45 protein-coding genes and 2 pseudogenes (1 of these 47 running past the window's edge) are annotated in these 46,852 nt (G+C 62.4%); 19 read left to right on the top strand and 28 right to left on the bottom strand.

All coding sequences use genetic code 11. From position 1 onward, the window contains the following. Window positions 1–263: 263 nt before the first annotated feature. Window positions 264–1,202, bottom strand: coding sequence for an NAD(P)-dependent oxidoreductase (locus NKI18_RS23620; protein WP_352621436.1), 939 nt, complete (start codon window positions 1,200–1,202; stop codon window positions 264–266). Window positions 1,203–1,347: 145 nt separating this feature from the next. Here NKI18_RS23620 and NKI18_RS23615 point away from each other — a divergent pair, with 145 nt between their 5' ends. After that, entirely contained in the window at window positions 1,348–2,244 is an 897-nt protein-coding gene (locus NKI18_RS23615; RefSeq protein WP_352621434.1) for an NAD-dependent epimerase/dehydratase family protein, read from the top strand. Between the two features lie 99 nt (window positions 2,245–2,343). Here NKI18_RS23615 and NKI18_RS23610 read toward each other — a convergent pair whose 3' ends face one another. Beyond that, window positions 2,344–2,721 (bottom strand): VOC family protein, encoded by a 378-nt coding sequence (locus NKI18_RS23610; protein ID WP_352621433.1) that lies wholly within the window; start codon window positions 2,719–2,721, stop codon window positions 2,344–2,346. 235 nt (window positions 2,722–2,956) lie between these two features. Here NKI18_RS23610 and NKI18_RS23605 point away from each other — a divergent pair, with 235 nt between their 5' ends. After that, a complete protein-coding gene (locus NKI18_RS23605) occupies window positions 2,957–3,841 on the top strand; it encodes a ParA family protein (protein WP_352621432.1) in 885 nt (294 codons plus the stop codon). Next, window positions 3,832–4,248 (top strand): hypothetical protein, encoded by a 417-nt coding sequence (locus NKI18_RS23600; RefSeq protein ID WP_352621431.1) that lies wholly within the window; start codon window positions 3,832–3,834, stop codon window positions 4,246–4,248. The genes NKI18_RS23605 and NKI18_RS23600 overlap by 10 nt, the downstream gene beginning before the upstream one ends. A 158-nt stretch (window positions 4,249–4,406) precedes the next feature. Here NKI18_RS23600 and NKI18_RS23595 read toward each other — a convergent pair whose 3' ends face one another. Next, entirely contained in the window at window positions 4,407–4,895 is a 489-nt protein-coding gene (locus NKI18_RS23595) for a nucleoside deaminase (RefSeq protein WP_352621429.1), read from the bottom strand. A 461-nt stretch (window positions 4,896–5,356) separates the two neighbouring features. Here NKI18_RS23595 and NKI18_RS23590 point away from each other — a divergent pair, with 461 nt between their 5' ends. From NKI18_RS23590 to NKI18_RS23580, 3 genes are read left to right on the top strand one after another with little or no spacing between them, the layout of a single operon-like run. After that, window positions 5,357–5,602: a hypothetical protein gene (locus tag NKI18_RS23590; RefSeq protein WP_352621426.1), complete on the top strand. Its 246-nt coding sequence runs from the start codon at window positions 5,357–5,359 to the stop codon at window positions 5,600–5,602. Between the two features lie 40 nt (window positions 5,603–5,642). After that, window positions 5,643–6,071: a Panacea domain-containing protein gene (locus tag NKI18_RS23585; protein ID WP_352621424.1), complete on the top strand. Its 429-nt coding sequence runs from the start codon at window positions 5,643–5,645 to the stop codon at window positions 6,069–6,071. A 15-nt stretch (window positions 6,072–6,086) separates the two neighbouring features. Beyond that, complete coding sequence (locus NKI18_RS23580) at window positions 6,087–6,560, top strand: hypothetical protein (RefSeq protein ID WP_352621442.1); 474 nt, start codon at window positions 6,087–6,089, stop codon at window positions 6,558–6,560. Window positions 6,561–6,572: 12 nt separating this feature from the next. Here the strand turns inward: NKI18_RS23580 and NKI18_RS23575 are convergent. Continuing rightward, window positions 6,573–7,514: pseudogene (locus tag NKI18_RS23575) on the bottom strand (IS1595 family transposase); the annotation flags it as partial. 103 nt (window positions 7,515–7,617) lie between these two features. Between NKI18_RS23575 and NKI18_RS23570 the strand changes: the two are divergent. After that, window positions 7,618–7,859, top strand: a pseudogene (locus tag NKI18_RS23570) (DUF6471 domain-containing protein). An 11-nt stretch (window positions 7,860–7,870) separates the two neighbouring features. On the opposite strand, the gene NKI18_RS23565 reads toward NKI18_RS23570, so the two are convergent. The 3 genes from NKI18_RS23565 to NKI18_RS23555 all read right to left on the bottom strand — a co-directional run bounded on the left by NKI18_RS23565 (window position 7,871) and on the right by NKI18_RS23555 (window position 10,468). Beyond that, window positions 7,871–8,725: a hypothetical protein gene (locus tag NKI18_RS23565; RefSeq protein WP_352621422.1), complete on the bottom strand. Its 855-nt coding sequence runs from the start codon at window positions 8,723–8,725 to the stop codon at window positions 7,871–7,873. A 274-nt stretch (window positions 8,726–8,999) separates the two neighbouring features. Beyond that, on the bottom strand, window positions 9,000–9,857 hold the full coding sequence (locus NKI18_RS23560; protein ID WP_352621420.1) for an EamA family transporter: 858 nt from the start codon (window positions 9,855–9,857) through the stop codon (window positions 9,000–9,002). Beyond that, complete coding sequence (locus tag NKI18_RS23555) at window positions 9,854–10,468, bottom strand: nitroreductase family protein (RefSeq protein ID WP_352621418.1); 615 nt, start codon at window positions 10,466–10,468, stop codon at window positions 9,854–9,856. Before NKI18_RS23555 ends, NKI18_RS23560 begins: the two co-directional genes overlap by 4 nt. Window positions 10,469–10,578: 110 nt before the next feature. Here NKI18_RS23555 and NKI18_RS23550 point away from each other — a divergent pair, with 110 nt between their 5' ends. Beyond that, window positions 10,579–11,580 carry a LysR family transcriptional regulator gene (locus tag NKI18_RS23550; protein ID WP_352621416.1) on the top strand — a complete coding sequence of 334 codons (1,002 nt, stop codon included), beginning with the start codon at window positions 10,579–10,581 and terminating at the stop codon, window positions 11,578–11,580. A gap of 30 nt (window positions 11,581–11,610) precedes the next feature. Next, window positions 11,611–12,384: a FadR/GntR family transcriptional regulator gene (locus NKI18_RS23545; protein WP_352453268.1), complete on the top strand. Its 774-nt coding sequence runs from the start codon at window positions 11,611–11,613 to the stop codon at window positions 12,382–12,384. Window positions 12,385–12,409: 25 nt separating this feature from the next. Here NKI18_RS23545 and NKI18_RS23540 read toward each other — a convergent pair whose 3' ends face one another. The 5 genes from NKI18_RS23540 to NKI18_RS23520 all read right to left on the bottom strand — a co-directional run bounded on the left by NKI18_RS23540 (window position 12,410) and on the right by NKI18_RS23520 (window position 17,666). Next, window positions 12,410–13,516, bottom strand: coding sequence for a Gfo/Idh/MocA family protein (locus NKI18_RS23540; RefSeq protein WP_352621414.1), 1,107 nt, complete (start codon window positions 13,514–13,516; stop codon window positions 12,410–12,412). A 31-nt stretch (window positions 13,517–13,547) separates the two neighbouring features. Next, a complete protein-coding gene (locus tag NKI18_RS23535) occupies window positions 13,548–14,360 on the bottom strand; it encodes an ATP-binding cassette domain-containing protein (RefSeq protein ID WP_352621440.1) in 813 nt (270 codons plus the stop codon). A gap of 32 nt (window positions 14,361–14,392) precedes the next feature. Continuing rightward, a complete protein-coding gene (locus NKI18_RS23530) occupies window positions 14,393–15,508 on the bottom strand; it encodes an ABC transporter permease (protein ID WP_352621438.1) in 1,116 nt (371 codons plus the stop codon). Between the two features lie 153 nt (window positions 15,509–15,661). After that, window positions 15,662–16,630, bottom strand: a complete 969-nt coding sequence (locus tag NKI18_RS23525) for a rhizopine catabolism ABC transporter substrate-binding protein (RefSeq protein ID WP_352621412.1) — start codon at window positions 16,628–16,630, stop codon at window positions 15,662–15,664. Between the two features lie 67 nt (window positions 16,631–16,697). Further along, window positions 16,698–17,666, bottom strand: a complete 969-nt coding sequence (locus NKI18_RS23520) for a polysaccharide deacetylase family protein (protein WP_352621410.1) — start codon at window positions 17,664–17,666, stop codon at window positions 16,698–16,700. Window positions 17,667–18,027: 361 nt separating this feature from the next. Between NKI18_RS23520 and NKI18_RS23515 the strand changes: the two genes are divergently transcribed. Beyond that, window positions 18,028–19,272, top strand: a complete 1,245-nt coding sequence (locus tag NKI18_RS23515) for a DegT/DnrJ/EryC1/StrS family aminotransferase (protein ID WP_352621408.1) — start codon at window positions 18,028–18,030, stop codon at window positions 19,270–19,272. A gap of 169 nt (window positions 19,273–19,441) precedes the next feature. Next, window positions 19,442–19,885: an SRPBCC family protein gene (locus NKI18_RS23510; protein ID WP_352621406.1), complete on the top strand. Its 444-nt coding sequence runs from the start codon at window positions 19,442–19,444 to the stop codon at window positions 19,883–19,885. 31 nt (window positions 19,886–19,916) lie between these two features. Here the strand turns inward: NKI18_RS23510 and NKI18_RS23505 are convergent, their stop codons facing one another. The 5 genes from NKI18_RS23505 to NKI18_RS23485 all read right to left on the bottom strand — a co-directional run bounded on the left by NKI18_RS23505 (window position 19,917) and on the right by NKI18_RS23485 (window position 23,673). Continuing rightward, window positions 19,917–20,282: a GFA family protein gene (locus NKI18_RS23505; RefSeq protein WP_352621404.1), complete on the bottom strand. Its 366-nt coding sequence runs from the start codon at window positions 20,280–20,282 to the stop codon at window positions 19,917–19,919. 193 nt (window positions 20,283–20,475) lie between these two features. Then, window positions 20,476–21,942 carry a rhizopine catabolism transcriptional regulator MocR gene (gene mocR, locus NKI18_RS23500; protein ID WP_352621403.1) on the bottom strand — a complete coding sequence of 489 codons (1,467 nt, stop codon included), beginning with the start codon at window positions 21,940–21,942 and terminating at the stop codon, window positions 20,476–20,478. A gap of 4 nt (window positions 21,943–21,946) precedes the next feature. Further along, the gene (locus tag NKI18_RS23495; RefSeq protein WP_023721239.1) at window positions 21,947–22,153 is read right to left on the bottom strand and encodes a LacI family DNA-binding transcriptional regulator; all 207 of its coding nucleotides are present in this window, start codon (window positions 22,151–22,153) and stop codon (window positions 21,947–21,949) included. Between the two features lie 201 nt (window positions 22,154–22,354). Continuing rightward, the gene (gene iolE, locus NKI18_RS23490) at window positions 22,355–23,266 is read right to left on the bottom strand and encodes a myo-inosose-2 dehydratase (RefSeq protein WP_352621401.1); all 912 of its coding nucleotides are present in this window, start codon (window positions 23,264–23,266) and stop codon (window positions 22,355–22,357) included. 119 nt (window positions 23,267–23,385) lie between these two features. Next, window positions 23,386–23,673 carry a DUF3175 domain-containing protein gene (locus NKI18_RS23485; protein WP_352453278.1) on the bottom strand — a complete coding sequence of 96 codons (288 nt, stop codon included), beginning with the start codon at window positions 23,671–23,673 and terminating at the stop codon, window positions 23,386–23,388. 253 nt (window positions 23,674–23,926) lie between these two features. Between NKI18_RS23485 and NKI18_RS23480 the strand changes: the two genes are divergently transcribed. Next, window positions 23,927–25,081: an MFS transporter gene (locus NKI18_RS23480; RefSeq protein WP_502900738.1), complete on the top strand. Its 1,155-nt coding sequence runs from the start codon at window positions 23,927–23,929 to the stop codon at window positions 25,079–25,081. 173 nt (window positions 25,082–25,254) lie between these two features. Continuing rightward, window positions 25,255–26,283: an HTH-type transcriptional regulator GntR gene (gene gntR / locus NKI18_RS23475; RefSeq protein ID WP_352621399.1), complete on the top strand. Its 1,029-nt coding sequence runs from the start codon at window positions 25,255–25,257 to the stop codon at window positions 26,281–26,283. A gap of 98 nt (window positions 26,284–26,381) precedes the next feature. Here gntR and NKI18_RS23470 read toward each other — a convergent pair whose 3' ends face one another. Next, window positions 26,382–26,621 carry a hypothetical protein gene (locus NKI18_RS23470; protein WP_352621397.1) on the bottom strand — a complete coding sequence of 80 codons (240 nt, stop codon included), beginning with the start codon at window positions 26,619–26,621 and terminating at the stop codon, window positions 26,382–26,384. 456 nt (window positions 26,622–27,077) lie between these two features. On the opposite strand from NKI18_RS23470, the gene NKI18_RS23465 reads away from it, so the two are divergent. From NKI18_RS23465 to NKI18_RS23445, 5 genes are all read left to right on the top strand, one after another. After that, entirely contained in the window at window positions 27,078–28,202 is a 1,125-nt protein-coding gene (locus tag NKI18_RS23465) for a sugar ABC transporter substrate-binding protein (protein ID WP_352621395.1), read from the top strand. A gap of 79 nt (window positions 28,203–28,281) precedes the next feature. Further along, window positions 28,282–29,823, top strand: coding sequence for a sugar ABC transporter ATP-binding protein (locus tag NKI18_RS23460; protein WP_352621393.1), 1,542 nt, complete (start codon window positions 28,282–28,284; stop codon window positions 29,821–29,823). Further along, window positions 29,820–30,800, top strand: a complete 981-nt coding sequence (locus NKI18_RS23455) for an ABC transporter permease (protein ID WP_352621391.1) — start codon at window positions 29,820–29,822, stop codon at window positions 30,798–30,800. Before NKI18_RS23460 ends, NKI18_RS23455 begins: the two co-directional genes overlap by 4 nt. Then, window positions 30,797–31,783, top strand: coding sequence for an ABC transporter permease (locus NKI18_RS23450; protein ID WP_352456242.1), 987 nt, complete (start codon window positions 30,797–30,799; stop codon window positions 31,781–31,783). The genes NKI18_RS23455 and NKI18_RS23450 overlap by 4 nt, the downstream gene beginning before the upstream one ends. Window positions 31,784–31,788: 5 nt before the next feature. After that, window positions 31,789–32,334, top strand: coding sequence for a gluconokinase (locus NKI18_RS23445; RefSeq protein WP_352621390.1), 546 nt, complete (start codon window positions 31,789–31,791; stop codon window positions 32,332–32,334). Here the strand turns inward: NKI18_RS23445 and NKI18_RS23440 are convergent. The 3 genes from NKI18_RS23440 to NKI18_RS23430 all read right to left on the bottom strand — a co-directional run bounded on the left by NKI18_RS23440 (window position 32,331) and on the right by NKI18_RS23430 (window position 34,279). Then, a complete protein-coding gene (locus tag NKI18_RS23440) occupies window positions 32,331–32,780 on the bottom strand; it encodes an RrF2 family transcriptional regulator (RefSeq protein WP_006202816.1) in 450 nt (149 codons plus the stop codon). The two genes, NKI18_RS23445 and NKI18_RS23440, sit on opposite strands and share 4 nt — an antisense overlap. Before the next feature lie 247 nt (window positions 32,781–33,027). Next, window positions 33,028–34,014 carry a sulfate ABC transporter substrate-binding protein gene (locus NKI18_RS23435; protein WP_352453286.1) on the bottom strand — a complete coding sequence of 329 codons (987 nt, stop codon included), beginning with the start codon at window positions 34,012–34,014 and terminating at the stop codon, window positions 33,028–33,030. 139 nt (window positions 34,015–34,153) lie between these two features. Further along, entirely contained in the window at window positions 34,154–34,279 is a 126-nt protein-coding gene (locus NKI18_RS23430; protein WP_352621441.1) for a hypothetical protein, read from the bottom strand. On the opposite strand from NKI18_RS23430, the gene NKI18_RS23425 reads away from it, so the two are divergent. Next, on the top strand, window positions 34,266–34,667 hold the full coding sequence (locus tag NKI18_RS23425; RefSeq protein ID WP_352621437.1) for a type II toxin-antitoxin system VapC family toxin: 402 nt from the start codon (window positions 34,266–34,268) through the stop codon (window positions 34,665–34,667). The two genes, NKI18_RS23430 and NKI18_RS23425, sit on opposite strands and share 14 nt — an antisense overlap. Window positions 34,668–34,681: 14 nt before the next feature. Here the strand turns inward: NKI18_RS23425 and NKI18_RS23420 are convergent, their stop codons facing one another. The 7 genes from NKI18_RS23420 to NKI18_RS23390 all read right to left on the bottom strand — a co-directional run. After that, window positions 34,682–35,722 (bottom strand): sulfate/molybdate ABC transporter ATP-binding protein, encoded by a 1,041-nt coding sequence (locus tag NKI18_RS23420; protein WP_352647042.1) that lies wholly within the window; start codon window positions 35,720–35,722, stop codon window positions 34,682–34,684. A 131-nt stretch (window positions 35,723–35,853) separates the two neighbouring features. Further along, window positions 35,854–36,738: a sulfate ABC transporter permease subunit CysW gene (gene cysW / locus NKI18_RS23415; RefSeq protein ID WP_352621239.1), complete on the bottom strand. Its 885-nt coding sequence runs from the start codon at window positions 36,736–36,738 to the stop codon at window positions 35,854–35,856. Then, window positions 36,731–37,582, bottom strand: a complete 852-nt coding sequence (cysT, locus tag NKI18_RS23410) for a sulfate ABC transporter permease subunit CysT (RefSeq protein WP_352453212.1) — start codon at window positions 37,580–37,582, stop codon at window positions 36,731–36,733. The genes cysW and cysT overlap by 8 nt, the downstream gene beginning before the upstream one ends. 18 nt (window positions 37,583–37,600) lie before the next feature. Next, a complete protein-coding gene (locus NKI18_RS23405) occupies window positions 37,601–38,629 on the bottom strand; it encodes a sulfate ABC transporter substrate-binding protein (protein ID WP_023675840.1) in 1,029 nt (342 codons plus the stop codon). 218 nt (window positions 38,630–38,847) lie between these two features. Then, complete coding sequence (locus NKI18_RS23400) at window positions 38,848–39,591, bottom strand: M15 family metallopeptidase (RefSeq protein WP_502900737.1); 744 nt, start codon at window positions 39,589–39,591, stop codon at window positions 38,848–38,850. After that, the gene (gene pbpC, locus NKI18_RS23395; RefSeq protein ID WP_353020673.1) at window positions 39,588–41,678 is read right to left on the bottom strand and encodes a penicillin-binding protein 1C; all 2,091 of its coding nucleotides are present in this window, start codon (window positions 41,676–41,678) and stop codon (window positions 39,588–39,590) included. Before pbpC ends, NKI18_RS23400 begins: the two co-directional genes overlap by 4 nt. A 262-nt stretch (window positions 41,679–41,940) precedes the next feature. Beyond that, a protein-coding gene (locus NKI18_RS23390; RefSeq protein WP_353020670.1) for an alpha-2-macroglobulin family protein crosses the window boundary here: on the bottom strand, window positions 41,941–46,852 show its 3' portion. It continues 569 nt past the right edge of the window; only the last 4,912 of its 5,481 coding nucleotides appear in the window; its start codon lies off the right edge, out of view — the gene reads right to left on this strand; it ends in the stop codon at window positions 41,941–41,943.

Raw genomic sequence — 46,852 nt, 5'->3', positions numbered from 1 at the left:
GCCAGCGGCCGCAAGGACCGTGCTCAAAGGCCGGACATATGGACGCAAGCGATCGAAAACGACGCAAAACAACCGTTGCAGGCAGGGCGCCGTCCACATATGGATCCCAGGGTCTGCGCGACGTCGCTTCGCTCCTGCTCCGCCCTGGGATGACGAAGGTGTGGTGTCATATGCTAATCGCCAGCGTTGGAGATTGGCGGATGTAGCTGGTCGGCAGCGAACGTTTGCAGTTGCGACACTCCCAGGCGTTAATCCCAACGTTCTCAGATCGTCTGCTTCTTGCCATCCCTGGTCGGCATCAGGTCGACGCCGTTGACCTTGCCGATATGCGTGGCCAGCATCGGCACATACTGGTCGGCGGGGCCGGCCGCGAAGGCGCCGGCGAAGGCGTTCTTGGTGGCGTTGCCGAGCGGGTTGGCGATGCCGGCAGCACCCGCCATGGACTCGAGATAGGTGAGATCCTTGAAGGCATTGGCGATGGTGAATTTGTGCGCGTCGCGGTCGCCTTCCAGCGTCCAGCGCATGAAGGTCTGGTAGAAGCCGCAATCCATGCGGCCGTTGCGGATGACGCTGTCGAAGCGCGGCGGCGAGATGCCAACCTTCTGCGCCAGCGCCAGCGCCTCGGAATAGATCGCGGCGTAGCCGAGCGAGATGAAATTGTTGAGCAGCTTCATGCGATGGCCGTCACCGGTGTCGCCGATATGGACGATACGCCCGGCCCAGGTTTCGAGCACCGGCTTCAACCGGGCAAAGACCGCATCGGGGGCGCCGACCATGGTGTCGAGCGTGCCTTCCCAGGCCTCCTTCGGCGTGCGGCTGAGCGGGGCATCGACATAGTCGACGCCGAGCGCCTTGAGTTCGGCGGCCAGCGCCACCGTCGAGACAGGATCAGAGGTCGAGCAGTCGACGACAACCGATCCCGGCTTCAGGCCTTCCTTGAGACCGCCTGGGCCGCGAATGATGGCTTCGACCTCGCGCGAGCCGGTGACGCAGATGAAGACAACCGTCGATGCCGCCGCGACGTCGCGCGAGGTTGCCGCTTCCCTGGCGCCGCGGCCGAGCAGGTCTTCCGCCGGCGTGCGGTTCTTGCGGCCGAGAAACGTCAGCGGATAGCCCTTGTCGACGATGTTCTTCGCGATGCCGTGCCCCATCAGGCCAAGCCCGATGAAGCCGATCTTTTCGCTCGCGGCAGTCGTGTTCATGTCGTTTCGTCCTATTTGCAGTGATGGATGACGGCGCTGCACATTGCCGGCGAATTGTTGAAGCGGGTTTTTGCCGCATGCCATGGCAGGCGATTGCAGAGTTCGGTATTGTCTGACAATACACATGAATCTTAGGGAGAGCAAAATGACGAAGCGGATCATGTTCACCGGCGGCAGCGGCAAGGCCGGGCGCCACGTCGTGCAGTATCTGGTCGAGCAGGGCTGCCAGGTGCTCAACATCGACACCAAGCCGCTCGACAATCCCAAGGTGCGCACGCTGATCACCGACATCACCGACAGCGGGCAGGTGTTCAATGCGCTGTCGAGCTATATGGGCCTGCATGAATTCGACCCATCGCTGCGCACACAGCCGGTCGATGCCGTGGTGCATTTCGCGGCGATCCCGCGCATCATGATCACGCCCGACAATGAGGTGTTCCGCATCAACGCGCTCGGCACCTACAACGTCATCGAGGCTGCGGTGAAGCTCGGCATCGGCAAGGTGGTGATCGCCTCCAGCGAAACGACCTACGGCCTGGTCTTCGCCAACGAACCGCGCAACCCGACGCATTTTCCGCTCGACGAGGCGTACGACGTCGACCCGATGGACAGCTACGCGCTGTCCAAGGTCGTCAACGAAAAGACGGCGCGCGCCTTTGCGCTGCGCAGCGGCTTCGACATCTACGCCTTGCGCATCGGCAACGTCATCGAGCCGCATGAATATTCGCTGTTTCCGAAATGGTTCGCCGATCCAGGTTTCCGCAAGCGCATCGCCTGGAGCTATATCGACGCGCGCGATCTCGGCCAGATCACGCTGCGCGCCATCGAGAAGGACGGGCTCGGCTATCAGGTGTTCAACGCCGCCAACGACGACACCTCGTCCGACCTGCCGACAGCCGAACTCCTGAAGCGGTTTTATCCCGATGTGCCGGTCAAGGGCGAACTTGGCGAATACGAGACGCTGCTCTCTAACCGCAAGGCACGCGACATGCTCGGCTTCCGGCCGGAGCACAGCTGGCGGAAATACGTCAAGACGACCTGACGGGCGCAACTGACGCGGAACCGGCACTGGGCCAGCCCGCAATTGCTCGTCATGAGGCTAGGCTCATGACCCGCTACGACCGATGCGCCCACCCTATGTTCAGGCGTTCGCCGTCGGGTTCATCCATACGATTTCCCAGACATAGCCATCCGGGTCTTCAATGTGGCGGTTGTACATGAAGCCAAGATCCTGTGCCGGGTTGGGATCGGCGCGACCGCCCGCCGCAACCGCGCTGGTCAGTGTTGCATCGACGGCGTCGCGCTTATCGACAGTGAGGACGATCATTGCCTGGCTGTCGCGCCGTGCGTCGCCGATTGGGCGCGTGGTGAATTCGCGATAGTGGTCATGGGTCAGCAGCATCACCCCGATCGTGTCCGAGAACATGAGCGAGGTGGATTTCTCGCCCGGTGCGCCACGGCTGCTGCTGAGCACAAACTGGCCGGCCGATCGGCCGATCTTGGAATTTGGGGATTTCATGCCTCAAAGTATCACATCAACTGAGTATCGTTCAAAGGATATCTAAGCCATGAAAGCGTGTAATCGTATTTACGATTATACGCTCGATATGGCGACGATGGCTGACCCCAGAAGGCCAATGCTCGACATGTCGGTGGAAAATCAGTGAGTAAGGATATGCCGCAAGTGCAACGGTTTGCCAGTGGCAAGCCAGGCGCAAATAGGGTAACCCTCACGTCTTTCGGGGGGCTACAGCATGCCAATCGTCGGATTTGTTAGCGAGAAGGGTGGGGTCGGGAAAACCACCATTTGTTATCATGTCGCAGTTGCTCTGGCACGATTTCACCAAAAACGAGTGTTGGTTATCGATGCCGATTACCAGCGAGGCGGAATTACCGGCCGCTTCTTTCCTCGCCTGATCGAAGGATTTCGGGACGGGACTCTGACGGATCAAACCTTGTTTAACAAATTTCAACAGCTTTACAGTGCAAGCCCGTCCTCACCGCCACTTACTGTGCGGCATGCTCAGAGTGAGGCGGTTGAGGTCGTCGTTGCTAATAAGCGGTTAGCGAGCATAACAACGGACAAGCTACCATCTACCAATAATATAAGGGAAAATAACTTGGCGCTGCTGGCCCATCTTCAGGTCGTAAAAGACTCGATTCAGGAGATTGATGACGGGTATGATTACATTCTATTGGATTCTCATCCGGAGATTTCGGATGTTCTTAGGTCTATTATATTTGCGGCGGATTATTGTGTGTCTCCTGTAAAGCTAGATCTCCAATCGTCAATTGGTGTCCCGACGATCGTGTCTGAAATTCAAACAGTTAACGACGACGTTTCCTTAATGCTGAGTACGATTGCACCAACCCTTCAATACCAACCTGCCGTTTTCGCGGGCGCGATCGGAACTATGGCCCGAGAGTGGGGAGGGGTGCCGAAGCAATCTGAGCGTGAGGAGCTCCAACGGTTACGTCGGGCGGGGACGGTATTTTCTGAATATGTGACTGAAGGCGATGGCCTTCGAAGGGCCGCTCAAGAACGTGTGTCCGTGTTCGACATATCCGGATCAAATGCTGCGAAGCAAGCATCGCAGTTGCGCTCACTCACTGGGGAGTTTCTTGTCAGATGCCCATAACCATCGAGAACGTTCGGACATTAGCTGATTGGCTTGGTGAAGACGGTGCCTCCGCAGGCCTTGATCGTAGTCATTTGACAGTAAATGAACTTAGAGAGCTTGCAGCGCAAACCGGTAAAAAGCTACCGTCTAAGACGAGACGGAAGGATTTGGTAAATGAAATAGTATTTGGCGCAATCAAACGGATTGACTTGCCAATTGATGAACTGATGCGGCTAGGAGCCGAAGATCTTCTCGATTATTTCGAGACGAAACGTCCAAGCAGAAGCGAGCTTTTAAAAATATTGGGGGAGTTGGACTTTCACCCTGGAAGCGAGGCTCAAAAAAGCCTCTATAAATATGCCGCCCGGCAGATATCAGAAACGGGCATGTTTCAGCGTGTAGCGCGGAAGCCGCCCTCAACCTAACGGGTTAGGCGAGCGCCAATTCAAATCAAAATTCGCTCGACCTCCGCGAGGGGTGCCGCGCGTAGACGAACGGCGCGTGCTCAACGGCATGAGTCTACGTCCCAGGTCGTTGTCCACGTCGGCAGTCACCTCTGCCTCTGAATCAACGAGTCCTGACCCTACTTGTCTTTCCAGAATTCGGCCTGGAGTTGCGCCGCTTCATCGGCAAGCAGCGGGCCGACGACTTCGGTCGGACGCTGCCCAGCTTCGAAGACGATCCTGCAGGGCAGGTCGAGTGTGGGGTTCTCGACATGTGCGCCCGTCAACCGCTTGAGGTCATATTCGCTCTGCCCAAAGACGACCCGTCCGATGCCCGCCCAATAGATTGTCCCGGAGCACATCGCGCAAGGTTCGGCCGAAGTGTAGAGTGTGCAAGTGGCCAGCTTTTCGAGACTGAAATTCATCCCCGCCCACGAGGCCAGCAGCCTTTCGGCATGAGCGGTGCGGTCGTCTCCGCCGGCTTTGTAACCGTTGGGCTGCTCGCGCAACACATTGCCATCCTTGTCGGCGAGCAGCGAACCAAAGGGATGTTCGCCGGCATCGCGGGCCCTGCGCGCGACTTCGAACGCCTGACGGAGCAGGCGCTCATCATAAGGGCGCTGTGGCATCGGCAGATCCTCCGCCGCTTGACCATAGTGCCGAACAATCCGCCGACACAAGTCGGCGGCCTAAAACGCGCGCGTTCGACCGGCCTCATGCGACGCGCTTTCGGTTCTTGTTTTGATGCATGTCGCTATCGCAAAACCGCTGCACATTTTTGCGGTCTATGGAGCAAAAGCACCAACATAGACCAAGCACGCGGTAGCCCGTTCCCCTAGAATCCGGGAATGCCGAGAGTTGCCCCCATTGTCCGCTCCACCCGATACGAGCACGCGATAAACACGCCGGTCGCAAAGCGGGCGGAGATTTCCGGCGCAATCCGCTTCAATGGAGCGGGCCTGGCCCACCAGCTTCACCACATTGCTGTACTGCTCATCCTTGGGCTATCAGGGCGGACCCGGCGCTGATACCGGCATTGAAGCGAAAGCCAAACCGATTTGGCAGGGGCGAACTGTACCGGCTGATACTGATGAATGAAGCGGAAGGCAGCGCGACGAACAAAGAGACGGCGCGCCGCATCGTGCAGGCGAAGGGCTGGGACGTGTCGCTTGTCGAGCCGATCCGGCAATGCGTCAATTCCGCGAAGGTCTGGCGGAAGCGGAAGGCTAAAGGCATCGGTGGGCGTCAGGGGCGCGAAGAATTGGTCGAGGCGGCAGCGGGTTCTGGAAGTTTCACTTTAGAAAGCCCATATTTACGCGTACACACCAAAATGTAATGGTCTCTGATCACCTGCGTCGTTCGCGGGGAGGTTCTTAATGGTTTCTGTTTTCGACGTGGCAGCTTACATCCTTCATAGGCACGGCTCCATGACGACCATGAAGCTGCAAAAGCTTGTCTACTATGCGCAAGCTTGGTCCCTTGTATGGGATGAAGCCCCACTTTTTAGGGAGAAGATTCGGGCGTGGGCCAACGGTCCTGTTGTGCCAGAATTGTTCTTCTCTCACCAAGGCGATTTCGTCGTTAAGAGCGAACCCAAAGGGGACCGTAAGAAGCTTGATAGCACCCAAAAAGAGACGGTTGACGCCATTCTCAAACACTATGGTGGTCAATCCGGACAGTGGCTCAGCGTCTTGACGCATCGCGAAAAGCCTTGGCGGAAAGCTCGTGAGGGCTTGTCCGATGGTGAGCGCGGCAATGCCGAGATCACACTTGGCGCGATGGCAAATTATTACGGAAACATCTAGCCCGAGTGCCTTGGCGTGGCTAAAGCCAACCGAAAAATCCCAAAGCACGTTGTCAATCCAATTCCTGAGAAGGTCCCAAAATGGACCGAATCATTTATTGGCGGCGGCGAGCATCCATTGGCATGGCGTTTTAGTAGTTCGGACCCAGCCGGGCCTTTTGCATGGAGCGCGCTTGCGCCTCTCGAAAAGTTCAAAGAGGTCATCGAAAAGCTGCATGAGTTCGAAACGAAGTCGTGGCAGCAAATCATCGATGGCGGGTCTCATCCAATCGAAACCTATCGCTTAGAAAAATCCGCCCGAGATCGTCTTTCAGAGATCAAGCAAGATGATGTTGATGACTTGATGTCATTTCGCCTAAGTGGTGCAAATCGGGTCTGGTGCATCCAAAGCGGGCACATAATGCGGGTGCTTTGGTGGGACCCTGAACACCAAGTCTACATTGTTCCAAAGGATAGGGGCGACAGAGCTAAGCGCAATAAGAGGCGTTAAGCTCGATTCGAGTTGCCAGTATCCCGCCCAAACGCGGCTCACCGAATTATTGAGCGCGCCGCCGAGCAGGGCGTAAGCGTTGTCGCCATTTGACCGGCGACGGTGATCTTCAAACCATGCGGCGTGATTGGCGTACTGATAGAGGTAGCGGTGCGAAACGTGGTGATGCTGGCCAGCGACCATCCGGCGAAGGCGGCTGAAATAGCTACCCCACCATGTTGGTATGCTTGCCGTAGCCGCCGCTTTCCGAGTGGTTGATGCGGGTCGAAGCGTAATCCGCCTCTAGCGCGTGCCAATGGCTGGCCTCGTCCGCGAACAGCTTGGTACCGGCCAGCATACGAGCGCGGGCAATGTCCACGCCTTCGGCTTCACGATGACGGACGAACGTCAAGGTACGTCCAGCGCGCTCGCGCAGGGCGATGACAACGCGGCGGCGGTCTGATTGGTTTTCCTTTTGCGGCGGTCGTTGCGGTCCTCCACGCGGTTCTCAGGGCGCACGACGCCGCCGAAAAATGCGCCGTCGATCTCGACTTCGCCTTCAAGGGTTTCGTTCTTGGTTTCAGCCGACAGGGCTTCGCGCAGCTTGTGCGCCAGCACGAAGGCGGTTTTGTACTGCACGTCCAGATCGCGGGAGAACTGGACTGCCGACATGCCTGGTGCCTTGACGAACAGGCAGATCGCGGCCAACAAATCGACAAACGCCAGCTTACGCGAAGCGAAGATCGTGCCGGACGTGACGGAGAACTGCGCACCGCAAGCGTCGCACTTGAACTTGCGACGGGTCGAAATGTCGTAGTGATCCAGGCATCCGCATTTCGGGCAAACAGGCTCACCTTGCGTCGAAGACCAGCGAAGGCCCTTGAACGTGTCGTAAGTCTTTTCCTCGCCACCCTTGTAAATTTCTTTGAGGGAGAGGGAGCGGCTTTCGGCGGAAAGGAGGAAGTGCTGGGCTATTGTCATCATATCCGGGGATATTACTCACCGTATACGCGGGGCTGTATCGCCAAATATCAGGGATTATATCATCAAATACGATGATAATTTTTGAGGCGACGTCATGGCCCGTAAGGACGACCCGGCAACCGTCGAATACGAGACGAGGGCCAAGAACCTTTTGAAGTCTGAGTTGAAGCGAAGGGGTGACCTATGCCCAGTTCGCCGAAAGCTGGCGACTATGGACATTCACGAAACGGAGCGTAACCTGAACAACAAGATCAGCCGGGGGGATTCAGTGCGGCGTTCTTCCTACAATGTTTAGAGGCTATTGGCGCATCATCCTTGCGGGTCTCGCTGGAATAGCCCTTTTATGCCTAGGTTACGCCGGATATCAGCAACTCAATCACACCGAGCTGCAAAGCTATCCCGACTATGAATACCAGCCAGCCAGAGACCGAACCCCGCCAATCTCTGGCGAAGAACCCCCGATAACTGCCAAACCCTATCATCCCAATTGCAATGACCCAAAGAATGGGGATGACGCTGATCTCTGCGCGCAATGGGCGGCCGTGCAGGCCGTCGAGGAAAGCAATAGGCTTTCCCGAATATCGGTTAGAATTACCGCGCTCGAATTCGCCGCGCTTGTTGTTAGCCTGATCTTCACCGGTTGGGCCGCCTTCGCCGCCCAAAGCGCGGCGGTCGCTGCCCACAAAGTCATCGAACACGAAGAAGCGGGGGCGGCCGCCGAAGCCGATCGGTTCAACAAGCAATTTGAAGAAGCCAAGCGAAGTGCCGACGCTGCCTTCGAGGCAGTTGAGGTCGCCAGAGCCGCTAACGTCGCCTCTGTCAACGCCTCTAATGCCGCGAACGCGTTCGCCATTCGTCAGTTCGAGTCCAGTTTCAAGCCGTGGCTTAGCGTGAAGGTTGGCGGTCCATATCTCGACGAATCGAGATATCCCCTGAAGATGTTCGAAGAGGGTGAAGGCCCTAGATGGACGCGCATCCAAACGACAGTTGAGGTTAAAAACATTGGCGAGATGCCGGCGATTATCACTGGCTTTTACATTGGAGTAGAGAATTCTACTGACATCCAGATGGGCGGCCATGGCCGTAGCGAAGGATGGCACGAACTCAGCCGAGGGGAGTCGATTTTTCTGAATGAGAATTTCGGGAGTATGGCCATAGACCCATCCCTTGTCGCGATAGACCCGACTCTTGTCGAGGCTCATTGTGGCAGCTTCCATTTAACAGCCGACAATAGAGGCACGTTCTTCCGCGACTTTCCGCCCATTGTTGGTAGGATCGATTATGAGGACCCTCTTGGAAAGAAACGGCAGATGGGATTCGCTTTTCGCCCCGGAGCAGCATGGAGCAGAAATTTGATGCGATGGGGTGCCAAAGCCAAAAATTACGACAAAGAGATAGACTGATATTCTAAACATCAGCCAAATCCTTGGTGTTTTTGCTACATAAGGCCGCACTTTTGCGCGACATGCATCAGGCTCAGGACTCGTTGCGACTAGGGCGTTGAGCCAGCCAGATGCTGCCGATGACGAAAACGACGCCGGCGATCTGAGGCAAGGTCAGTGTCTGACCCAGGAATACCCATCCAAGCAGCACGGCGGTCACCGGGCTGAGGAATAGCAGCGATGACACCACTGCGGATTCCAGTCGCGCAATGCCCCGGAACCAGAGGACATAAGTCAGCGCCGCACCGATCAGGCCGAGCCACACCAGTCCAAGCAGGTTGGCCGCGGTCGGTAACGGGATGGGTGGTTCGAAAAGCAGGACCACCGGAACGAGAAGCAGACCACCGGCAGTCAGTTGCCATGCCGTAAAGGCGAGCAGCGATGCTGGCGGCTGCCACTTGCGGCTCAACACGCTTCCGAAGGCCATTGAGGCCGCCCCGGCGAGGCCGGCGGCAACGCCGGCCGCATCGAGCGTCGCGTTCGGGGTCAGCACCAGCAATGCAACACCGGCGATCCCGACAAGGGCGGCGACAATCGCCAACCGGCGGACAGGGCTGGCAAGCAGGGCAGCAGCGAGGAAAATCACAATCAATGGCTGGACCGACAGCACGGTCGCCGCGACCCCGCCCGGAAGCCGGTAGGCGGCGACAAACAACATGCTCAGGAAGATCGAGATGTTGAGGGCTCCGAGGACGAAACTGCGCAGCCACCAGATGCCCGTTGGCAGTTGCCGAACGATCGCCAGCAGCAGCAATCCGGCGGGCAAGGCACGCAGCACTGCGACCGTCATCGGCGAAAAGTTGGGCAGGAACTGCGTGGTGACGATATAGGTGCTGCCCCATATCGCGGGTGCAATGGCTGTAAGCAACAAATCGAAACGGCGCGTTTTCATAAGATCTCCAAAACTTCGACAAGAGGGCGGCGCGGCTTTTGCGGCCAGTTTCCGGGCGCGGCGCGGCCGACCGCGATGAGCATCACCGGCACTTCATTCAGTCCAAGGCCAAACTCGCGGGCCACGCCTTCGGCATCGAAGCCGGCCATCGGACCGGAGACGAAGCCCAGCGCTTCGGCCGCGAAAATCAGCGTCGCAGCGCCAAGCGTTGCCGAGCGCACGGCTTCGTCGCGGGCTGCCCGAGGATCGGCATATTGTGCGCGGGCGCCCTCCTGCCAGCCCGAAACCATATCCGCCGGCATGAAGCCGGCTTCGACGAAAGGACGCAGCCTTGCATCGAGGGCAGCGTGCTCGGGGAGTACGCCGCAGATGATGAAGGTGACCGCTGCTTCCTGCACCTTCACCTGGCCGTGGGCCACGCTGCGCAACCGCGCCTTTGCTTCCGGCGTCCGCACGGCGATGAAACGCCAATTCTGAAGGTTGTAGGCGCTTGGCGCGCGCGTTGCGAGACGTGCCAGTTCCTCGATCTCGGCATCCGTCAATGCATGCGAGGCATCGAACCGATTGGCCGACATGCGTCGCTCGATAAGGGATATTGCGGGGTTGGTCATCATGTCATTCCAAACCTGAGAAAGTCGTTCGGAAAGCAGATAGACAATTTACCAAGGAGCGATAATATGCAACAATTGAAAGACATTGTTTACCGGAAGAGAATGGTGAGATGGATCGCCTGACTGCGTTGCAGGTTTTCCGCCATGTGGCGGAACTGAACAGCTTTGCCGAAGCCGGACGGCGGCTCGGTCTCTCTCCTCCCGCGATCAGCAAGAACATCGCCGAACTGGAGGCGCATCTGGGGGTGCGGCTCATCAACCGGACAACGCGGCGCATGGCGCTGACCGAAGAGGGCAGGATCTACCTGGAGCATGTCACGCAGGGGCTCGATGCGCTGGCCAGGGCCGACCAGGTGCTCGGCCCGATCAAGACGGCGCCGAGCGGCACGTTGCGGGTCAGCGCGCCGATGACTGTCACGTTGACGCGGCTTTCGGCTGCCATGCCCGCGTTTCTATCGCGCTATCCCGATTTGAAGCTCGATCTGCACCTTGACGACAGGCGCGTCGATATCGTGCGGGAGGGATTTGACCTTGCCATTCGCGGCAGCGACAATCTCGAGGATTCCAGCCTGGTCGCCCGAAAGCTTGCGATCATGCCGCATGTGATTTGCGCAGCTCCGTCCTATTTCGAGAAGCACGGCCGGCCCAAAACGCCCGCCGATTTGAAGGCGGCCAATTGCATCCGGTTCAGCCTCTCGGGGCATGCGGACATATGGGAGTTCCGCAAGGACGGCCGAGCCGAGCGGATCGCCATCGACGGACGATATTCGGTCTCGTCAAGCCTTGCCGTGCGCGATGCGCTGCGCGCCGGCTTCGGCGTCAGCCTGATCCCCTATCTCTATGTCGAAAGCGACCTGAAAGCAGGCCGGCTGCAATCGGCTCTGGATGACTGGGACAAGGTCGAAACCACGCTCTACGCGGTCTATCCGGCACGCCAGCATCTCGCCCCGAAAATCCGCGTCTTCCTTGATTTCCTGATCGAGGAATTCAGTCGGGACAAAGAGAAGCCGTTCGTGCCTCCCCGGCGTGAACGCTCGGCAAAGCGCGGTGTCGGCGAGGCGACGGATGCGGAAAATCAAGCTGAGATATTGCCGGCGATTTCATCTCCTTGACACGCCTCCAAATCCGGACTTTGTGGAGCCATGCAGGACGCGAAGCCGAATAAGGGAAAGACAGCGGCCGAGGCGTTCGCCGAACGCACGAGCGGTATCCGCCGGGCCGATGCGGCGCGCATGCCGGGCTCGAGCGTGCATGCGTCGCTCGCCAACGAAATCGGGCTGAGGATCGTGCGCGGCGATTATCCGCCGGGAACCATCCTGCCCAACGAAGCCAAATGGTCCGAGACCTTCGACGTCAGCCGCTCGGCGGTGCGCGAAGCCATAAAAATGCTGATGGCGAAGAGCTTGCTGTCGTCACGTCCCAAAATCGGCAGCTGGGTCGAGCCGAAGGAACGCTGGAACCTGCTCGATCGCGACGTGCTGGCCTGGTATGCGACCTCGCCGGACCGCGAGGTGTTCCTCCGGACGGTGCAGGAGTTCCGCCACATCATCGAGCCGGAGGCCAGCGCTTTTGCCGCCATGCGGCGCACCGACGAGCAGATGGCCGAGATCAGCCAGGCCTGCCGCGAGATGGGCGAGGCGACCAACCTGCAGGAGCGGACGCGCGCCGACACGCGTTTTCATCTCGCCATCCTGCGCGCCTCGGGCAACGATCTGCTGGTGCCGCTCGGCGTGCTGATCGAATCAGCATTCGATCATCTATTTGCTTATACCACGCGGGAACTCGACGATTTGCAGCATGCGCAGAGGCTGCATGAGGCAATCGAGAAGAGCATCCGCCTGCAGCGGCCGGACGCGGCGCGCAATGCGGTGCGCAAGCTGCTGGCCAATACCGACAGCGTCATCAAGTCCAGATAGCGCCGTTCGGCTACAGGTGGAGTGCTCAGTCGAAGGGTGCGGTCGCGAGATGCCGCCGGGTCAGCCCGATCAGCAGCGCCTGGTCGCGGGCGGCGTGTTCGGCTGGGTTGACGACCGCATCGCCATTGACGATCGCTGCCCAGAAGCCACGCATCTCTTCGACGAAGGCTTCGGCGTAACCGGCACGCAAATCTTTCTTCGACAGCGTGTGACCGTCCGAGGTCGTCACCGTCAGCCGGGTCGGATGATGGTTGAGCCAGGGCGAGGGGAATTCGAGCTCGAGGCTGGCATCGTCGAAGAACAGCGTGATCCGCTCCTTGTAGTCGGCGAGCTTGGGTACGGTGAGATGCGTCATGGTCCACAGCGCCTGCCCATCCAGCAGCTTGACGGCGCCCTGGCCGCCGTCGCCATTGGCAAAGATCTGCGCGCCGACGACCTCGCCGTCCGGCACGCCGAGCGCGTCGAGCAGGCCGTGGACGGCATTGACGTCGTGAATCAAGGCCGAGCTGTAAGCACCGGTAAATCCACGGAAAGCGAGGTCGGTCCCGGGAACACCGATGGCGTCTTCGACCTGGCGCTTCTGCTTGGCCGCGACAGCGGCGATCATGTCTTTTGGGATATCGGTACCGCGCCTGTAGGGCTGATGGGCGATGAACGGCCAGGCGTCGGGATCGTTCACTTCCACCGAGACCGCGCGCAGCGTGCTTGATGTTCCAGGCAGCGAAGCGAGCGCCAGCCGGTAATTCGGGTCGAAGCGCTTCATGTAGCCGACCTGAACGATTTTCCTGGCGGCATCGCGCGCGGCAACGATCTCCAGGATTTCCGCCAGCGAATAGCAGAGCGGCTTTTCGCAAAAGACATGCAGGCCGCGCGCCAGCGTCGCCAGCACCTGTTCGTGATGTAGCGGGTCCGGCGAGCCGATCACCACCGCGTCGAGGCGTTGGTCGAAGAGCTGGTCGATCGTTTCGAAATTGGCAACGCCATGGGTGTCGGTGACGAATTGCCGCGAAATCCTCGAGGGATCGGCGACGCCGACGACCTCGAACAATTCGCCGAGGCGCAGCAGATTGGGGATATGCTCGACCTGCGAGATCATGCCGGCGCCGACGACCCCGACGCGTATCCTGCTCATTGGATCATTCCCCGCGATGTCGTTTGTCAGCTCAAGGCGCCGCAGGCGGCCGGTTGCCGATCTGGGCGAGCAGGCCGGCAATCTCCGCCTCGACCGCTCTCAAATCCTCGCCGCCCGACATGATCGAGATGACCTCGTCGCGCGAAATCTCGGACTTGGCGTAGGTGCCGCGATTGCGGCCGCGGTTGAGCAGCGTGAAGGTGTCGCCGACCGGATAGGCATGGTGGATGTTGTGGCTGATGAAGATCACGGCCAAACCCCGCATGCGTGCTTCGATGATGAACTTCAGCACCATCGCCGCCTGGTGGACGCCGAGTGCGGACGTCGGCTCGTCGAGGATCAGCACGCGCGCGCCAAAATGCACGGCGCGGGCGATCGCCACCGACTGGCGCTCGCCGCCCGACAGCGTGCCGACGGCCTGCGTCGGATCGCGCACGTCGATGCCGATATCGGCCATCGCCTGCCTGGCGATGGTGTTGGCGCGCTCTTTGTCGATGCGCGAGAAGGGCAGGCTGCTTTTGGTCGGCTCGCGGCCGAGGAAGAAGTTACGGGTGATCGACATCAGCGAGATCATGCCGAGGTCCTGGAACACCGTTGCCACGCCGAGCTCCTGCGCGTCGCGCGGGCTGCGGAAGGTGACCGGCTTGCCGTCGACCAGGATTTCGCCCTTGCTCGGCCGATAGACGCCGGACAGGACCTTGATCAGCGTCGACTTGCCGGCGCCGTTATCGCCGAGCAGGCAGTGGACCTCGCCCGGATAGACCTTGATGTCGATGTCCTGGAGGGCGCGCACCGAGCCGAAATTGACGCTGACGCCGCGCAGTTCCATTGCCGGTTCGGTCATTTGGGCCGGTTCGGTCATTTGGGCCGGTTCGGTCATTTGCCACCTCCGCGGCCGAGCGCCTTCAGCCTGATGTAGTTGTTGACCAGCACGGCCATCAGGATGACGATGCCGAGGAAGACCTTGAACCAGTCGGTGTCGATGCCGGTGTAGAAGATGCCCATCTGCACCAGCCCGAAGATCAGCGCGCCGAACAGCACGCCATAGACGGTGCCGTAGCCGCCGGTGAGCAGCACGCCGCCGATGACGGCGGCGATGATCGCCTCGAATTCCTTGAGCAGGCCGCGCGTGGTGTCGGCGGAGCCCGCCTCCATCACCTGGATGGTGGCAAGCAGCGTCGCCGCGCAGGCGGTGTAGACGAACAGGCTGATCTTGACGCGATCGACCGGCACGCCGACGTTGCGGGCTGCAATCAGGTCGCCGCCGGTGGCGAAGATCCAGTTGCCGTATTTCGTCTGGGTGAGCACATAGCCGGCCAGCGCCGTCAGGCCGAGCCACCAGACGATCGACATCGGAATGCCGGCGACGAACGGAATGCCGTCGCTGCGGGTGGCGATCCAGCCTTGCGCGCCCATCCAGTGGAACAGGCCGGTGAGCAGATGGCCGTTGAACAGGCCAGCCGTCGCCGGGTCCGGCGCGCCTTCGAGGATGTAGGGAATTTGGGTCCGGCCGGTGACGGCGCGGGTGATGCCGATCGACAGTCCGCGCAGGATATAGAGCGTGGCGAGCGTGACGATGAAGGAGGGCAGGCGCGTCTTCACCACGATCAGGCCGTTGAGATAGCCGGTGAGGATGGCAACGGCGAAGGCACAGGCGATGCCACCCCATAGCGGCAGGCCCCAGTACTTCACCGTCAGCCCGATGACGACGCCGGCGAAGCCGACCATGGAGCCGACCGAAAGGTCGAACTCGCCGGCGATGATGAGGAGTGCTGCCGCGGTGGCGACGATGCCGAGCTCCGCCGACAGCGTCAGGAAAGTCATCGATCCCTGCAGCGAATAGAGGTTTGCCGCACCCGGCAGCAGCGCAAAGATGATGATCGTCGCAAGCAGCCCACCGGCGGCACCGGCTTCCGGCCGGCGCAGCCACTGGGTCAGCTTGCCGGTGCTGGCCAGCCGCTCGTCGGCGCCGGCAGCCCGCTTCGACGTCATGCCGAAGCGGTCGGTCGCCTTCAGTTCGCCCGGAGGTATCGCCTTGTCTTCCACGACCGCCATTAGGCTCTCCAATCGCTCAATTCGCAATCTAGGTCACGGATGGATCGGGAGAGCGCTTGGCGCATTCTCCCGTTCCGCCGGAGCGCTTGCCTAGCGGATGCCCTGTTTGGCGAGCGCCAGGATCGCCTTGGCTTTTTCCGGCGAGTCTATGAACAGCGGTCCGGTGTAGGCGTTGTTCTGCGGCCAGAAGCCGTGCGTCGCCTGCTCGACCAGATAGATCACCGGCAGATAGCCCATCAGATATTGCTGGGCGTCCATGCCGAAGCCCATTTCGCCGGCGACGACAGAATCGAGAACCTCCGGGCTGATGTCGAATGTGTAGAGCTTGAGCTTGCCGAACAGTTCCTTGTCGCGGAACAGCGGGATCAGCGGGTTGGCGGCGGTGGCGCCGAGCGCAAAGACGGCCTGCGTGTCGGGATGCGCCGACAGATAGGCCTCGGTACGGCGCTGGACGTCGGCGGGATCCGGCGCCACGGCCAGAACCTCGGTGCCGCCGCCGGAGGGCTTCAGCCCGTCATTGAGGCCCTGGCAGCGCTGGTCGAGGCTGACATTGCCGACCTCGTGGTTGATGCAGACGACCTTGAGCGTGCCTTCCTTGGCCAGCCGCTCGCCGGCCTTCTTGCCGGAATCATATTCGGAAACGGTGCCGACATAGAGCGTCGTGCCGAGCTCGGCGCCTTCCTTTTCGCCGGAATCCAGAACCACCATGGGAATATTGGCGGCAAGCCCGGATTTGACCGATTTGCCGAGCGCATTGGCGTCGGCGATGGAGACGGCAATACCGTCCGGCTTGGTGGCGATGGCGGCGTCGAGAAGCCGGGCCTGCTCGACCACGTCGAAGACCTGCGGCGCGTAATATTCGACCTTGGCGCCGGTAAGGGCGGCCGCGTCATCGACGCCGCGCTTGACCACCGACCAATAGGGATCGGACGCCGACCCATGCACCACGAAGGTGATGCGGACGTCCTTCGGATCCTTGAGCCCCGCGGCATGCGCAATGCCTGTCATCAGGCCCGCCGAAACGAAGGCGCCCAATGCCACTTTCAGAAGAGTTTTCATCTTATTCTCCCATTTGTCGTTGCAGTTCCAATCCCTCTGGCGCCGTTTTCCGGCCGCGACGATCGGCTCACGTTGCGGATCGGGTGGCCGCTTTGCGGGCCTTTGCCGACGCCAATCGCTGTTCGCCCGCGGTGTTGCCGCGGGTTGATGATCGCCCGGCCGAGAGCGCTGCGCGAAGCTCCTCGCGCAACGGCTTCATGCCGATGACGTCGATCGGCTGTGCGGCGAGCCAGTCGCGAAAGCCCTGGTCTCGGAACAGCTCGTACTCTTCGGTGCGAATATAGGCGGAGCGCGGCTCGATCAGCTCGAGTTCACCGGGCGCGTTGCAATGCAGGCAAAAGAAGGTCAGGCCGTCGCGCACGCCGTCGATGAGCGCCTGGTAAGCCGGCTCGATCGGCCTGGAGCGCGGCCGGCCCCAGGTCGTCTGGATGGCGGCGTCGAAAATGGCAAAGCCGCCGGCGCGGGCCAGCGCCACGCCGCGCTGGAACGCCTCCTCGGTGACGCCGACCAGATTGTCGTTGGGGGAATAGGCGGACAGGGTCTTGGTCAGCAGCACGGGCAGCTGATATTCGAGCCCGAGCTTGATGTAGATGTTGCAGAATTCCGGCGACAATGCCGCGCCCATATGCGCGTCGAGATGGGTGACGTCGATGCCGGCGCGATAGGCGGTGTCGATCTGGGCGCGAAGCTCGGCCTCGACCGCCTGCGGCACCGCCTTGCGGCGCGTGGTCGCCACATCGGGCCAGAAGAAGCCGAACTCGTCGGTCAAGCCGGCCGCCCGCGACGGCGCGGTCAACGGCCGCCATTTGTAATGCTGCTTCTCGCTGTTCAGCGTCAGGTGGACGCCAAGGTCGAGGCCAGGGTTGGCGGCGGCGCTTTCGGCCATTTCGAGGAACCACGGGCATGGCACCATCACCGCGCCGGAACTGCAGACGCCCAGCCCGCTCAATTCGAGGAAGGCGCTGTTGGCGCCGTGGCACATGCCGACATCGTCCTCGTGGAGCACGATCCGTTTGCTGGAGCCGGCGGCGTTCACGACCGGCCGCCTTCCCGCCGGCGCGCCGGTTTCGAGGGTCTTCCAAAGTGTGTCCCGTATTTCATGGAACCAACCGTTTGCCCAACTGGCCGGAATGGAACGCCGAAACCTGCCGTTCCGACAGGGCCACTTTGGCGAATTCGGATGGGTACGATTTGCCTGCCGGCTGAGACACTTAGCTGCCGATTCCCCAATCACGGTTCAAAACCAGTCATAGGAACCGTCTTTCGGGCGCAGATGGCTTGGTCGAATAGCGGCGGAGTGGTTCTTTCAAACTGTGCCGACAAGCCTACAGCTGTCCACACCATCAAGCGACCACATTATCAAGTGACCCACACTATCAAGTGACTGGAGGCCTGTCATGTACACCGCCGGCGAAGAGGAAATCGAAGCCATTGCCAGGGTGATCCGCTCGGGCGCGCTGTTTCGTTACGGCAAGGACAGCGAATGCGACCGCTTCGAGGCCCGCTATGCGCAGCATCTTGGCGTCGAGCATTTCGCGCTGGCCGCCAGCGGCACCTATGGGCTCGCCGCCGGCCTGATCGGCCTCGGCATCGGCCCGGGGGACGAGGTGCTGGTGCCGGCGCACACCTATATGGCGACAGCGACCGCGGTGCTGTCGGTAGGGGCCATTCCCGTCATCGTCGACATCGACGAGAGCCTGACCATCGATCCCATCGCCTTGCGCGATGCCATCGGGCCGCGCACCAGGGCGGTCATCCCGGTGCATATGTGGGGCGCGGCCTGCAACATGAATGCGATCATGGACATTGCTGCCAAGCGCGGCTTGCTGGTGCTGGAGGATGTCTGCCAAGGCATCGGCGGCGGCTATGAGGGCCGCAAGCTCGGCTCGATCGGCCATGCCGGCGCTTATTCCTTCAACTACTTCAAGAACATGACCTCGGGCGAGGGCGGCGGCATCGCCACCAGCGACCCGAAAGTGGCGGAGCGGGCGCGCTGCGCCATCGACCCTTGCCATTTCTACTGGCAGGGCAGAAGCGACAGCATCAAACCCTTCGCCGGCATCGGCGCGCGTGCTTCCGAACTGATGGGGGCGATGCTCAACGTCCAACTCGACCGGCTGGACGGCATCATCGAGGCGATGCGGGCCGAGAAGAAGACGGTGCTGGCCGGTACCCGCCACCTTAGCAATCTTGGGCTGACGCCGTCGCCGATGAACAGCGCGGACGACGATTGTGCCGCACAGGTGATGTACCTGCTGCCGAGTGAGCAGGCGGCGCAGACTTTTTCGAAGACCATTCCGAGCGTCGTTGCCGGCAAAACCGGCCGTCACAATTTCACCCAGTGGGACCAGGTGCTGATGCATGAAGGCGCGCATCATCCGGCGCTCAATCCTTACGCACTGCCCGAGAACCAGGGCCTGCGGCTGGATTATTCCGACGATCTCGGCAAGCGCTCGCTCGATATCCTCAACCGCACCGTGATGGTCGCCATGAACCCAGCGCACAGCGATACCGACATTCAGGACATGATCCACAACATCGACGCGGCGGCGCGGGTGGCGCTGGAGAATGCTTCGCTCGATGATATCGAATTGCGCAAGGCGTCACCGGTTGATCTGCAGAAGTTCGACAGTGTGAACTAGACCAGATCCGGCGCGGTTTGCTACCCTGCGGCCGAGCTCCTTGTCCGGTGGCCGGCCGAGGATTCCGGCCGGCATAACCGGTCGCCAAAAAATCCGCAGGCCCGTGTCGGATAGGCCGGGCTCCGCTCGTCCTAGGGGGCATCGATCACCAACACGGAGGATTAACGATATGCCCGGCACCGTACGGCTGCACCGCGTTCTGACAACCAGCCCGGAGAAAGTCTACCGCGCGTTCCTCGAAGCGGATGCACTTGCGAAATGGCTTCCGCCGAACGGCTTCACCTGCACGGTTCATCACTTCGAGGCGAAAGTCGGCGGTACGTTCAAAATGTCCTTCCGCAACTTCACCACCGGCGACAGCCACTCGTTCGGCGGCGAATATGTCGAGCTCGTGCCCAATAAGCAACTGCGTTACACCGACCGGTTCGACGACCCCAACCTGGCCGGCGAGATCGAGGTGACCGTGACATTGAAGAAAGTGTCGGTCGGCACCGAAGTGAATATCACGCAGGCAGGTATTCCAGACGCCATCCCGGTTGAGGCCTGCTATCTCGGCTGGCAGGAGTCGCTGCGAAATCTGGCGAAGCTCGTTGAACCCGAGATCAACCAGTAAGATAAAGCGCTGCCCTGGCGGGTCGGCGTCGCTAACCGGAAACCCAGGGATGACGCCGTTCTTCCCACCCAACATGCGCCGGGGCCGGAAAGGCGGGATCGGCGAAGCAGCCGACCGCGACGGCGATCCATTCAGGCTTTCGCTCGGGCTCCCAGAAGACGCTCGAGCCGCAGCCCGGGCAGAAATGGAAAGTGACGTGATGGCCGCTCCGAGCCGATCGCCTGTAGGTACTGGCGTCGCCTTCGGCTTCTACCTTGTCGCGCGCAAAGAAGGCCGCGACGCCGTACATGCTGCCGGTCCGCTTCTGGCAGTCGAGGCAGTGGCACTGTGCAACCAGTTGCGGCTCTTCGTTACAGGAGATCCTCAGTTGCCCGCAGGCACAGGATGCGGTTCTCATGGCAATCCTCATGATTCAGATGAATGCGTTGCCCGCCCATACCGGCGGTTGGCATGCTTCTAGTTTTCGGGGAGGTTCGGCCTTGGAAAGCGCTCTTTGCGCGAACGCCAAAAAACATGGACCGATGCCTATACGCCTAATCACGGCGGGCGATTGATTCAACCCCGCGGTGAACGAGATGGAGAGCCTGGCTCTAGCTTCTATCCAACCTCAAGAACGCGGCGCGCAACGCCAGCACGGCGCGCAAGATCTGGCGTTCGTCCATTGCCGCATAGCCGAGCAGCAGGCCGTGCTCGGGTTCAGTAGAGTGGTAGTTGATCGAGATGCCCTGGACGTCGAGCCCCTCCTTGAGGGCGGCGGCGACCACGTCGCTGTCCTTATAGGGCCTGACGAAGCTCGCCAGCAGTTGCATGCCGGAATCGTTTTCCGTGACGGTCAGCCATTCGGCCAGATGCTCCTGGCACAGCTTGACGAAGTTCGCCTGCCGGCGCGCATAGAGCCGGCGCATGCGCTTGAGGTGCGTGGCGAAATAGCCCTGGGTGATGAAGTCGTTGACCGTTGCCTGCAGGATCAGCGGCGCGAACTGACCGGTGATGCTCACCGCCCGATCGAAGGGCACCGACAATTCGCGCGGCACGATCAGATAGCCGATGCGCAGCGCCGGGATCAGCGTCTTGCCGAAGCTGCCGATATAGACGACGCGGTCGGCATGATCGAGCCCGCGCAGCGCCGGCACCGGCCGGCCGCGGAACCGGTATTCGCCGTCATAGTCATCCTCGACGATCCAGGCGCCGTTGCGTTCGGCGATGTCGAGCAACTGCAATCGCTCCTCGATGCGCATGATTGTGCCGAACGGCCATTGGCAGGATGGCGTCACATAGATCAGTCGCGGCGGCGGCAGCTCCGGATCGGCAAGATGCCAGCCGCGCCGGTCGACCTTCAACGGTGCCAGCCTGGCACCGCTGGCGAGAAAGGCGCTCTTGGCGCCGAGATAGCCGGGCTCCTCCATCCAGACATGGTCGCCTTCGTCCATCAGCACGCGCGAGACGAGATCGAGTGCCGCCTGCGCACCGGTGACGATGATCACCTGGTCGGCGGTGCAGCTGATGCCGCGCGACAGGCCGATGGTCGAGGCAATGGCCTGACGCAGGCCGGGGTGGCCGGCGAAGGAGAGATAACCAAGCAGGCTCTCGTCGCGGCTGCGTGCATTGCGCACCAGAAGGCTTGACCAGATGGTGAACGGAAACGATGCCGTTTCAGGCACGCCGGGATGGAAATTGATGACGCCGGCATTGCGTGGCGGTTGCGGGCCGTTGACGATGGTCTGGCCACGCCGCGACAGCTTTTGCGGCGCTGCCAGTCCGGCGCGCAGGGATGCTAAGGGGCGGTTCTGCTGGATCGGCGCCACCCAGGTGCCCGATCCGGCACGCGCCTCGATAAAACCTTCGGCAAGGAGCTGGTCATAGGCGGCGATGACGGTGTTGCGCCCGACCTTCAGATCTTCGGCCAGCGAGCGCGTCGACGGCAGCAGCGTGTTCTGCGGGATCTGGCCGTCAAGGATGAAGCGTCGCAAGGCGCCGTAGATCTGACGATGCATCGGTTCTTCCGAAGCGCGGTAGACCGACATGATGTCGAGGGAAAGGCGCATGTGGTCAGCCACGGCACTATCCCCCGACGAACCGGGCGGCGCGGGCGATCTTTTCCTCGTTGAGCCGACAGACGGTATCAAGCACCAGTCGCCTGGTTTCGGGGTGGACCTCTCGGCTGTTCTTCAGCGCGCGATGCACGGTGGCGGCGCCAAGTTCCGCCTTCTCGGCAATCTCCCGGATGGTGCAAAGCCGTTCCATGCCAAGCGCAGCTTCGAAAGCCATGTCGCTCCTCCTCGGTTGCATCAAGGCACGGCTTTCGGCCGGCCTCAAGCTTGAAAGTCCGGGCTTGAAATCCAGAGCCGGGTTTCTGCGATCCGCGCCGCGCAGGGAGCAAGGCGGCGCGGATCGCCGGGCGCTTTCGCTTCGCTAACCCCATCGAGGCACGCGCCCATTGTGTTCCCCCGGCTCGCGAGTGCAGGCCGGTCAGTTTACCTGCCGCGTCGCCACTTCGAAGCCGACCTCGCGGGCGGTGGCGAGCAGCGAGAAATAGCCCTTGCTGGCATAGGTCAGCGGATGCGCCTTGGCCGGATCCTGCTCGGCTTCGACAACGAGCCAGCCTTCATAGCCGCGCGCGGCGAGGGGCTTCAGCAATGACAGGAAATCGACCGAGCCGTCGCCGGGCACGGTAAAAATGCCGTCCATTACCGCCGCCATGAAGCTCATGTCCCCGCGGCGTGCCCGTTCCAGCACCGCCCTGCGAACGTCCTTGCAATGGAAATGCACGATACGGTCGAGATGCCGTTGCAGCAGCGATTGCGGGTCGCCGCCCGAAAACAGGCAGTGGCCGGTATCGAACAAAAGGCCGACGCTTCGGCCCGTCGCCGCCATCAGCCTGTCGACTTCATCGTCCGTCTCGACGATGGTGCCCATGTGGTGGTGGAAGGCCATGCCGACCCCGAATGCGGCCATGCGGTCGGCGAGGGCGGTCAGTTTCTCGCCATAGGACGGCCAGTCCCTGTCGGCGAGGCGCGGACGCTCGGAGATCGGTGCGAAAATGCCGTCATGGCGACCGCGCGAGGTGTCGGCGTAGACGACGATCCTGGCGCCAAGGTCGCCCAACAGCTGAAGATGTGGGGTGATCGCCGCGAATTCCTCGTCGACCGTGCGGTCGAGAATGCGGCCATCATACCAGCCGGAGACGAGTTCCAGGCCATAGGAGGACAGGAGCGGCCCAAGCACTTCAGCCTGGCGCGGAAATTTGCCGCCGAGTTCGGTGCCGCGGTAGCCGGCCAGCGCCGTTTCCGACAGGCAAGTCTCCAAGGACGTATCCCCGCCAAGCGCCGGAACGTCGTCATTGCTCCAGCTGATGGGATTGATGCCGATCTTGACCGTCATGACGCCAGGCTTTTGCGGGCTTGGGAATATAAGCCGAGCCTGCAGACTGGCGACAAAGAGGCCCTGTCACTAGGTCCAGTTCAGCCGAATTTGGCAGAACCAATTAATGGTGACCGATTCTAGTCTTCCTTTGGGCGGCCAAAAAGGACGCGCAGTTCATCTTTGGCGTCCTCCAGCACTTTCTTCTGCGCCGCCGGCAGGTTCTTGCCGGCGCGGTTGATGTAGAAATTCAGCATCGACATGGCGGATTGAAACGGCCCTGCCTTGCGTCGGTCGCTGTGCTCGGCCGATCGCTTCAAAGAGGCGGCGATCTTCTTGGGATCGTGGGATTCGAAGATGTGTTCCTCGAGGTCCAGCGCGTCACTGTGCTCGGTGACGTCGGCGGACCATTTCCGTTGCGCGGTCATGGCAAACTCCTTCCACTAGGTCGTTGCCGGGAAAACGCCTTATGGCGCACCCCTGTTCCACTTCGGCCCGAATCCCTGGAGCCACGGATTTGCCTGTCGTGGCGCTGCTCGGCGATGCGAATGCGCCGATAGTGGTCAGAACCGCCGATTCAAGAACTGCGGACAGGAAAAGCTCTTGACCCCAATCGTCTCAAGCCAGGCAGAAAGTTCCGGCATCGACAGTGCCTATGCCTGGATACGGCTGGGCATCTCGATGCTGCTGGCAACGATCGGCGGGGTCGGCATGTGGGCGGTGGTCGTGGTGCTGCCTGCCGTGCAGGCAGAATTCGGCGTCGATCGCGCCGCTGCCTCGATGCCCTACACCGCGACCATGGTCGGCTTTGCCGCCGGCAATGTGCTGTTCGGCCGCGCCATCGACCGCATGGGGTATTGGATACCGGCGCTGATTGCCGCGATTACACTTGGCGCCGGCTTTGTGCTGGCGTCGTTGACCAGTTCGATCCTGCAGTTCACCCTCGTCCAGGGCCTGTTGATCGGCGTTGGCTCGTCGGCGATCTTCGGGCCGCTGATCGCCGACATCTCGCACTGGTTCAACCGGCGCCGCGGCGTCGCGGTGACGGCTGCCGCATCCGGCAACTATCTCGCCGGAGCGATCTGGCCGACGGCGATGCCCTATGTCATGCAGGCGCAAGGCTGGCGCTTCACCTATGCCGCGATCGGCGCCGTCTGCCTGGTCACCATGCTGCCGCTGATCCTGCTGCTCCGGCGCGGCGCACCGCCCCAGGCGGCTCCGGGATCGCCGGGGAGCCGCGTGGTGCAGCCGATCTCACTGTCGCCGGCGGCCTTGCAGGCGCTGCTCATCGTCGCCGGGCTCGGCTGCTGCGTGGCGATGTCGATGCCGCAAGTCCATATCGTCGCCTATTGTATGGATCTCGGCTACGGCGTGGGGCATGGCGCCGATATGCTGTCGATCATGCTGGCGGCGGGCGTCGTCAGCCGGCTTGGCTCGGGTTTCCTTGCCGATCGCATCGGCGGCGTGAAAACCCTGCTGATCGGCTCGGTGCTGCAATGCCTGTCGCTGTTGTTCTATATCCCGTTCGACGGGCTTGCCTCGCTTTATGTCGTCTCGCTGGTCTTCGGCCTGTCGCAAGGCGGCATCGTGCCCTGTTATGCGATCATCGTGCGCGAATATATGCCAGCCAAGGAGGCTGGCCAGCGCGTCGGCATCGTCATGATGGCGACCATCTTCGGCATGGCGATCGGCGGCTGGATGTCGGGCTGGATCTACGATCTGACCGGCTCCTATGCCGCCGCGTTCCTCAACGGCATAGCCTGGAACCTGCTGAATATTTTGGCCATGGTGCTGCTGCTGTGGAAGGCCCGGCGCAGCGCTGCTGTGGCGGCCTGAAGCACAGCGGTACGGATACAGTCTCTCCGGCCGTCGCTTGACAACAGCCGAAGGCTGCGCGACGCCAGACAAGGTGTGGCAACGGGCCAGTTTGGCATGGCAGCAGTTTCAAAAACGCTGAACATCGTTTCACGGTCGCGTGTGGGCGGTTGCCCGGCGTCCGGACGAGTACGGTGATCAAGCCGCGCTCGCGCCGCGGCGGCGGCCGCCCGACCATCGCCGATGTCGCCCGCAAGGCCGGCGTCGGCGCCATTACCGTATCGCGCGCCCTGCGTGAGCCGGGGCGTGTCTCGGAAGATCTGCGCCGCCAGATCGAGTCGGCCGTGAACGAGCTCGGCTATGTGCCCGACCCGAATGCGCGGGCGCTGGCTTCGGCGCGCGCCGAGGTCTTTGGCGTTCTGGTGCCGTCGCTTACCAACAACGTCTTTGCCGAAGTGGTGCGCGGCATCTACGACAGCCTGTCGGACGGCCCTTTCCGGATTCAGCTCGGCAACACCCACTATTCCGGCCTCGAGGAAGAGCGGCTGCTGCAGGTGTTTGGCCCGCAACGCCCGGCGGCGCTGATCGTGGCCGGCATCGACCAGACGCTGGCCTCGCGAAAACTGCTGGAAACGGCCGGCTGTCCGGTGGTGCAGGTGATGGAGACCGGGCCCGATCCGGTCGACATGATGGTCGGCTTCTCGCATTTCGAAGGCGGCAAGGCGGCTGCGGAACATCTGATCGAGGCAGGCTATCGCCGGATCGGCTTCATCGGTGCGCGCATGGATCCGCGTTCGCAGCGGCGGCTTGCCGGCTATCGCGCGGCGATGGAGGCGGCCGGCCTGTTCGATCCGAGGCTCACCACCACGACACCGGTGCCCTCCAGCGTCACCCTCGGCCGCGAATTGTTCCGCGACGCGCTCGCCAAGGTGCCGAGCCTCGATGGGGTGTTCTGTAACAATGACGATATCGCTCTTGGCGTGCTGTTCGAATGCCACCGCGCTTCGATCGCCGTACCGAAGACGATCGGCATCGCCGGCTTCAACGATCTTGACATGATGGAGGTGGCTTTTCCGTCGGTCACCAGCGTTCGGACGTATCGCTACGAGATCGGCCGGCGGGCGGTCGCCATGGCGCTTGCGGCTATCGAAGGCAACAGGCCGGAGCAGCGGGTCGTCGACCTCGGCTTTGAACTCAAGCGGCGTGAAAGCACGGCGCGCTGAAGGCTCGAAGAAGGGGTCCGTCGATCCGGTAGTATTCGAGCACCATCGCGATGCGCCGAGACCGGAGGTGTTCGAGGAACTGAGTAGGTCTCGGACACCTACGCAGGCCAGGGTCCATGAACATCTGGGCGACTTCCTATGGGAAAATCCGGAGGCCGAACTGCTTCATTGAGGCGCATGGTTCTCCAGACGGCAAGATCGTTCTTGGCCCAGTTTTCCACAATCTGGCGGTCTTCATCGGAAAGAAGGAGCGCAAGGCTCGCCAGTACATCGAATACGCCAGCTGAATAGCCACGCCGGTACATGTGTTCCAGTTTTGGATCAATATGTCCGTCCATCATTGGCTCCCCACATCCAGCGTTGTTCTGCGCAAAGCGACGAAACAGTAATGCGTTTCATAGACGCTGTCGCCGTTTTTGGATGCAACGATCGACGGGTGGCGCCGCGGGTCGTCGACCTCGGCTTCGAACTCAAGCGACGTGAGAGCACGGCGCGCTGAAGCGAGCTTCGACGCAATGGCGCTTTACACTACGTCATGGTAGCGCTACCAGTTATCGCCGGGCGGTACTTCGCTCAGAAGATGGGGGCTGTTTATTATACATAAGCGACAGCTCATGCTTGTTTATTATGTATAATATGATAGTTTTTGCGGGACTAGCCGGGCAGCAAAGGAGGGGATCGGGTCGGCATTCGGCCACCTGAACGCGCGACGGGTACGGCGGGAGGTGCCGGGCCGGAAACGCGCAAATTCATCGGCGTAACAACAAACAAAACTGCAACTGGGAGGAATATCGATGATCAAGTCACTCGTTGGCGGTATCGTTGCCGCCACTGCTTTCGTCATGCTGGGCTCGTCGGCGATCGCCGATCCTGAAATCGTCAAGGGGCCATCGGCCGAGCCTGACTGTTTCGCGCCCTGGTCGGCCGATACGCAGTTCTTCAAGTTCCCCAAGAAAGACGGCCCGTACCGCATCGCTCTGGCCAACGGCTATATCGCCAACACATGGCGCATCCAGATGGTGCAGACGGCAAAGGCCTATGCAGCGCAGCCGGAGGTCGCGGCCAAGCTCAAGGAATTCAAGGTGGTCTCGACCGGCGAAGACGTGCCGGCGCAGATTTCGGCGATCAACAATTTCATCGATTCCGGCTATGACGCGATTGTCGTCAACGCCCAGAACCCGACCGCATTCGGTCCTGTCATCAAGCGGGCCAAGGAAGCCGGCGTGGTGCTGGTCGCCTTCGACAACATCCTCGACACCAAGGATGCCATCAACGTCAATGTCGACCAGAAAGGCCTTGGCGAATTGTGGGCCAACTGGCTGGTCAAGCACGTGCCGAACGGCGGCAAGGTGCTGGAAGTGCGCGGCGTCGCCGGCACGTCCGTCGACACCGATCGCCATAACGGCATCCACGAGGTTCTCGACGCTTCCGGCAAGAAATGGGATGTCACCGAGGTCGTCGGCAAGTGGGATGACGGCGTTGCGCAAAAGGCTACGGCCGATGCCATTGCCACCAACGGCCCCTTCGACGGCATTACCGGACAGGGCGGCGATACCGGCATCGTGCAGGCGATGATCGATGCCAAGCATCCGTTCGTGCCGTTCGGCGGCGAGACGGAGAACGGCTTCCGCAAATTCTGCGCCAAGTTCGCCGCTGACGGCCTGAAATGCTCGTCGGCCGGCACCGGCCCGGCTCAGGTCGCGGTTGCCATCAAGACGGCGATTGCAGCACTTGAAGGCCAGGTCGTGCCGCAAGCGGTCAAGCTGCCGCTGGCGATCGTCGAGGATCCGAACTTCAAGGCAGGCCAGGATTTCTTCCCCGATCAGTCCGACAATTTCTTCGTCGGCAATTCCTTCCCGACCTGCGGCATCAATTTCACGGCGCAGGAAATCATGGGCCAGAGCAAGGAAAACCAGTAAACTCCGACAGCCCGACGCCGCGGGAATCCCGCGGCGTCGGCGCTCGACATCCTGATTGCCTAGCGCCTGGGGAGGGCCGATGGACGGTGCGGTTCCGCTCTTCCGCATGGAAGGCATATCCAAGCGCTATGGCGGCGTGCGGGCGCTGGAGAAGGCCGAACTGTCGGTCACTCCAGGCAGCATCCACGCCATTCTCGGCGAGAACGGCGCCGGCAAATCGACGCTGATCAAGGTCATGGCGGGGGTCGTTGCGCCCGACGAGGGCCGCATGATGCTGGACGGAAGCGAAGTTACCTTCGCTTCGCCGGCCGCCGCCAACCAGGCCGGCATCGTCTGCATCTTCCAGGAGCTGTCGCTCGTCCCCGAACTCAGCGTTGCCGACAACATCGTCATTTCCGATCCGCCCAAACGCTTCGGCATGATCGACCGCAAGGCGCAGCGCCGCATCGCCGAAGAAGCCCTTGCTCGCGCCGGCGCCTCCGATATCCATCCGCTGGCTCTGGTCAAGGATCTTCCCCTTTCAAGAAGGCAGATGGTCGAGATCGCCAAGGCACTGGCGCGCAAGCCACGCATCCTGATCCTCGACGAGGCGACCTCGGCGCTGACTGCGGCCGACGTCGCCAGGGTTTTCGCCGTGTTGAAGCGGCTGCGTTCGGAAGGGCTGGCGCTGCTCTATATATCGCACCGCATGAACGAGATCGCCGAGCTGGCCGACCAGTGCACGGTGTTCCGCAATGGCCGCAATGTCGCCAGCTACGCCGCCGGCACCAAGAGCGACAATGAAGTCGTCGAACTGATGATCGGGCGCGAATACAGCCACATCTTTCCGCCCAAGCCCGCGCGGGCGGCTGCCGCAGCCGCGCCGGTCCTGGAGGCGCGCAGCCTGTCATGGACGGATCGGCTGCACGATGTCTCGCTGTCGGTCGGGGCGGGCGAGGTGGTCGGCCTTGGCGGCCTCGACGGCCAGGGTCAGCGCGAATTGCTGCTCGCCTTCTTCGGTGTGCTGCGCGGCCTGTCAGGCCAGATCCTGATCGACGGCAGGCCGGTGGCGATCGCCAGCCCGGCCGCCGCGCGCGATGACCGGATCGGCATGGCGCTGATCCCGGAGGACCGCAAGACCGAAGGGTTGATGCTGCCGATGACGGTGCGCGAAAACCTCTCCTTCGCCGCGCTTGACCGGCTGTCCAGGGCCGGCATCATCGATCGCGCCGCCGAGCAGCGGCTGATCGACGACATGGTCGGTCTTCTGGCGATCAAGACGGCCGGCCTCGACATTCCGGTCGGCGCGCTGTCCGGCGGCAACCAGCAGAAGGTGGTCATCGCCAAATGGCTGATGCGGCAGCCGCGCATCATCCTGCTCAACGATCCGACGCGCGGCATCGATGTCGGCACCAAGCAGGAGCTTTACCAGTTGATGCGCAAGCTTGCCGACCAGAGCGCGGCGATCCTGTTTTATTCGACCGACTATGACGAGCTGATCGGCTGCTGCGACCGCGTGCTGGTGCTCTATGACGGCGCGGTCAAGCGCGAACTGGTCGGCGCCGAAATCACCGAGCGGGCGCTGATCGCCAGCGCGCTCAACATTCACGAAGAGATGCCAAAGCAAGGAGCGGACGCGTGAAGGATTGGCGCTACTGGCTTGCCGAACAGCGCGGAACGCTGCTGGCGTTCGGCATCTTCGTTGTCATGTTCGTCATCTACACCTCGAACCATACGGCGGGCTTCACCGCCAACGTCGTACAAACGGCCTCGAACAAGGGCGTACTGCTCGCCTTCGTCGCCATGGCGCAAACGCTGGTGGTGATCACCGCCGGCATCGACCTTTCGGTCGGTATGATCTTCACGCTGACCAACTGCCTGGCCTCGTGGCTGGTCGTCGGCACCGGCATCGAGACCGCCTTCGGCGTCCTCGCCGTGCTCGGCACCGGGCTGCTGTGCGGGGCAATCAACGGTGCGATCGTCATCTATGGACGCCTGCAGCCGATCGTCGCCACCATCGCCACCGGCGCGGTCTATTTCGGCATCGCGCTGCTGCTTCGGCCGTTTCCCGGCGGCTCGGTCAATGAAGGGCTCGCCGATGCGCTGACCGGGCGCCTGTTTGGTTTTGTGCCGGCGAGTCTGGTGACGCTGCTGGCGGTCGTGCTCGTGGTCTGGGTGCCGTTCAGCCGGTCGGTGCTAGGCCGCGCCGCTTATGCAGCCGGCTCCTCGGAGATGGCGGCCTACATGTCCGGCGTGCCGATCCGGCGTGGAAAGTTCGCCGCCTATGCGCTTGCCGGTCTGCTTGCCGCGATCGGCGGGCTGTTCCTGACGTTCTTCACCTATACCGGTGATGCAGCCTATGCCAGCGGCAACGCCTATACGCTGTTTTCGATTGCCGCGGTCGTGCTTGGCGGCGTGTCGCTGTTCGGCGGCAAGGGCAGCGCCATCGGCGCGATCTTCGGCGCGCTTGCCTTCCGCACCATCGGCGACCTGCTGTTCGTCTTCGATTTCGATCCGCTCTGGCAGCCCCTGTTCCAGGGCGTCATTCTGCTGATCGCGGTCAGCCTCGGCGCGTTCGCCCTGTTTCGGGTCCGCAACCGGCTGGAGTGGTTCCTGTGAGCGAAACGACTGTGAGTGGTCTCGCCGGCCGCATGCCGAAATTCCTCCGCCGCGCCGATCCGGCGGTGCTGACGGCGTTCGCCTGCATCGTGCTGCTGCTGTTCCTCGGCAGCCTCTATTCGCGCAGCTTCCTGTCGCCTGAATACCTTTTGCAGCAGCTCAAGGTGGCGTCGTTTCTCGGCGTCATCGCCACCGGCATGATGCTGGTCATCCTGCTCGGCCAGATCGACCTGTCGGTGCCCTGGTCGGTGGCGGCCGGCGCCATGATGGCCTGTGCCGCGGCCGCATACGGTACCGTCGGCGTGGCGCTTGCCATTCCGTTCGGCATCTTCTGCGGTGTTCTGATCGGCATCGTCAACGGCATCGGCGTCGCCTATCTGCGCATTCCCTCGATGATCATCACGCTTGCCACTAACGCCGTCGCGCAGGGGCTGATGGTGGTCTACACGGGCGGTTTCTCGCCGCAGGATTCAGCGACCGGTGCGATGCGCTATCTGGCGACCGGCTTTGCCGTTCCTGCCGTGCCCAACGCCGTCCTCATCTGGGCGCTGATCGGCGCCGCAATGGTGTTCGTGCTGACCCGCACCGGCTTCGGCCGCACCGTTTACGGCATCGGCAATCGCGAGCGTGCCGCCTATCTTTCCGGCATCGATACAAGGCGCGTGGTGATGATCGCCTTTGCGGTTTCGGGCGGGCTCTCGGCCTTCGGCGGCGTGCTGTTGGCCGGCTATGCCTCCAAGGCGGCACAGTCGATGGGCGATGCCTATCTGCTGCCGTCGATCGCCGCGGTGGTGCTCGGCGGCACCTCGATCCTCGGCGGGCGCGGCTCCTATCTCGGCACCGTCGCCGGGGTAATCCTGATCACCCTCTTGCAGTCCATTCTCTCTGTCATGCAGATGCCGGAGGCGGGACGGCAGATCATCTACGGCGTCGTCATCGTCGCCATGCTGCTGCTCTATGGCCGCGCGCCGGCAAGCCGCTGACCTGCATGACCGGTAAAGACGTGGCATATAAGCCGGCGAGCACTGTTCGAACGATACCCGCCATCGTGGTGATGGGCGTTGCCGGTTGCGGCAAGTCGGTTGTCGGCGAAGCGGTTGCAGCGGCATTGGGCGCCGTCTTTATCGAAGGCGACAGGCTGCATCCGCCCGAAAACGTCGCGCGCATGGCGAGCGGCCAGCCGCTCACCGACGCGCTGCGCGAGGGCTGGCTCGACGCGATCGGCCAGCGGATGGCCGCGTCGGTCGCAAGCGGGCAAGGTGTGGTCGCCGCCTGCTCGGCGCTGAAGCGCAGCTACCGCGATCGCCTGCGCGGCTTTTGCCCGGATATCGTTTTCGTTTACCTGGAGATCGACCCGGCAACAGCAAAACAGCGCGTCGGCAATCGCAAGGGTCATTTCATGCCGGCAAGCCTGGTCGACAGCCAGTTCGCCACGCTCGAGGCGCCAGCGGCGGACGAGGCGGCGATAACCTTGGATGGCACGCGTCCGGTCGCCGACACCGTCGCGACTGCCTTGAGCCTGCTCGCGCGCTAGATTTGCGACGTCAGTTCGACTGGGAAATCGTCATTGTCGGCGTCGCGCATGGCCGCGAGGCTGCGGTTGTCCAGCACCTCGGCGATCGCCTGCCGGACCTCCAGCATCATGTGCCGAACCTGGCAGGTCGCCTCGTCGCAATCCTCGCAGCGCTGGTATTGCGTGCGGCTGGCGCAGGGGATCGGCGCCAGCGGCCCGTCGAGGACACGCACGACATGGCCGATCTTGATCTCGGAAGCCGGCCGGGCAAGGCGGTAACCGCCTTCCTTGCCCTTGCGGCTCTGGACGAAGCCGGCGTTACGCAACTCGCCCAGGATGGCATCCAGGAATTTCTTGGGGATGTTATTGGCGACCGCAATGTCGTTGACGAATGCGAGCTGGCCGACCGGCAGGCCCGACAGATGCACGAGGGCCTTGAGGCCGTATTTGCCTTTTTTGGTAAGCATGCCCCGAGTCAACCCATGAAGCCCCAACCACCCGCGTCTGGCGGCTGTTTGTGTGCAAATCATGACGGTTTGATCACGCGGAGCCGTTCGCGAAAACAAACCGTCCGTTCTCACGGTAGGCACAAACGCGTTGATTCTTCGTAACGTTTTGGACGGAATGCGCCCGGAAAGTGCCAGAAATCACCTTTCGCGGCGCGAAAGCAAAGAAGCCGGCAAAGCCGGCTTCTGTCAAAGTTGGAAGATCGCCTCAGCGGCTGCCATAAGTCTGGTCGAGCAGGCCGCCCGCTGCAAAGTGCTCGGCCTGGACCTTGGCCCAGCCGCCGAAGACGTCCTCCACCGTCAGCAGGCGGACATCGGGAAACTCAGCCTTGTATTTGGCGGCGACCGCCGCGTCCCGGGCCCGCAGGCCGTTGCGGGCGGCGATGTCCTGGCCCTCCGGCGTATAGAGGAAGTCGAGATAGGTCTTGGCGAGATCGCGCGTGCCATGCTCGTCTGCAACGGTGTCGACGATCGCCACCGGAAATTCCGCCAACAGGCTGACCGAAGGCGTTACCTGCTCGAACTTGTCCTCGCCATACTCCTTGCGGACGCCGCGCGTTTCCGACTCGAAGGTGATGAGTACGTCGCCGATTTCGCGCTGCACGAAAGTGGTGGTCGCGGCGCGCCCGCCGCTGTCGAACACCGGCACGTTGTTGAACAGCTTGGTGACGAACTCCTTCACCTTGGCGTCGTCGTCCTTGAAGGCTTCCTTGGCGTAGGCGGTGGCCGCGAGATAGGTGTAGCGTGCATTGCCGGAGGTTTTCGGATTGGGGAAGATCACCTGGACGTCGTCGCGGACGAGGTCGTTCCAATCCTTGATGTGCTTCGGATTGCCGGCGCGCACCAGGAAGGAGGGCAGCGAATAGAAAGGCGAGGCGTTGTCGGGAAAGTCCTTCTGCCAGTCGGCGGAGATGAGGCCCTTCTTGACCAGGAAGTCGATGTCGATGACCTGGTTGAAGGTGACGACGTCGGCGCCGAGGCCTTCGGCGATGGCACGCGCCTGCGCCGAAGTTCCGGCATGCGACTGATCGATGGTCACACCGGGGTGCCCGGCGACGAACGCTTTGTTGACCTGCGCAAACAGTTCGCGGCCGACATCGTAAGAGGCGTTCAGCAATCTGTCGGCCGACCAGGCTTGGGAGGATGCGAGGACCAGGCCGGCCAATGTGGCGACGCCAAGCAAAAATCGCTTCATGAAAACAGGCTCCAATGCCATGAGCTTAATGCCGGACCATAGCGGCAAGGCATCGTGCGCGACGAGGCACGCAGAGCGGCCCCTCCACGTTGTCGATAGAAGAAATATTCCCGCTGTGGGCGATTTCTAGTTTTTTCTTTCAAGCAGAGTCTCGGGACAGCTTGGCAGCGGCGCCGATGCCGTCGGCGTGCACGATGGTTCCCGGCCGGCCAACGCGGTGCAAGGCGATTGCATCGCCGCCCTGGTCTGGCATGATGCGGTTCATGCTGGACACGAACATTGTTAGCGACATGATCCGAAATCCGGCCGGGAAAGCCGCAAGCGCTGTCCTGCGCGTGGGAGACGCCGCCGTGTGTACCAGCATCGTGGTCGCGTCGGAACTGCGATATGGCTGCGTCAAGAAAAGATCAGCCAAGTTGCACAAGAAGGTCGAGGAATTGCTGGCTGAGATTCCCGTCTTGCCGCTCGATGTGCCGGTGGATGCCGAGTACGGCGCGATTCGCGCAGAACTGGAAGGCAGGGGCCAGACCATCGGCCAAAATGACCTTTTTATTGCTGCCCACGCCCGTGCGCTTGGAACTACCCTGGTGACCGCCAATACCGGGGATTTCAACCGGATCAAAGGCCTGAAGGTCGAGAACTGGCTGGTGTAGCGCCTGATAGAGGATCAAGCAGCCGGAAAAAGCTTCCAGCGCCGCGGCCTAAAAGCCACGCGACTTTTCTGCGCCGCCGGATGATCGACGGGCAATTCGATCTCGACCCGCTGACGTTCGCCGCCGATTTCGAGCTCGACCCGCCTGGTGCCGGCGACGCGGCGGCTGGCGGCGACCGTGCCGGCGATGCAGCCGTTGCATTCTTCCACCAGATCGACGTCGTGCGGGCGAAAGAACAGCGTCGCTTCGCCTTGCGGTGCGTGCGGCGCGGAAAGCCCGATCGGCCGGTCGGCGATCCAGACCTGGCCGTCCTCGACCTTGACCGGAAGCGAACTCGATTCGCCGATGAAGCCGTAGACGAAGGGCGAGTTCGGAGTGTCGTAGATTTCGTCGGCGGTGCCGACCTGCTCGATGCGGCCCTGGCTCATCACCACGACGCGGTCGGCAAGCTCCAGCGCCTCTTCCTGGTCATGGGTGACGAAGACCGTGGTGTGGCCGGTGGCGTCGTGGATGTCGCGCAGCCAGCGGCGCAGTTCGCGGCGCACCTGCGCATCGAGCGCGCCGAACGGCTCGTCGAGCAAAAGCACGGCCGGTTCGATCGCCATGGCGCGGGCCAGCGCCACGCGCTGGCGCTGGCCGCCCGAAAGCTGTGCCGGATAGCGTTTTTCCAGACCGGAAAGCTGAACGAGGTTGAGGAGTTCCGAGGCGCGGCGGCGGATTTCCTTCGCCGACGGGCGTGACGGCCCGTGCCGGACCTTGAGTCCGAAGCCGATATTGTCGGCGACCGTCATATGGCGAAACAGCGCGTAGTGCTGGAAGACGAAGCCGACATTGCGCTCCTGAATCGACTTTTGGGAGGCATCCTCTTCGCCGAAGAAGATCTTTCCGCGGGTCGGCCGCTCCAAGCCGGCAATCAGCCTGAGCAGCGTCGTCTTGCCGGAACCGGAAGGTCCCAGCAGGGCGATCAGTTCTCCCGACTTGATGTCGAGCGAAACGTCGCGGAGGGCCGGAAACCGCTCAAACTCCTTGCGCACGTTGGCAACGCGAACTTCCATGCAAATCCCTTTTGTAGTTGATGCATGCCGTTATCCCAAAACCGGTTCCCACTTTTGGGCGACATCAAATCTTTGTTTTATGCATGTCGTTGTCCAAAAACCGCTACACACTTTTGGGCGACATGCATTTGTCAGTGTCCGCGCGTCGCGGCGATCTCGGCGCCGTAGCGCATCTCGAGAAGTGTTTTCAAGACCAGCGTGACGAGCGCCAGGCCGGCAAGCAGCGAAGCGACGGCAAAGGCGGCGGCGGCATTGTACTCGTTATAAAGGATTTCAACATGCAGCGGCATGGTGTTGGTTAGCCCGCGTATGTGGCCCGACACGACCGAGACCGCGCCGAACTCGCCCATGGCACGGGCATTGCACAGCAACACGCCGTAGAGCAATCCCCATTTGACGTTGGGCAACGTCACGTACCAGAACGCCTGCCAGCCGTTGGCCCCGAGCGACAGGGCAGCCTCCTCGTCGCCATTGCCCTGTTCCTGCATCAGCGGGATCAATTCGCGGGCGACGAAGGGGAAGGTGACGAAGACGGTGGCCAGCACGATGCCCGGCACGGCAAACAGGATGACGATGCCATGCGCCTTGAGCCAGGCGCCGAGCAGGCCTTGCGCGCCGAACAGAAGTACATAGACCAGGCCGGAAATGACCGGGGAGACCGAAAACGGCAGGTCGATCAGTGTGGTCAGGAACGCCTTGCCCTTGAACTCGAACTTGGCGATCGCCCAGGCGGCGGAAATACCGAAGACGATGTTGAGCGGCACCGAGATCGCCGCGACCAGAAGCGTCAGGCGGATCGCCGAGCGCGTGTCCGGTTCGCTCAGCGCCTGTGTGTAGGCCTCGATACCTTTGGCGAAAGCTTCCTTGAAGACGATTATCAGCGGCAGGAGCAGGAAAATGCCGAGGAAGGCAAAGGTCACGATCATCAGCACGGTTCTCGCCGTGCGGCTCTCGGTCACCGCCGGCGACTGGCTTTCATGGTGCGGCGCGTAGGATTTGATCTCCGGGTCAGCCATAGCGCTTGCGGCTCCAGGTCTGCACCAGGTTGATGACCAGCAGCATGACGAAGGACAGCGCCAGCATGATCGCCGCTATCGCGGTCGCCGCGGCGTAATTATATTCCTCCAGCCGGATGACGATCAGAAGCGGCGCGATCTCGGATTTGAACGGCAGGTTGCCGGCGATAAAGATGACGGAACCGTACTCGCCGACGCCGCGCGCGAAGGCCAGCGCGAAACCGGTGACGATGGCAGGCGCCAGTCCGGGTAGTAGAACGCGGCTGATGATCTGGAAGCGATTGGCGCCGAGCGTGGCGGCCACTTCTTCTACCTCCTTGTCGATCTCCTCCATGATCGGCTGCACGGTGCGCACGACGAAGGGCAGACCGATGAAGACCAGCGCGATGACGATGCCGAGCGGCGTATACGCGACCTTAATGCCGAGCGGCGTCAGCAGGCTTCCGATCCAGCCATTCGGTGCGTAAAGCGTGGTCAGCGCGATGCCGGCAACCGCCGTCGGCAGCGCGAAGGGCAGGTCGACCATGGCATCGGCGATGCGGCGGCCTGGAAAGCTGTAGCGCACCAGCACCCACGCGACGATCGTGCCGAAGACGACGTTGACGGCGGCGGCAATGAAGGCGGTGCCGAAGCTGATTTCAAGCGCGTTGATGGTGCGGCGGTCGGTGACGATCGCCCAGAAGTCGGTCCAGCCGAGCGCCGCCGAGCGCCAGATCAGCCCGGACAGGGGGATGAGGATGATGAGGGTGAGGTAGGCAAGCGAGAAGCCGAGCGTCAATCCGAAACCCGGAATGACGCTCGGCTGCCTGAATCGCCACCTCGCCTTGGCGGGTGCTGTGGTCATGTCGTCCTGATCTAAATGCTACTGGGCCGGCTTGTAGATCTGGTCGAATATACCACCATCGCCGAAATGATAAGGCTGTGCCTTCTTCCAGCCGCCAAAAAGCGGGTCGTCGATGGTGATCAGCTTGATCTCAGGCAGCTTGGCCAAGTCCTCCGCCGGCACCAACTCGGGCTTCGAAGGGCGATAATGGTTTTTGGCGATGAGCGTCTGGCCTTCCTTGGAATAGAGATAGCTCAGATAAGCTTCGGCAACTTTCCGCGTGCCTTTGGCGTCGACATTAGCGTCGACCACGGCGACCGGCGGCTCGGCCAGGATCGAGGTCGGCGGGTAGACGATATCGAAATTGTCGGCGCCGAACTCGTCGAGCGCCAGATAGGCCTCGTTTTCCCAGGCGAGCAGCACGTCGCCCAGCCCTTTTTGCGCGAAGGTCACGGTTGCGCCGCGCGCACCGGTGTCGAGAACCGGGACATGCGCATAGAGATTGCCGACGAATTCCTTGGTCTTGGCCTCGTCGCCGCCATCCTTGGCGCTGGCGTAGGCCCAGGCGGCGAGATAGTTCCAGCGCGCACCACCGGAGGTCTTGGGATTCGGCGTGATCACCTGGACGTCGTCCTTGACCAGATCGCCCCAGTCATGGATGCCCTTGGGGTTTCCCTTGCGGACGAGAAAGATGATGGTCGAGGTGTAGGGCGCCGAATTGTTTTCGAATTTCGTCCGCCAGTCGGGATTGATCCTCTTCGCTTTCGAGACAATGGCGTTGATATCGCCTTCGAGCGCCAGCGTCACCACGTCAGCGTCGAGGCCGTCGATCACGGCGCGAGCCTGCGCGCCCGACCCGCCATGCGACTGCTGGACGGTGACCGTCTCGCCTGTCTCGGCCTTCCAGTGGGCGGTGAAGGCCTCGTCGAATTGCTTGTAGAGCTCACGCGTCGGATCATAGGACACGTTGAGAATGGTGGTGTCGGCAAACGCGAAACCGAGCGTGCCGAACTGGACAGACGTGGCGACCAGTGCGCCGAGCAGTTTCCTGAAATGAGGTTTGGTCATTTCCGCCTCCGTTGAACTCGCGCCAAATCTACCGAATTGATAGAATTTAGATGCATTCAATGTTGCCTTTTTTGGCCTATTGAAGCAATTTTTCGCCTAGTTTCGGCGATGCGAGAAACTATTTTCCCGCATGGACCATGATCGCGCTCCCGACGTGATTATCTAGAGACGGCTAGCTCTTCGGCAATGGCTGCGTCGCGCCCGAAGGTTTCGGCCGGCTATTCGGCGGTAACGGGAAAGTTGAAGCGCTCTTTTGGAAACGGCTCGTTCTCCAGCGTGAAGTGCCACCATTCGCGGGCGTAATTCTTGAAGCCGCGGGCACGCATCGCCTCGACAAGTCTTTTGCGGTTAGCCGCCGCTTCACGGGCTATCGGTCGGTGAGCCGTTTCGCTCGCTGGATCGAAACAGTCGAAACCCGTGCCGAAATCGAGCGTGTCGGCATCGGTCGCGCCGCAGGCCGGTTTCGGAGCGCTCTTGCGGTCGGCTCGCGCGATCGCGACATCGACCGTCGATCCGCGCGAATGGGTGGACAGTTCGCCGATATAGCCCTTGGCGATGAGATCCTTGCGCTTGACCTTTGGGTACCACTGCGGGTCCGGTGGTCCACTCGTTTTTGTCCAGTCACCCATGTCGGAGACAGCCCGCGCAGGGCGATAGCAGTCGAACACGACCAGCGTCAGCCCTTCGGCGGCAATCGCTTTCTGCACTGCCGAAAGCGCTTGCGCCGCTTGCCTGGTGAGGACGCATACCGGCGCATCGTAGCCGCTTACCTTGCGATGCAGGAAATTTTCGAGGCCGGCATAGCGGATATCCTGCCGGATATTGGGATCGATGTCGGCTAGCCGAACAAAGCTGGCGGGCAGCGCGTCAGCAGACGCCGAGGAAATACCGGCGGCCGAAAGCAAGACGTAAAACCCAATCCCCTGAATCACCTGCCGGAAATTATTCAAGGGAAACTTCACTCGACGAAAACCTTCACACTGGCAGCGCGTCCCGCCGCGTCGATCACGGTTAGGGTCGAATAGCCGGCGCCGTCCGGCTGCCAGGTCGCGGTGCGCCGCCGGTCGATGCCGACCAGCGGCTTGCCGTTGGCCAGCCAGCGGAATGGTGCGCGGCCGCCTTGCAGCTTGAGCACCAGCGGCGAGGCGTCGGCCGAGGAAGTGCCGAGATCGACGCGAGCGCCGTCGGGCGGAAAGATGATGGTTGGCGCAGGTTCGGTCGGCGTCGCCTGTACCAGCCCATCGGCGCCGGCGCCGAAGCGCGTCAGCGTCACCGGCAGCTCCTCGCGCTTCGGACGCCGGACGCCGGACGGCTGGCTCGGCAGCGGTACGGCGGCCAGGCTGGAACGGACAAAACCTTCGAACAGGATGGGCGCAGCCGAGATATAGCCGGACAGGCCGGGCACCGCGCCGGCGTCGGGGCGGCCGACCCAGACGCCGAGCACGTAGCGGCCGTCGAAGCCGACCGACCAGGCGTCGCGATAGCCGTAGGAGGTGCCGGTCTTGTAGGCGATGCCGCGTTGGGCGGCACCCTGGGGAGGCTTGACGCCCGACAGGATGTCGGTGATCTGCCAGGTCGCCTGCCCGTCGAGGATGGTGGTGGTCGAGCGTTCGGCATTCGCCGGCTCGGTGCCGTCATGCAGCGTGTGTGCCTTGCCGCCATTGGCAAGGCCGGCATAGAGTTGGACCAGGTCGCGCAGGGTCACCCCGACGCCGCCGAGGCCGATCGCCAGGCCTGGCGCTTCGTTGACGGGCAGGATAGGGGTCACATCGGCCTGGCGAAAGCGTGCCATCAGCCGGGCCGGGCCGACCGCGTCGAGCACGCGGATCGCCGGCACGTTGAGCGACAATTGCAGCGCCTGCCTGATGCTGACATCGCCCTGATAGCCCATGTCGAAGTTCTTCGGCCGATACCCGGAGAAATCGGCTGGGCTGTCCTCGATCAGCATCTCCTGCGCCACCAGGCCTTGTTCGAAGGCGAGGCCGTAGATGAACGGCTTCAGCGTCGAGCCAGGCGAGCGAACGACCTTGGTCATGTCGATCCAGCCCGAACGGCTGGCATCGAAGAAATCGGCAGAGCCGACCTCACCAAGAATATCGCCGGTACGGGCATCGGCCAGTACCATGGCCACCGAGAGGCGAGGGCCGAGCCTGGCGGCCGCATCCTTGGCCACCTGCTCCAGCCCTTCCTGGACACTCTTGCGGATCGTCAGTTGCAGCTTCTGGCCGGGAACAGCCTTGGACAGCATCGTATAGGCCGCATGGGCAGCGAGCGCCGGCAAGGTCCGCCGCAGCCCCGACACATCGTCGAGCGCGGCACGCGCGGCCTCACGTTCGCCGAGCAGGCCTGCCGAGACCATGCGGGTCAGCACCCGGTCGCGGGCGGCATGGGCGACGTCGAGGTTGCGGTCAGGGCGCCGCTTTTCCGGCAATTGCGGCAAAGCGACGAGCAGGGCCGCCTCCGAGACCGTCAGCCGTTTCGGCTCCTTGCCGAAATAGGCTAGCGAAGCGGCGCGCACACCTTCGAGATTGCCGCCATAGGGCGCCAGCGTCAGATAGCGTTCGAGGATCTCGCGCTTGGAAAGCCGCCGTTCGATCTGGAGGGCGCGCAGCATCTGCTTGATCTTCGAGCCGAGGCTGCGGCTGTCGCGCGGTTCGATCAGCCGGGCGAGTTGCATCGGCAGCGTCGAACCACCGGAGACGATATGGCCGCTGGTCGCGAACTGGCCGGCGGCACGCGCCAGTGCCAGCACGTCGACGCCTTGATGATCCCAGAAACGCTTGTCCTCATAGGTGACCAGCATGTCGACGAACTGCTTGTCGACCTGGTCCAGGCTGGTAGCGAGCCGCCAGTAGCCATCCGGCGTAGCGAAGGCGCGCAGCAGCTGGCCGTCTCGGTCCTGCACCTCGGTTGATACCGTCAGCTCCGCCGGCAGCGGCGGCGGAAAGGCGCGGTCGAGCTGCCAAAGGGTGGCAGCGGAGAGGGCGAGGAAGCCAGTGACGGAGATGCCCGTGATGGCTGAACGGCGGAGGAATTTTTTGGAGAGCACGGCGCTGCCCTTCTTCCTTCTCCCCTTGTGGGAGAAGGTGGATTGGCGCGCAGCGCCAAGACGGTTGAGGGGTGCTGGCCAGAGCGCTATTGGTGCCAAGCTGGAACACCCCTCATCCGACCTCGCTTCGCGAGGCCACCTTCTCCCACAAGGGGAGAAGGGAGAGCCGGCCGCGACCTCGGCTCTCTTTCTGCATCGCTGAAGATTGGCAAAATCCTTTGCGAAGGCGCCATCGCCATATTCCTATCCGCCATTTTTTGCCTTACGGCGCCTTGACCTCCATCATGCCGGTGGCGGTGCGGGCCGAATATTGCGGCCGGTACATGTCCTCGATCGTTGCCGCCGGGTGGGCGTAGGTGCCCGGCGTCACCGCGCGCACGACGTAGGCGAGTGTGATGTTGCGGTCGCCGTCGCCGTCGTTGGGATTGAACGCCGCGACGAAACGGTCGTCGCGGAATTCGAGATGGGCGGCATCGGTCTGCGCCAGCCAGGAGAAGTTCGTCAATTGGGCGCTGGAGACCAGGCCCGGATTGTCGATCTCGAAGCCGGCCGGCAACAGGTCGGTGATCAGCAGTCGCGAAGGCCAGGTGTTCTGCTCGTAAACCTTGAGCACGACGACATAGCGTTCGTTCTGCTTGACCTCCGTCACGTTGGCCTCTGTGCCGTCTAGCTTGTAGTAGGTACGGCTGATGGTAAAGCCGTTGCCGCCGGCCGGCAGAGGCTGGATCGGCGAGGCCACGGTGGTGACGACCGCCTGCAGCGGATTTCTGCCGGTGTTGACGATGGTCAGCGGACTGTCGGCCAGGTCGCCACCGGCGATCTGGTCCGAATAGCCGCCGGCATGCGGTGCGCCGTTGACGGTCAGCGCGATCGAATCATTGCCGGCCTTCAGCGCGCGGGCCGCCAGCAGCATCCAGGACTCGTCCTGTGTGCTGGTCCACCTGGCGTCGGCGCGTTCCCTGGTCACCAGCTGGATCAGCGCCGGCACGATGGTCGGCACCGGCTTGCTTTCCGCGGCAAGCGCCAGGATCGCCGCGCCGTCGCGCAGCGGCGAGCCATAGTCGGATCGGTAATAGTCATATTCGGGTGTCGACTTGGCCAGTTGCAGCGCGGCCTGGAAGGTTGCCTCCGAGCGCTGCGTGTCACCGTAGAGCGCGAGAGACGCCGCCAACTGGGCGACGGCCATCGGGCTGGTAAAGGCTTCGAGCTGGGTGTCGGCATAATAACGCAGATCGCCGACCGAGGCCTTCTTGTTGCGGGCAAGCACATAGAGCGCATAGGCGATCTCGCTGCCGCGATCCTGGACGTCCTGATCGTAGCCGATCGCGTTCTGCAGATTGCTCAGCGCCTGGTTCATCGCCAAAGCCGGCACGTCGTATTTCTGCTCGCGCGCCCGGGTCAGGAAATCGGTGACATAGGCGTCGAGCCACAGATCGCCGGAACCCGGACCCCACAGGCCGAAGCTGCCGGCCGATGCCTGGTAGCTCAGCACCTTGTAGATGGCGTCCTGGACGCGGCCATGCAGATCGGGGTCGCTGGCCATGCCGATGCCGGAAGCCATCTCGTTGACGTAGAGAAGCGGCATGGCGCGGCTGGTGGTCTGCTCGGCACAACCATAGGGATAGCGGTCGAGCGTCATCAGCAGCGACGGTACGTCGAAGGCAGCCGCCTGCGAAACGCCGACGCTGACCGAAGCGCCATCGAGCAAGCTTGCCGCCAGCAGTTCCTTGTCGACGCGCAGCGCGCCGCCATTGCCCTTGAGGTCGACGACCATGCGAGTGGTCACCGGCAGTTGCGCCGGGCGCACCGGCACATAGAGCGTCTGCTCGACGGTGGTGCCGTCGGCATGCGCAAGCTTGATGGTGATCGAGGCGTTGCCCGCGGTCTGCGCAATCAACGGCACGGTCAGCGTCTGCCGCTTGCCTTTGGCCAGCGTCAGCTTTTCAGGCAAGGCGGCACTGCCGGTAGACAGGTCGCCCGTCGTGTCGATGGTCAGCTTGTAGTCGCCAGCGGGGCCGTCGGTGTCGGCGACGTCGAGCCGCATGACGGCGGAATCGCCGGGCGCCAGGAATCGCGGCAGGCCGGCGGTGATCACCACCGGATCGCGAACGATGACGTCGGACTGGGCATGGCCGACTGCTTCCTTTGTCCAGGCGACGGCCATGACGCGCACGGTGCCGTTGAACTGCGGAATGTCGAAGTCGATCCGCGCGTTGCCGTCGGCGTCGAGCTGGACCGGGCCGGAGAAAAAGGCGACCAGCTTTTCGGTCGGCGGACTGCCTTGCGATTGCATGTTGGCGCCGTCGCCGCCGGTGCGCAGCTTACCGGTTGTACCCAGCGAGCCGTCGATCAGCCGGCCATAGATATCGCGAACCTCGAGACCGAGCATACGCTGCCCGAAGAACCAGTTCTCCGGATCCGGCACCTTGTAGTTGGTCAGGTTGAGGATGCCGACGTCGACGGCCGCGACCATGACATAGGCGTTGGTGCCGGGCTGCACGCCGGCAACGGCGACCGGGATCGACAGCTGCTGGCGCGGCATGGTCTTGTCCGGCGGCGCCAAGCTGACGGCAAGCTTCCGCGCGCCGGGATCGAGCTTCAGCCATTTGACGCCGATGGCGCGCGCCGGCATACGTGTCTCTTGCGCATCGCCCGGCCTGAACAGCGTTGCCGTGACGTAGGCGCCGGCACCCCAGTCGTCGCCGACCGGGATGTCGACAGTGCTGCCGCCGGCCGGCACGCTGGCGGTGACGGTCTCCAGGAGCTTGTCGGCGCCGATGGTGACGAGCAGCTCGCCGGCAAAGTGCGGCGACACTTTGAGCTTGGCCACTTCGCCCGCCGCATAGGTATCCTTGTCGAGGGCGATCTCGAGGCCGTCGGGCGTTTCGGTGGTGGTGGAACTGACATACCAGCCGGCGTCGAACTCGTAGCTGGTGGCCGGGCCTTCCGGATCCGCTGTCTCGATCTCGAGCCGGTAGCGGCCCCAGTCGACCGGCAGCGACACCGTCGCCTCGCCATCGGCGCTCAGGTCGACCTGGCCGTTGGCCGCCGCCTTGGTGAAGGTGACAGGCTCATAGTTCCAGGAGTTGCTCGAGCGGTACCACTGGTAGCTACGCTCGACCTTGACCAGCGACCACTGCGCGCCCTTCAGCGCCTCACGCTTGCCGTCTGGGTCGACAGCGATCAGGCTGAACTTGGCCGTGCCGCCTTGCGGCACCTCGTCGTCGTCGAAATCCGGGCGGATGCCGATCATGTGGCCCTGCGGGCGGATGCCGATATTCAGCGAGCGCTCGACGGCACGGCCGCCGGTTTCACGCATCCTGACAGTGACCTTTGCATCGACCAGCTTGGTGGTGGATGGCAATTGATCGACGGAGACCGGGAAGGTCGCCTTGCCATCCTCGCTGACCACCGGCAGGCCGGTGAAGGGCGTCACCGTCGGTTCCGCCGACTGTTCGTCGGCCAGACCGAAGGAATAGCCTTTGAAGCGGTCCCAGTCGCGGGCGGTCGACAGCGTCAATTCGCCTTCGAGCGCGAGGCCCGCGGCCGGCGCGCCGTAGAGAAAGCGGCCGTCGACGGTAATGTTGGCGGTCTCGCCCTGCGCGATCTCCTGCTTGTCGGAGGACAGGTCGAACTCGATGCGGTCCGGTACGAAGTCCTCGACCAGGAACATCTGGCTGGCGACCGCCGCCTGCTTGGGATCGGTATAGATCGCCACCGTCCAGGTGCCGCGCATGGCGTTGGGTTCCAGCGGCAGGTCGACCGCGTGACCACCGGCCGATGCGCCATCGCTGACGATGCGGCGGTCCTCGACGCCGTCGGGCCGCGAGAAGATGAAGGTCAGCGGCAGGTTCTCGACCGCCTTGGCGGCACTGTCGCGTGCAAGGGCCGCGACATGCACATCTTCGCCGGCGCGGTAGATGCCGCGCTCGGTCCAGGCATAGACGTCGAGCGCGCCAGGTGCCGGCCGTCCGGCGACGCCACGGTCGGACAGGTCGAAGCCGGCGCGGCCCATATCGAGGAAGACGAAATCGTCGTCGCCCTGTTTGGCCATCAGCACGGCCGGGGCCATGCCGCTGTCGCCGCGCGTCAGGCCGGGATTGAACACCGCCCGCCCTTCCGCGTCGGTGGTCGCGGTGCCGAGGATTTCATTGTTCCTGGCCAGCAGCGTCAGCTCGGCGCCGGCGATCGGCTTGGCGGTTGCGAGCGAACGGGCAAAGACGTTCAGCCCATCCTGTCCGGTATAGGTCGACAGGCCGATATCGGAGACGACGAACCATTGCGTGGCGTGGGAATCATAGTCGTCGCTGCGATCGTTGACGGCTTGTGCGGTCAGCACATAGACGCCGGGCTTGCGCTTCGGCAAAGCCTCGTCGATTGGGAAGGAGGTGGTGACTTCCTTGTTGAGGTCATTGGCGATGTCGAGCTGGCCTTGCCAGACCGGCTCGCCCATCTGTTCGGAGATGTTCGAAATGTCGTAGCCGTCAAGCTGGCGCAGGAACTGATATCCGGACAGAAGCTGGGCCAGCGAGCGGTCGCCGATGCGGAAGAGCTTCATTTCGGCGGCATTCATGTTGACGGTGACGACCGGTATGCCGCGGCGTGCGCCTGCGGGCAGCACGAAGCTGTCGCCAGTGAAGCGGGCCGAAGGCGCGCGGTCCTGCACGTAGATCGACAGAACCACCGGTGCCGCGGTGACTTCGCCAATGGCGGCCGGCAAGCCGGCGCGGAAGGTCACGTCATAATGTTGGCCGTGCTCGAGTCCTTCGACGCAGATCTGCTTGTCCTTGGCTTCGACGCCCTTGGGAGCGGCGTTGTCGACAGTAACGAACTGCGAGTAGTCGACGCCAGTCTTGACCAGTTCCTCGGAGAACTGCGCGCAGATGCGTGGCGCGCTGGTGTCGGCATCGACGGTATGATCGATGACGCGGAAGCCCTTGCGGGCCTTGAGATCCTGATAGGCGGCCCTGACTGCCGGCGAATTGACGAGAGCGAGGCTCGCCTCGTAGGCCTGCAGGGCCGGCCTGTAGAGATCGCGGCGATCAAGGCCGTCCCCGAGCAGCGCCAGCACGTCGGCGCGCGTCTTGGTGGTGCGCAGCAATTTGTAGGCGTTGAAGGCGGCGGAAGTGGCGTTCGCCGGTAGGGTCGACGGCTCCGAGCTGTTGGCGGTCGGA

The sequence above is a fragment of the Mesorhizobium sp. M0800 genome (assembly GCF_040320095.1).
Taxonomy (GTDB): domain Bacteria; phylum Pseudomonadota; class Alphaproteobacteria; order Rhizobiales; family Rhizobiaceae; genus Mesorhizobium.
This window is presented reverse-complemented; position numbering and strand designations above follow the sequence as displayed.

Bases quoted from the DNA above. Each gene is read 5' to 3' on its own strand.
- NKI18_RS23460 (WP_352621393.1), top strand. From the start codon at position 28,282: ATGGACGGTGCGGTTCCGCTCTTCCGCATGGAAGGCATATCCAAGCGC.
- NKI18_RS23600 (WP_352621431.1), top strand. From the start codon at position 3,832: ATGCCCATAACCATCGAGAACGTTCGGACATTAGCTGATTGGCTTGGT.
- NKI18_RS23510 (WP_352621406.1), top strand. From the start codon at position 19,442: ATGCCCGGCACCGTACGGCTGCACCGCGTTCTGACAACCAGCCCGGAG.
- NKI18_RS23590 (WP_352621426.1), top strand. From the start codon at position 5,357: ATGAATGAAGCGGAAGGCAGCGCGACGAACAAAGAGACGGCGCGCCGC.
- NKI18_RS23440 (WP_006202816.1), bottom strand. From the start codon at position 32,780: ATGCTTACCAAAAAAGGCAAATACGGCCTCAAGGCCCTCGTGCATCTG.
- NKI18_RS23485 (WP_352453278.1), bottom strand. From the start codon at position 23,673: ATGACCGCGCAACGGAAATGGTCCGCCGACGTCACCGAGCACAGTGAC.
- NKI18_RS23530 (WP_352621438.1), bottom strand. From the start codon at position 15,508: ATGACGTCGAAGCGGGCTGCCGGCGCCGACGAGCGGCTGGCCAGCACC.
- NKI18_RS23525 (WP_352621412.1), bottom strand. From the start codon at position 16,630: ATGAAAACTCTTCTGAAAGTGGCATTGGGCGCCTTCGTTTCGGCGGGC.
- iolE (WP_352621401.1), bottom strand. From the start codon at position 23,266: ATGACGGTCAAGATCGGCATCAATCCCATCAGCTGGAGCAATGACGAC.
- NKI18_RS23465 (WP_352621395.1), top strand. From the start codon at position 27,078: ATGATCAAGTCACTCGTTGGCGGTATCGTTGCCGCCACTGCTTTCGTC.
- NKI18_RS23560 (WP_352621420.1), bottom strand. From the start codon at position 9,857: ATGAAAACGCGCCGTTTCGATTTGTTGCTTACAGCCATTGCACCCGCG.
- NKI18_RS23495 (WP_023721239.1), bottom strand. From the start codon at position 22,153: ATGGCTTTCGAAGCTGCGCTTGGCATGGAACGGCTTTGCACCATCCGG.
- NKI18_RS23505 (WP_352621404.1), bottom strand. From the start codon at position 20,282: ATGAGAACCGCATCCTGTGCCTGCGGGCAACTGAGGATCTCCTGTAAC.
- NKI18_RS23435 (WP_352453286.1), bottom strand. From the start codon at position 34,014: ATGAAGCGATTTTTGCTTGGCGTCGCCACATTGGCCGGCCTGGTCCTC.
- NKI18_RS23595 (WP_352621429.1), bottom strand. From the start codon at position 4,895: ATGCCACAGCGCCCTTATGATGAGCGCCTGCTCCGTCAGGCGTTCGAA.
- NKI18_RS23535 (WP_352621440.1), bottom strand. From the start codon at position 14,360: ATGACCGAACCGGCAATGGAACTGCGCGGCGTCAGCGTCAATTTCGGC.
- NKI18_RS23470 (WP_352621397.1), bottom strand. From the start codon at position 26,621: ATGGACGGACATATTGATCCAAAACTGGAACACATGTACCGGCGTGGC.
- NKI18_RS23445 (WP_352621390.1), top strand. From the start codon at position 31,789: ATGACCGGTAAAGACGTGGCATATAAGCCGGCGAGCACTGTTCGAACG.
- NKI18_RS23555 (WP_352621418.1), bottom strand. From the start codon at position 10,468: ATGACCAACCCCGCAATATCCCTTATCGAGCGACGCATGTCGGCCAAT.
- NKI18_RS23405 (WP_023675840.1), bottom strand. From the start codon at position 38,629: ATGACCAAACCTCATTTCAGGAAACTGCTCGGCGCACTGGTCGCCACG.
- NKI18_RS23620 (WP_352621436.1), bottom strand. From the start codon at position 1,202: ATGAACACGACTGCCGCGAGCGAAAAGATCGGCTTCATCGGGCTTGGC.
- NKI18_RS23515 (WP_352621408.1), top strand. From the start codon at position 18,028: ATGTACACCGCCGGCGAAGAGGAAATCGAAGCCATTGCCAGGGTGATC.
- NKI18_RS23540 (WP_352621414.1), bottom strand. From the start codon at position 13,516: ATGAGCAGGATACGCGTCGGGGTCGTCGGCGCCGGCATGATCTCGCAG.
- NKI18_RS23420 (WP_352647042.1), bottom strand. From the start codon at position 35,722: ATGGAAGTTCGCGTTGCCAACGTGCGCAAGGAGTTTGAGCGGTTTCCG.
- NKI18_RS23430 (WP_352621441.1), bottom strand. From the start codon at position 34,279: ATGAACCGCATCATGCCAGACCAGGGCGGCGATGCAATCGCCTTGCAC.
- NKI18_RS23615 (WP_352621434.1), top strand. From the start codon at position 1,348: ATGACGAAGCGGATCATGTTCACCGGCGGCAGCGGCAAGGCCGGGCGC.
- NKI18_RS23480 (WP_502900738.1), top strand. From the start codon at position 23,927: ATGCTGCTGGCAACGATCGGCGGGGTCGGCATGTGGGCGGTGGTCGTG.
- NKI18_RS23605 (WP_352621432.1), top strand. From the start codon at position 2,957: ATGCCAATCGTCGGATTTGTTAGCGAGAAGGGTGGGGTCGGGAAAACC.
- NKI18_RS23565 (WP_352621422.1), bottom strand. From the start codon at position 8,725: ATGAGCCTCGACAAGAGTCGGGTCTATCGCGACAAGGGATGGGTCTAT.
- cysT (WP_352453212.1), bottom strand. From the start codon at position 37,582: ATGACCACAGCACCCGCCAAGGCGAGGTGGCGATTCAGGCAGCCGAGC.
- NKI18_RS23585 (WP_352621424.1), top strand. From the start codon at position 5,643: ATGGTTTCTGTTTTCGACGTGGCAGCTTACATCCTTCATAGGCACGGC.
- cysW (WP_352621239.1), bottom strand. From the start codon at position 36,738: ATGGCTGACCCGGAGATCAAATCCTACGCGCCGCACCATGAAAGCCAG.
- NKI18_RS23610 (WP_352621433.1), bottom strand. From the start codon at position 2,721: ATGAAATCCCCAAATTCCAAGATCGGCCGATCGGCCGGCCAGTTTGTG.
- NKI18_RS23545 (WP_352453268.1), top strand. From the start codon at position 11,611: ATGCAGGACGCGAAGCCGAATAAGGGAAAGACAGCGGCCGAGGCGTTC.
- NKI18_RS23425 (WP_352621437.1), top strand. From the start codon at position 34,266: ATGATGCGGTTCATGCTGGACACGAACATTGTTAGCGACATGATCCGA.
- NKI18_RS23550 (WP_352621416.1), top strand. From the start codon at position 10,579: ATGGATCGCCTGACTGCGTTGCAGGTTTTCCGCCATGTGGCGGAACTG.